Source organism: Ovoidimarina sediminis, from assembly GCF_032586175.1.
Taxonomy (GTDB): Bacteria; Pseudomonadota; Alphaproteobacteria; order Rhodobacterales; family Rhodobacteraceae; genus Ovoidimarina; species Ovoidimarina sediminis.
Genome location: NZ_JAWHTE010000027.1, coordinates 1 through 55,096, shown reverse-complemented (window position 1 = coordinate 55,096; position 55,096 = coordinate 1). Strand labels below are relative to the sequence as shown.

Annotated in this window: 58 protein-coding genes and 1 tRNA gene (1 of these 59 cut by a window edge); 24 read left to right on the top strand and 35 right to left on the bottom strand. The window is 60.5% G+C overall.

All coding sequences use genetic code 11. The annotated features are described in order from the left end of the window. Together RXV90_RS21820 and RXV90_RS21815 are read right to left on the bottom strand one after the other, a co-directional pair. Positions 1-278 carry the beginning of a hypothetical protein gene (locus tag RXV90_RS21820; RefSeq protein WP_316651791.1) on the bottom strand. 373 nt of this gene lie to the left of the window's left edge, so only the first 278 of its 651 coding nucleotides appear in the window; its start codon is at positions 276-278; its stop codon lies off the left edge, out of view. Between the two features lie 4 nt (positions 279-282). After that, the gene (locus tag RXV90_RS21815; protein WP_316651789.1) at positions 283-2,643 is read right to left on the bottom strand and encodes a DNA topoisomerase IV subunit A; all 2,361 of its coding nucleotides are present in this window, start codon (positions 2,641-2,643) and stop codon (positions 283-285) included. A gap of 129 nt (positions 2,644-2,772) precedes the next feature. On the opposite strand from RXV90_RS21815, the gene RXV90_RS21810 reads away from it, so the two are divergent. The 7 genes from RXV90_RS21810 (at position 2,773) to RXV90_RS21780 (ending at position 7,962) form a co-directional block, all read left to right on the top strand. Further along, positions 2,773-3,492: an SH3 domain-containing protein gene (locus tag RXV90_RS21810; RefSeq protein WP_316651787.1), complete on the top strand. Its 720-nt coding sequence runs from the start codon at positions 2,773-2,775 to the stop codon at positions 3,490-3,492. Positions 3,493-3,565: 73 nt separating this feature from the next. Continuing rightward, positions 3,566-4,402, top strand: coding sequence for an SDR family NAD(P)-dependent oxidoreductase (locus tag RXV90_RS21805; protein ID WP_316651786.1), 837 nt, complete (start codon positions 3,566-3,568; stop codon positions 4,400-4,402). A gap of 62 nt (positions 4,403-4,464) precedes the next feature. After that, positions 4,465-4,671, top strand: coding sequence for a twin transmembrane helix small protein (locus RXV90_RS21800; RefSeq protein ID WP_316651784.1), 207 nt, complete (start codon positions 4,465-4,467; stop codon positions 4,669-4,671). Between the two features lie 7 nt (positions 4,672-4,678). Next, positions 4,679-5,251 carry a cob(I)yrinic acid a,c-diamide adenosyltransferase gene (locus tag RXV90_RS21795; protein ID WP_316651782.1) on the top strand — a complete coding sequence of 191 codons (573 nt, stop codon included), beginning with the start codon at positions 4,679-4,681 and terminating at the stop codon, positions 5,249-5,251. Positions 5,252-5,416: 165 nt separating this feature from the next. Continuing rightward, the gene (gene trhA / locus RXV90_RS21790) at positions 5,417-6,088 is read left to right on the top strand and encodes a PAQR family membrane homeostasis protein TrhA (protein ID WP_316651779.1); all 672 of its coding nucleotides are present in this window, start codon (positions 5,417-5,419) and stop codon (positions 6,086-6,088) included. 186 nt (positions 6,089-6,274) lie between these two features. Continuing rightward, the gene (locus tag RXV90_RS21785; RefSeq protein WP_316651777.1) at positions 6,275-7,036 is read left to right on the top strand and encodes an electron transfer flavoprotein subunit beta/FixA family protein; all 762 of its coding nucleotides are present in this window, start codon (positions 6,275-6,277) and stop codon (positions 7,034-7,036) included. Next, positions 7,036-7,962, top strand: a complete 927-nt coding sequence (locus tag RXV90_RS21780; protein WP_316651774.1) for an electron transfer flavoprotein subunit alpha/FixB family protein — start codon at positions 7,036-7,038, stop codon at positions 7,960-7,962. The genes RXV90_RS21785 and RXV90_RS21780 overlap by 1 nt, the downstream gene beginning before the upstream one ends. Before the next feature lie 62 nt (positions 7,963-8,024). Here RXV90_RS21780 and RXV90_RS21775 read toward each other — a convergent pair whose 3' ends face one another. Then, positions 8,025-8,846, bottom strand: a complete 822-nt coding sequence (locus RXV90_RS21775) for a DUF6473 family protein (RefSeq protein WP_316651772.1) — start codon at positions 8,844-8,846, stop codon at positions 8,025-8,027. Positions 8,847-8,994: 148 nt separating this feature from the next. Here RXV90_RS21775 and RXV90_RS21770 point away from each other — a divergent pair, with 148 nt between their 5' ends. Next, on the top strand, positions 8,995-9,870 hold the full coding sequence (locus RXV90_RS21770; protein ID WP_316651770.1) for a 3-hydroxybutyryl-CoA dehydrogenase: 876 nt from the start codon (positions 8,995-8,997) through the stop codon (positions 9,868-9,870). A 7-nt stretch (positions 9,871-9,877) separates the two neighbouring features. On the opposite strand, the gene RXV90_RS21765 is transcribed toward RXV90_RS21770, so the two are convergent. The 7 genes from RXV90_RS21765 to RXV90_RS21735 all read right to left on the bottom strand — a co-directional run bounded on the left by RXV90_RS21765 (position 9,878) and on the right by RXV90_RS21735 (position 15,344). After that, positions 9,878-10,741, bottom strand: coding sequence for a lysophospholipid acyltransferase family protein (locus tag RXV90_RS21765; RefSeq protein WP_316651795.1), 864 nt, complete (start codon positions 10,739-10,741; stop codon positions 9,878-9,880). Between the two features lie 110 nt (positions 10,742-10,851). After that, complete coding sequence (locus RXV90_RS21760; RefSeq protein WP_316651768.1) at positions 10,852-11,130, bottom strand: HPr family phosphocarrier protein; 279 nt, start codon at positions 11,128-11,130, stop codon at positions 10,852-10,854. Positions 11,131-11,134: 4 nt separating this feature from the next. After that, positions 11,135-11,527, bottom strand: coding sequence for a PTS sugar transporter subunit IIA (locus tag RXV90_RS21755; RefSeq protein ID WP_316651793.1), 393 nt, complete (start codon positions 11,525-11,527; stop codon positions 11,135-11,137). A gap of 22 nt (positions 11,528-11,549) precedes the next feature. Next, on the bottom strand, positions 11,550-12,428 hold the full coding sequence (rapZ, locus tag RXV90_RS21750) for an RNase adapter RapZ (protein WP_316651766.1): 879 nt from the start codon (positions 12,426-12,428) through the stop codon (positions 11,550-11,552). Beyond that, positions 12,425-12,895, bottom strand: coding sequence for an HPr kinase/phosphorylase (locus tag RXV90_RS21745; RefSeq protein WP_316651764.1), 471 nt, complete (start codon positions 12,893-12,895; stop codon positions 12,425-12,427). Before RXV90_RS21745 ends, rapZ begins: the two co-directional genes overlap by 4 nt. 4 nt (positions 12,896-12,899) lie before the next feature. Continuing rightward, complete coding sequence (locus tag RXV90_RS21740; RefSeq protein ID WP_316651762.1) at positions 12,900-14,642, bottom strand: sensor histidine kinase; 1,743 nt, start codon at positions 14,640-14,642, stop codon at positions 12,900-12,902. Next, the gene (locus tag RXV90_RS21735; RefSeq protein ID WP_316651760.1) at positions 14,643-15,344 is read right to left on the bottom strand and encodes a response regulator transcription factor; all 702 of its coding nucleotides are present in this window, start codon (positions 15,342-15,344) and stop codon (positions 14,643-14,645) included. 314 nt (positions 15,345-15,658) lie between these two features. On the opposite strand from RXV90_RS21735, the gene RXV90_RS21730 reads away from it, so the two are divergent. After that, on the top strand, positions 15,659-17,257 hold the full coding sequence (locus RXV90_RS21730; protein ID WP_316651758.1) for a phosphoenolpyruvate carboxykinase: 1,599 nt from the start codon (positions 15,659-15,661) through the stop codon (positions 17,255-17,257). Positions 17,258-17,333: 76 nt separating this feature from the next. Beyond that, a tRNA-Gln gene (locus RXV90_RS21725) sits at positions 17,334-17,408 on the top strand. A 172-nt stretch (positions 17,409-17,580) separates the two neighbouring features. Here the strand turns inward: RXV90_RS21725 and RXV90_RS21720 are convergent. Genes RXV90_RS21720 through RXV90_RS21710 form a run of 3 tightly spaced genes read right to left on the bottom strand, consistent with a single transcriptional unit; the run spans position 17,581 to position 19,932 of the window. Then, a complete protein-coding gene (locus RXV90_RS21720; RefSeq protein WP_316651755.1) occupies positions 17,581-19,221 on the bottom strand; it encodes a recombinase family protein in 1,641 nt (546 codons plus the stop codon). Continuing rightward, positions 19,218-19,628 (bottom strand): DUF2924 domain-containing protein, encoded by a 411-nt coding sequence (locus RXV90_RS21715; RefSeq protein WP_316651752.1) that lies wholly within the window; start codon positions 19,626-19,628, stop codon positions 19,218-19,220. The genes RXV90_RS21720 and RXV90_RS21715 overlap by 4 nt, the downstream gene beginning before the upstream one ends. Beyond that, positions 19,618-19,932, bottom strand: a complete 315-nt coding sequence (locus RXV90_RS21710; RefSeq protein ID WP_316651751.1) for a DUF3489 domain-containing protein — start codon at positions 19,930-19,932, stop codon at positions 19,618-19,620. The genes RXV90_RS21715 and RXV90_RS21710 overlap by 11 nt, the downstream gene beginning before the upstream one ends. Before the next feature lie 484 nt (positions 19,933-20,416). Between RXV90_RS21710 and RXV90_RS21705 the strand changes: the two genes are divergently transcribed. Both RXV90_RS21705 and RXV90_RS21700 read left to right on the top strand, forming a co-directional pair. Further along, entirely contained in the window at positions 20,417-22,330 is a 1,914-nt protein-coding gene (locus tag RXV90_RS21705) for an ATP-dependent nuclease (RefSeq protein WP_316651750.1), read from the top strand. Beyond that, entirely contained in the window at positions 22,327-24,234 is a 1,908-nt protein-coding gene (locus RXV90_RS21700; RefSeq protein ID WP_316651749.1) for an ATP-dependent helicase, read from the top strand. Before RXV90_RS21705 ends, RXV90_RS21700 begins: the two co-directional genes overlap by 4 nt. Positions 24,235-24,465: 231 nt before the next feature. On the opposite strand, the gene RXV90_RS21695 is transcribed toward RXV90_RS21700, so the two are convergent. The 11 genes from RXV90_RS21695 to RXV90_RS21645 all read right to left on the bottom strand — a co-directional run bounded on the left by RXV90_RS21695 (position 24,466) and on the right by RXV90_RS21645 (position 35,278). Beyond that, entirely contained in the window at positions 24,466-25,689 is a 1,224-nt protein-coding gene (locus tag RXV90_RS21695) for a restriction endonuclease (protein ID WP_316651748.1), read from the bottom strand. Between the two features lie 9 nt (positions 25,690-25,698). Continuing rightward, positions 25,699-26,949: a type II restriction endonuclease gene (locus tag RXV90_RS21690; protein WP_316651745.1), complete on the bottom strand. Its 1,251-nt coding sequence runs from the start codon at positions 26,947-26,949 to the stop codon at positions 25,699-25,701. Then, on the bottom strand, positions 26,946-27,428 hold the full coding sequence (locus tag RXV90_RS21685; RefSeq protein WP_316651743.1) for a very short patch repair endonuclease: 483 nt from the start codon (positions 27,426-27,428) through the stop codon (positions 26,946-26,948). The genes RXV90_RS21690 and RXV90_RS21685 overlap by 4 nt, the downstream gene beginning before the upstream one ends. Continuing rightward, positions 27,421-28,644, bottom strand: coding sequence for a DNA (cytosine-5-)-methyltransferase (gene dcm, locus RXV90_RS21680; protein WP_316651741.1), 1,224 nt, complete (start codon positions 28,642-28,644; stop codon positions 27,421-27,423). The genes RXV90_RS21685 and dcm overlap by 8 nt, the downstream gene beginning before the upstream one ends. 256 nt (positions 28,645-28,900) lie before the next feature. After that, positions 28,901-29,311 (bottom strand): DUF5681 domain-containing protein, encoded by a 411-nt coding sequence (locus RXV90_RS21675; RefSeq protein WP_316651740.1) that lies wholly within the window; start codon positions 29,309-29,311, stop codon positions 28,901-28,903. Continuing rightward, positions 29,296-29,799: a DUF5681 domain-containing protein gene (locus RXV90_RS21670; RefSeq protein ID WP_316651738.1), complete on the bottom strand. Its 504-nt coding sequence runs from the start codon at positions 29,797-29,799 to the stop codon at positions 29,296-29,298. Before RXV90_RS21670 ends, RXV90_RS21675 begins: the two co-directional genes overlap by 16 nt. Further along, complete coding sequence (locus RXV90_RS21665; RefSeq protein WP_316651737.1) at positions 29,796-31,127, bottom strand: site-specific DNA-methyltransferase; 1,332 nt, start codon at positions 31,125-31,127, stop codon at positions 29,796-29,798. Before RXV90_RS21665 ends, RXV90_RS21670 begins: the two co-directional genes overlap by 4 nt. Before the next feature lie 354 nt (positions 31,128-31,481). Then, positions 31,482-32,315, bottom strand: a complete 834-nt coding sequence (locus RXV90_RS21660; RefSeq protein ID WP_316651736.1) for a DUF6339 family protein — start codon at positions 32,313-32,315, stop codon at positions 31,482-31,484. Beyond that, positions 32,308-33,150 carry a hypothetical protein gene (locus RXV90_RS21655; protein ID WP_316651735.1) on the bottom strand — a complete coding sequence of 281 codons (843 nt, stop codon included), beginning with the start codon at positions 33,148-33,150 and terminating at the stop codon, positions 32,308-32,310. Before RXV90_RS21655 ends, RXV90_RS21660 begins: the two co-directional genes overlap by 8 nt. Further along, a complete protein-coding gene (locus tag RXV90_RS21650) occupies positions 33,150-35,030 on the bottom strand; it encodes a hypothetical protein (RefSeq protein WP_316651734.1) in 1,881 nt (626 codons plus the stop codon). Before RXV90_RS21650 ends, RXV90_RS21655 begins: the two co-directional genes overlap by 1 nt. A 17-nt stretch (positions 35,031-35,047) precedes the next feature. Beyond that, positions 35,048-35,278 (bottom strand): hypothetical protein, encoded by a 231-nt coding sequence (locus RXV90_RS21645; RefSeq protein WP_316651733.1) that lies wholly within the window; start codon positions 35,276-35,278, stop codon positions 35,048-35,050. 189 nt (positions 35,279-35,467) lie between these two features. On the opposite strand from RXV90_RS21645, the gene RXV90_RS21640 reads away from it, so the two are divergent. After that, a complete protein-coding gene (locus tag RXV90_RS21640; protein WP_316651732.1) occupies positions 35,468-35,947 on the top strand; it encodes a hypothetical protein in 480 nt (159 codons plus the stop codon). A 171-nt stretch (positions 35,948-36,118) separates the two neighbouring features. Here RXV90_RS21640 and RXV90_RS21635 read toward each other — a convergent pair whose 3' ends face one another. From RXV90_RS21635 to RXV90_RS21625, 3 genes are all read right to left on the bottom strand, one after another. Continuing rightward, the gene (locus tag RXV90_RS21635) at positions 36,119-36,580 is read right to left on the bottom strand and encodes a thiol-disulfide oxidoreductase DCC family protein (protein ID WP_316651730.1); all 462 of its coding nucleotides are present in this window, start codon (positions 36,578-36,580) and stop codon (positions 36,119-36,121) included. Positions 36,581-36,938: 358 nt separating this feature from the next. Continuing rightward, positions 36,939-37,244, bottom strand: a complete 306-nt coding sequence (locus tag RXV90_RS21630; RefSeq protein WP_316651729.1) for a hypothetical protein — start codon at positions 37,242-37,244, stop codon at positions 36,939-36,941. A 209-nt stretch (positions 37,245-37,453) separates the two neighbouring features. After that, on the bottom strand, positions 37,454-38,020 hold the full coding sequence (locus RXV90_RS21625) for a TetR/AcrR family transcriptional regulator (RefSeq protein WP_316651727.1): 567 nt from the start codon (positions 38,018-38,020) through the stop codon (positions 37,454-37,456). A 98-nt stretch (positions 38,021-38,118) separates the two neighbouring features. On the opposite strand from RXV90_RS21625, the gene RXV90_RS21620 reads away from it, so the two are divergent. Genes RXV90_RS21620 through RXV90_RS21610 form a run of 3 tightly spaced genes read left to right on the top strand, consistent with a single transcriptional unit; the run spans position 38,119 to position 40,382 of the window. After that, on the top strand, positions 38,119-39,225 hold the full coding sequence (locus RXV90_RS21620; protein ID WP_316651725.1) for an NmrA family NAD(P)-binding protein: 1,107 nt from the start codon (positions 38,119-38,121) through the stop codon (positions 39,223-39,225). A gap of 39 nt (positions 39,226-39,264) precedes the next feature. Then, positions 39,265-39,837, top strand: coding sequence for a carbonic anhydrase (locus RXV90_RS21615; RefSeq protein WP_316651723.1), 573 nt, complete (start codon positions 39,265-39,267; stop codon positions 39,835-39,837). 53 nt (positions 39,838-39,890) lie between these two features. After that, positions 39,891-40,382: a cupin domain-containing protein gene (locus RXV90_RS21610; RefSeq protein ID WP_316651719.1), complete on the top strand. Its 492-nt coding sequence runs from the start codon at positions 39,891-39,893 to the stop codon at positions 40,380-40,382. A gap of 39 nt (positions 40,383-40,421) precedes the next feature. Here RXV90_RS21610 and RXV90_RS21605 read toward each other — a convergent pair whose 3' ends face one another. The 5 genes from RXV90_RS21605 to RXV90_RS25885 all read right to left on the bottom strand — a co-directional run bounded on the left by RXV90_RS21605 (position 40,422) and on the right by RXV90_RS25885 (position 43,148). Further along, positions 40,422-40,742 carry a hypothetical protein gene (locus tag RXV90_RS21605; protein WP_316651715.1) on the bottom strand — a complete coding sequence of 107 codons (321 nt, stop codon included), beginning with the start codon at positions 40,740-40,742 and terminating at the stop codon, positions 40,422-40,424. 80 nt (positions 40,743-40,822) lie between these two features. Next, on the bottom strand, positions 40,823-41,371 hold the full coding sequence (gene thpR, locus RXV90_RS21600) for an RNA 2',3'-cyclic phosphodiesterase (protein WP_316651712.1): 549 nt from the start codon (positions 41,369-41,371) through the stop codon (positions 40,823-40,825). 7 nt (positions 41,372-41,378) lie between these two features. Further along, a complete protein-coding gene (locus RXV90_RS21595) occupies positions 41,379-42,038 on the bottom strand; it encodes an SDR family oxidoreductase (protein WP_316651709.1) in 660 nt (219 codons plus the stop codon). 73 nt (positions 42,039-42,111) lie between these two features. Beyond that, a complete protein-coding gene (locus RXV90_RS21590) occupies positions 42,112-42,606 on the bottom strand; it encodes a CIA30 family protein (RefSeq protein WP_316651707.1) in 495 nt (164 codons plus the stop codon). Positions 42,607-42,824: 218 nt separating this feature from the next. Then, complete coding sequence (locus RXV90_RS25885) at positions 42,825-43,148, bottom strand: phasin family protein (RefSeq protein ID WP_410482394.1); 324 nt, start codon at positions 43,146-43,148, stop codon at positions 42,825-42,827. Positions 43,149-43,496: 348 nt separating this feature from the next. Between RXV90_RS25885 and RXV90_RS21585 the strand changes: the two genes are divergently transcribed. From RXV90_RS21585 to RXV90_RS21575, 3 genes are all read left to right on the top strand, one after another. Continuing rightward, positions 43,497-43,940: a histidine phosphatase family protein gene (locus RXV90_RS21585; protein WP_316651705.1), complete on the top strand. Its 444-nt coding sequence runs from the start codon at positions 43,497-43,499 to the stop codon at positions 43,938-43,940. A 340-nt stretch (positions 43,941-44,280) separates the two neighbouring features. Continuing rightward, the gene (locus tag RXV90_RS21580; protein WP_316651703.1) at positions 44,281-45,423 is read left to right on the top strand and encodes a cation:proton antiporter; all 1,143 of its coding nucleotides are present in this window, start codon (positions 44,281-44,283) and stop codon (positions 45,421-45,423) included. Positions 45,424-45,598: 175 nt separating this feature from the next. Beyond that, the gene (locus tag RXV90_RS21575) at positions 45,599-46,603 is read left to right on the top strand and encodes an alpha/beta hydrolase (protein ID WP_316651698.1); all 1,005 of its coding nucleotides are present in this window, start codon (positions 45,599-45,601) and stop codon (positions 46,601-46,603) included. A 132-nt stretch (positions 46,604-46,735) separates the two neighbouring features. On the opposite strand, the gene speB is transcribed toward RXV90_RS21575, so the two are convergent. Together speB and RXV90_RS21565 are read right to left on the bottom strand one after the other, a co-directional pair. Further along, positions 46,736-47,683: an agmatinase gene (speB, locus tag RXV90_RS21570; protein WP_316651695.1), complete on the bottom strand. Its 948-nt coding sequence runs from the start codon at positions 47,681-47,683 to the stop codon at positions 46,736-46,738. After that, complete coding sequence (locus RXV90_RS21565; RefSeq protein WP_316651692.1) at positions 47,680-48,306, bottom strand: TetR/AcrR family transcriptional regulator; 627 nt, start codon at positions 48,304-48,306, stop codon at positions 47,680-47,682. Before RXV90_RS21565 ends, speB begins: the two co-directional genes overlap by 4 nt. A gap of 123 nt (positions 48,307-48,429) precedes the next feature. Here RXV90_RS21565 and RXV90_RS21560 point away from each other — a divergent pair, with 123 nt between their 5' ends. From RXV90_RS21560 to RXV90_RS21540, 5 genes are read left to right on the top strand one after another with little or no spacing between them, the layout of a single operon-like run. Then, a complete protein-coding gene (locus tag RXV90_RS21560; RefSeq protein WP_316651689.1) occupies positions 48,430-49,485 on the top strand; it encodes an ABC transporter substrate-binding protein in 1,056 nt (351 codons plus the stop codon). Further along, a complete protein-coding gene (locus RXV90_RS21555) occupies positions 49,482-50,333 on the top strand; it encodes an ABC transporter permease (protein WP_316651687.1) in 852 nt (283 codons plus the stop codon). The genes RXV90_RS21560 and RXV90_RS21555 overlap by 4 nt, the downstream gene beginning before the upstream one ends. Further along, positions 50,333-51,103 (top strand): ABC transporter permease, encoded by a 771-nt coding sequence (locus tag RXV90_RS21550; RefSeq protein WP_316651682.1) that lies wholly within the window; start codon positions 50,333-50,335, stop codon positions 51,101-51,103. The genes RXV90_RS21555 and RXV90_RS21550 overlap by 1 nt, the downstream gene beginning before the upstream one ends. Next, positions 51,100-52,143 (top strand): ABC transporter ATP-binding protein, encoded by a 1,044-nt coding sequence (locus RXV90_RS21545; protein ID WP_316651679.1) that lies wholly within the window; start codon positions 51,100-51,102, stop codon positions 52,141-52,143. The genes RXV90_RS21550 and RXV90_RS21545 overlap by 4 nt, the downstream gene beginning before the upstream one ends. Before the next feature lie 3 nt (positions 52,144-52,146). Further along, positions 52,147-52,872 (top strand): MBL fold metallo-hydrolase, encoded by a 726-nt coding sequence (locus tag RXV90_RS21540; protein ID WP_316651677.1) that lies wholly within the window; start codon positions 52,147-52,149, stop codon positions 52,870-52,872. A gap of 535 nt (positions 52,873-53,407) precedes the next feature. Here the strand turns inward: RXV90_RS21540 and RXV90_RS21535 are convergent. Next, positions 53,408-55,084 (bottom strand): recombinase family protein, encoded by a 1,677-nt coding sequence (locus RXV90_RS21535; protein WP_316651675.1) that lies wholly within the window; start codon positions 55,082-55,084, stop codon positions 53,408-53,410. Positions 55,085-55,096: the final 12 nt, after the last annotated feature.

Sequence of the window (55,096 nt, the reverse complement as noted above, 5' to 3'; positions counted from 1 at the left end):
CCCAGCGAATAGGCCTCGATCCTGAGCCCGATATGGTAGAGCCCGTCGCCGTCATAGGGGCCAAGCCGTTCTTCCATCGCCGCGCGCAGCGCGCCCGTCAGCTCCTCTTCGGTGGCATCCCGCGATCCGGGGCTCTTCGTGATGTCGTTCGCCACCACGATGTTGAAGCCAAGCCGGAAATCCCCGATCGGGTCGGGCGACGGATCGACTTCGGGCCGCGCCCCGCAGGCCACGAGCGCCAGACAAAGGGCGCATGCAAGAAAACCGCGCCTGACCATCGGCTCAGCCTTCGTCCCGGGCCGGCAGATCGCCGAAGCCAGGGGGTTTGGGGAAGCCATGCGGCGGCTTCCGCCCGATCCCGCCCCGGCCCATCACCCAGGGGCTCATGTCGGGTTCGTGCCGGGTGCGCCCGCCGCCCATCGGCCAGGTCAGGCCACGTGCCAGATCGAAGGTGATCGCATCGGCAAGCCCGCCATCGATCTCGAGCTGCCCCTGCCGGTTGTGCACGCGCTTGTAGCGCTGGAACCGCACGCCCTTGCCCCGCGTCATCTCCGGCAGTTCCGCCGTCGGGAAGCACAGGAGGTTCGCGTTCTCGCTGACGACGGCCACATGATCGCCCTCCACCGGGCGGCAGACCTTCGCGCGTGCATCCTCCTTGAGGTTCAGCGCCTGCTTGCCCGAACGCGTCTGGGCCAGGATCTCGTCCTCCGGCACGACAAAGCCTTCGCCCGCCGTCGACGCGATCAGGCGCTTGCGCCCCGGAACGTGGACGAACAGCGTCACGATCTCCGCCTCGTTGGGCAGATCGACCATAAGACGCACCGGTTCCCCCATCCCGCGCCCGCCCGGCAGGTCGGAACCGCGCAGCGTGTAGAACCGCCCGTTCGCCCCGAACAGAAGGATCCGGTCGGTCGTTTCGGCGTGGAAGATGAACCGGCCCTTGTCGCCATCCCGGAACTTCAGTTCCTGGTCGAGCGCGATATGGCCCTTCATCGCACGGATCCATCCCATCTCGGAACAGACGACGGTGATCGGCTCTTTCTCGATCATCGCCTCGATCGGCACGTCCTCGATCTCGGTCGCCTCGGCGAAGGCCGTCAGGCGGTGGCCGCGCGGATGATCCTTGCCGAATTCCTTCTTTGTTTCGCGAAGTTGATCGGCGATCTTCGACCACTGCAGGTCTTCATCGGCCAGAAGATCCTCAAGCTCCGCCCGCTCCGCCAGAAGCGCGTCGTATTCCGACCGAAGCTCCATCTCCTCGAGCCGCCGCAAGGCCCTGAGGCGCATGTTCAGGATCGCCTCGGCCTGCACGTCGGTCAGTTCGCCCTCGCCCGGCGGCGGCGAGACATAGGCGGCCTCGTCGAGCGCGCGCGGCGGCACCTTCGACCAGTCCTGCCGCATCAGCGCGGCTTTCGGCTCCCCGTCGTAGCGGATGATCTCGATCACCCTGTCGAGGTTCAGAAACGCGGTGATGAACCCTTCAAGCACCTCGAGCCGGTGGTCGATCTTGCCAAGCCGGTGGCGCGAACGGCGCCCGAGAACCTCGCGACGGTGATCGAGGAAGGCCCGAAGTACCTCCTTCATCGAACAGACCTTCGGCGTCCGCCCGTCGATCAGCACGTTCATGTTAAGCGAGAACCGCGTCTCGAGATCCGAGTTCCGGAACAGGATGCCCATAAGAACCTCGGGATCGACGTTCTTCGAACGCGGCTCGAGGATCACCCGAACGTCATCGGCGCTTTCATCCCGCACATCCGTGAGGATCGGCACCTTCTTGGTCTGGATCAGCTCCGCGATCTTCTCGATCAGCTTCGATTTCTGCACCTGGTAGGGGATCTCGGTGACGACGATCTGCCACTGGCCACGCCCCAGATCCTCGACCTCCCACTTGGCGCGCAACCGGAAGGCGCCGCGGCCCGTGCGATAGGCTTCCGCGATCTGGTCGCGCGGCTCGACGATGATGCCGCCGGTCGGAAAATCCGGTCCCGGCACATAGTTCAGAAGCGTGTCGTCGCGCGCATCCGGCGTCTTGATCAGGTGCAGGCAGGCGTCGATCAGTTCCGCGATATTGTGCGGGGGGATGTTTGTCGCCATGCCGACCGCGATCCCCGAGGCCCCGTTGGCCAGGAGGTTCGGGAAGGTCGCGGGCAACACGACGGGTTCCTGCAAGCGCCCGTCGTAGTTGTCGCGGAAATCGACCGCATCCTCCTCAAGCCCGACGAGAAGCGCCTCTGCCGCCGATGTCATCCGCGCCTCGGTATAGCGCGAGGCCGCCGGCGCATCCCCGTCGATCGACCCGAAATTGCCCTGCCCGTCCACAAGCGGATAGCGGATCGTGAAATCCTGCGCGAGGCGCGCCATCGCATCATAAATCGCGCCGTCGCCATGGGGGTGGAAATCCCCCATCGTGTCGCCCGAAATCTTTGCCGATTTCAGGAAGCCCCCGGTCGACGACAGCCTCAGCCGGTTCATCACGTAAAGGATTCGCCGGTGCACCGGTTTCAGCCCGTCGCGCGCATCCGGCAGCGCACGGTGCATGATCGTCGACAGCGCGTAGGTCAGGTATCTGTCGCCGATCGCCCGGCGCAGCGGTTCCGAAACCGTCGGCTGGGGCAGATCCGCGTTATTTTCAGCATCGCTCATACAACATCTTGTAGATCGCAGGATTGGCCCCGGCAAGGCGACAATGGGCGGCTAAAATGAACTCTTTGACGGTACCCCGCGTTGAAACCGTGCTATTGTAACGCCACAGACAAACTTGGGGGTCTGCGAATGATACGATCGACGGCGAACGCGGCGGCAGCCGCGCTCATTGGTGCATGTCTCGGCGCGATTCTGCCGGCGGGCCCGGCATCGGCGCAGGAGACATCCGAATTCATCGCGAAGATGAAACGCAACTTCGGCACCGGCGCAGCGCCGATCGACGGGATCACCGAGGCCGAGGCGGTTCAGATCGCGCTGAACCGGGGCGCTGCGATCCGCATGGCGCGCGAGGAAGGCATCGCCCTGACCCCCGAGCAGGTTCGGACGGTCGGCCTCGAACCGCTCGAGCTTGCCGCGCTGGCGCCCCTTGCCGCCGCCCCGGCGCCCGAACCGGCACCGGCACCCGCACTGTCCAAACCCGATCCCGAGGCGGAAACGGTTGCCGCCGAAGCGGCACCGGCCGGGCCCCTCGTTCTGACGCCCGAGCAATCTCCGCGCCCCCGTGCCCGGCCGCTCACGCTTGCGGCGGTGGTCGCAGACACGCCTGCCCCGGACGATACCACCTCGATCTCCACCTCCGGCGAAACGCTCTTCTGGCGCGTTACGGCGGAGCGTGTGAACCTGCGCGCAGGCCCGGGTACGCAGCATGACGTCGTCACGCAGCTCGACAGTGACGACCAGGTGCTCGCCCTGTCCGATACCGCGGCGGACTGGATCGAGATCCAGCTACCGCGCGACGGCACGACGGCGTGGATATCCGCGCGCTTCCTCGCGCCCGCCGACGGCTGAGGCCAGTTTCCCATTGCCGCCCCTGCCGTGATTGCCTAGGCCCTGACCCGAGGCAACCCTGCGGCAATCGGCAATGGCGGAACGCACTCTTCTGATCACCGGATGCTCTTCGGGCATCGGCTATGACGCGGCCCATGGCATGCGAAAACGCGGCTGGCGCGTGTTCGCAAGCTGCCGCAAGCCGGAAGACTGCGCGCGTCTCGCGGCGGAAGGCTTCGAAAGCCCCCGCATCGACTACACCGACGAAGCGACGATCAGATCGGGGCTGGACGAGGTTCTTTCGGCGACAGGCGGCCGGCTCGATGCGCTTTTCAACAACGGCGCCTATGCGCTGCCGGGCGCCGTGGAAGATCTGCCAACGGCCGGATTGCGCGCGATCTTCGAAGCCAACCTCTTCGGCTGGCACAGTCTGACGCGCGCCGTCATCCCGGTGATGCGCCAACAGGGGCACGGGCGGATCGTTCAGAACTCCTCCATCCTCGGCTTCATCCCGCTTTACTGGCGCGGCGCCTACGTGGCGACGAAACACGCGCTGGAGGGCCTCAGCGATGTCCTCCGGCTCGAGATGAGCGGCACAGGCATCCATGTCATCCTGATCGAACCGGGGCCGATCACCTCGCGCATTCGCGAAAACGCGGTCGGCCATTTCGAAAGCTGGATCGACTGGAAGGCCTCGCCCCGTGCCGCGGAATACGAAAAAACCCTTCTGAAGCGCCTCTACGACAGCACGGGCGGGAAGGATGCGTTCGAACTTCCCGCCTCCGCGGTCACGGCAAAGCTTGCCCATGCGCTGGAACATCCCCGGCCCCGCCCCCGTTACTATGTCACGACGCCCACCTATCTAATGGGGGGGCTGAAACGCATCCTGCCCACCCGGGGGCTTGATACGATCATCCGGCGTGGCAAGTGACCGCGCACCCCTTGTCTTTGAGACGCGCCCGCTAAGTTCCGGGGCCGTGAAGGAGAAATCGAATGCTGTCCGATCCGCTGCTTGTCGTCGTCATCATCGCCGCGCTCGCCGTCCTCGCCATCCTGATGACGGGCATCGGCGGCTTCGCGAAGGGCGGCGAATTCAACCGCCGCAACGCCAACAGGCTGATGCGCTGGCGGATCATCGCACAGGCGGTGGCAGTCGTTCTGATTCTCATCTATGTCGCCGTGCGCGGCGCAGGGAGTTAGCGGGGCCATGGTTGTACTGAACAAGATCTACACGAAGACGGGCGACGACGGGGAAACCGCGCTTGGAAACGGCGCGCGCGTGGCCAAGCACTCGATGCGCGTCACCGCCTACGGCACGGTCGACGAAGCCAACGCAACGCTGGGGCTTGCCCGCCTTCACGCCGAAGGCACGCTCGACGAACGCCTTGCCATGATCCAGAACGACCTGTTCGATCTCGGCGCCGATCTCTGCCGCCCGGATATGGAGCTTGATGCAGAAGCCGAATATCCCCCGCTCCGGATGACGGAAGGACAGGTGAAGCGGCTCGAATCCGAGATCGACGAAATGAACGCGGGGCTCGAACCCTTGCGCTCCTTCATCCTGCCCGGCGGATCGGCCCTCGCGGCCTATCTCCACCTCTGCCGCACGGTGTCGCGCCGGGCCGAGCGGGAGACGGTGGAACTCGCCACCATGGAAGCCGTGAACCCCTCTGCCGTCAAATATCTCAATCGCCTCTCCGACTGGTTTTTCGTCGCGGCTCGCATCGCAAACGACAACGGCAAGGCCGATGTTTTGTGGATTCCGGGGGCGAACCGCTGAAGGCGGCGGGGGTGCCGGTGGCACACCAGGCCCCCGGAAGGGCGAACCGCTGAAACCCGCAGGGCCCCGCGCGGATGACCTCGCGTTCACGTGACCCTTCCCTGTTTTGCAGCGCGCGCCCGACGGTGTAGCATCGGGTGAACGTAGCGATTGACGAGGTCTGCCATGCTCGCCCGTGTGCCCCCGGTCTACACCCGCCCCGAATACATCTCCGATGCGGTCATCCACGTCTCCGGCATCGCCCTCGCCCTCATCGGGGCGCCGATCCTCGTCACCCTTGCCGCGGTCTGGATCGGCGATAGCGGGATCGTGACGGCCATGGCCGTCTATGCCGTCTCCCTCGTCGGCATGCTCACCTGCTCCGCGCTTTACAACATGATCACACGGCAGGATTGGAACGATACGCTCCGGCGCATCGATCAGTCGGCGATTTATCTCAAGATCGCAGGCACCTACACGCCGTTCATCGCGCTGACCGGCGCGCAGGCCGGATGGCTTCTGGCCGGCATCTGGGGCATGGCCATCGCGGGTGCCTCGATGATCCTTTTCGCGCGCGGCCGCGTGCGCGTCGCCTCGATCGCTCTCTACCTCGGGCTCGGCTGGGCGGGGATCGTCGGCGGCGCGGATTTCCTGGGCCAGCTCAGCACGCCCGCCTTCATTCTCCTCCTCGTTGGCGGCAGCCTCTACACTGCCGGCGTCGCGTTCCTCTTGTGGGAACGCCTGCCCTTCCACAACACGATCTGGCACGTCTTCGTGCTGGCCGCGACGGCCGTCTGCTACAGCGCGCTTCTTGTCGAACTCGTGCGCCGCAGCGGCATGATGACCGCCGCCACCTAGCCGGGTTGCACCCCCCACAAGTAACCATATAGTTACAACCGGACGATCCGGAAACTTGTAACGCGGCGTCCTTGGGCCAAAGCGCGTCGATTTTGCACTGTTTTCCGGCTTCGGAGCGGGCTACACCGCTGCCGATCGAAGATGAACGGCCGCGATTGAGGCGGCCCGAACCGAGGGGAATGATGCATGAAGGTCCTGGTGCCTGTTAAGCGCGTCATCGACTACAACGTGAAGGTCCGCGTGAAGGCGGATGGCAGCGGGGTCGATCTGGCGAATGTGAAGATGTCGATGAACCCATTCGACGAAATCGCTGTCGAAGAGGCGATCCGTCTGCGCGAAGCGGGCAAGGCCGAAGAGGTTATCGCCGTTTCCATCGGCGTGAAGCAGGCGCAGGAAACCCTTCGCACGGCGCTCGCCATGGGGGCGGATCGGGCGATCCTGATCGTCGCCGCCGATGACGTGCACACCGATATCGAACCCCTCGCGGTCGCGAAGCTTCTGAAGGCCGTGATCGACGAGGAACAGCCGGGCCTCGTTCTCGCCGGCAAGCAGGCCATCGACAACGACATGAACGCCACCGGCCAGATGCTTGCCGCGCTGACCGGCTGGGCCCAGGCCACCTTCGCCTCGAAAATCGACATCGACGGCGACAGCGCCAACGTGACACGCGAGGTCGATGGCGGCCTGCAGACGATCAAGGTCAAGATGCCCGCCATCGTGACCGTCGATCTGCGGCTGAACGAGCCGCGCTATGCCTCGCTTCCCAACATCATGAAGGCGAAGAAGAAGCCGCTCGACGAAAAGACGCCCGCCGATTACGGCGTCGACGTCACGCCGCGCCTTCAGATCCTGAAGACCGAAGAACCTGCCGCCCGCGCCGCCGGCGTGATCGTGGGGTCGGTCGACGAACTCGTAACCAAACTCAAAGACGAAGCGGGGGTGATCTGATGGCTGTCCTTCTTCTTGCCGAAGTCTCCGATGGAGAGCTGAACCTCGACGCCACCGCAAAGGCCGTGACGGCCGCTGCCGCGCTCGGGGACGTGACCGTGCTGGCCGCAGGCGCTTCCGCCGCCGCGGCAGGCGAAGCGGCCGCGAAGATCGACGGTGTGGCACGGGTGCTCGTCGCTGAAGATCCTTCGCTGGGCCACCGGCTGGCAGAGCCGACGGCGGCGCTCATCGCGTCCCTCGCCGGCGATTACGAGCATGTGATCGCCCCCGCCACCACCGACGCCAAGAACGTGCTGCCCCGCGTCGCGGCGCTTCTCGACGTCATGGTGATTTCCGATGTCTCGGGCGTCATCGACGGCAACACCTTCGAACGCCCGATCTACGCCGGCAATGCGATCCAGACGGTGCAGTCCTCGGATGCGACCAAGGTCGTTTCGATCCGGACGTCGACCTTCGAGGCTGCGGGCACCTCGGGCAGCGCGCCCGTCAAAACCATCTCCGCGGCTGAAAACCCGGGCCTGAGCGAATGGGTCGAAGACAAGGTGGCCGAAAGCGACCGGCCCGAACTGACCTCTGCGGGGATCGTCGTCTCGGGCGGCCGCGGTGTGGGTTCGGAAGAGGATTTCGCCCTGATCGAAAAGCTGGCCGACAAGCTTGGCGCCGCTGTGGGCGCATCGCGCGCCGCGGTCGACTCCGGCTATGCCCCGAACGACTGGCAGGTCGGGCAGACCGGCAAGGTCGTGGCCCCCGAGCTTTATGTGGCCGTCGGCATCTCCGGCGCGATCCAGCATCTCGCGGGCATGAAGGACTCGAAGGTCATCGTCGCGATCAACAAGGATGAAGAGGCCCCGATCTTCCAGGTCGCCGATTACGGGCTCGTGGCCGATCTCTTCGCGGCTGTTCCCGAAATGATCGAAAAGCTCTGACGCCTCACAGAATGAAACGATGAACGGGCCCGCCGGCAGATCACCGGCGGGCCCGCTTCCGTTCAGACCGCCGGGGCAAGTGCGGGGGAAAGAACCCCGGCGATCTGACGGTGCACGTCCGGCCCGGGAAGCTCGGACGCGGCAAGCCGTTCGACATCGGCATAGATCATCCCCGGCGCTGGCATGTCCGATCGCGGCGGGCGCTCCACCGTCACCACACCGGCCAAGACCGGGCGCAGGTCGTCGATCATGCTTTCGGTGATGAAAAGCGGATCGGGCGCGGTCGGGATCGGCATTTCCGCCTGATCGGGCCGCGGCCTGATCCACAGAAGCGTGACGGGGACATCGACCCCCTCGATCAGCGTCCGCATCCGCGCAAGCCACGCCGCCTCAAGCTCGGCCACGACCTGCACGAAGCGCACCGCATCGATCTCGCGCAGAACGCAAAGCAGGTGCCGCACGAAATGGATCTCGGTCAGATCCGCCTCGGGATACAGCGTTCTGAGTTGCTGGGTCGACGAAATCACCCGGTCGTTCCGCCGCAAATGCACCGAATACAGCCGGTTCGACAGCATATGCGCGCCCGGCACTTCGACGATGCATCCCTTCGCGTTCCGGCAAAGCTCAAGTACCGTGGGATCCTCGACGAAAGTGTCGAGCCCGGCATTGACACGGCCAAGGTTCACAACCGCATGCTCAAGCCGTCCGGCCAGAAGATCGGGGAACGGCCGTTCGATGAATTTGCCGTAGGTAACGGTTCCACCCAGACAAACGTAGTACGGCGGGCTCAGCGGCACCCGCGGGCCACGAAAGCGAAGTTTCGACGTCCCGTATTGGCATGGACTATAGTCCAAAGCCCCGTCGGACAGGCGCAAAAACGCCATCACGACCCCCTTCATCCACTTACCCTCAGCTCTCACTGTGGACGAAGAATCTTTCCATTCTCCTAAGTTTCGCCTGTGACGGTGCGGCCCCTTGCGCCCGCTCTGGCGCGGTGCATAAAGTCGCGCCGGATCACAAGAAGGAAACGCCATGGATATCCAGTCGGTCGGTGTGGTCGGCGCGGGCCAGATGGGCAGCGGAATCGCCCATGTCTTCGCCGTTGCGGGCTATGATGTCCTGATGACCGATATCAGCCGCGAAAGCCTCGCAAACGCCGGCGCGGTGATCGAGGCCAATCTGGGCCGCCAGCTTGCCCGCGGAAAGATCGACGAGGCCACCAGGGACGCGGCGCTGAAGCGTATATCGACGACGATGACGCTGTCGGATCTGGGCAAGACCGACCTCATCATCGAGGCCGCGACGGAACGCGAAACCGTCAAGGTTGCGATCTTCGAAGATCTGGTGCCGCATCTGAAGCCCGAGACGATCCTGACCTCGAACACCTCTTCGATCTCGATCACCCGGCTGGCCAGCCGCACCGACAGGCCCGAGAAATTCATGGGCTTTCACTTCATGAATCCGGTGCCGGTGATGCAGCTCGTGGAACTGATCCGCGGCATCGCCACGGATGACGAGACCTATAAGGCCCTGAAGGAAGTGGTTGAGAAGCTGGGCAAGACGGCCGCTTCGGCCGAGGATTTTCCCGCCTTCATCGTCAACCGCATCCTGATGCCGATGATCAACGAAGCGGTCTATACGCTTTACGAAGGCGTGGGCTCCGTCTCCTCGATCGACAGCGCGATGAAGCTGGGCACCAACCATCCGATGGGGCCGCTCGAACTTGCCGATTTCATCGGGCTCGACACCTGCCTTGCGATCATGAACGTGCTTCATGACGGGCTGGCCGATACGAAATACCGCCCCTGCCCGCTTCTCACGAAATACGTCGAGGCCGGCTGGCTCGGCCGGAAAACCCAGCGCGGGTTCTACGATTATCGCGGGGAAACCCCGGTTCCCACCCGCTGAGGCCCGATCAGCCTTCGTCGGGAAGGCCCAACGTCCGCTCTCTCAGCCAGGCCATGAAACCGCGCGGGTTGCCCGACCAGGCCCGGATCTCGGCATCGGTCAGCGGGTGGCCGACGAAGGGGCGCTGCGGCCGGTTCAGCGCGTGGCACACCTCGTGCAGCAAAAGCCCCTGGCGCAGCACCGCCGACACCTGGTTCGCGATCTGGTAGGCGCGGCTGTTGCGGCCGGGGAACCGGATCGGCACCACCTGCGCGCCGGAACGGTGGATCATCTTCGCGGTGAACGGGTTCCACTCCCGCTCGATCGCCGGGCCGAACCACGTATCGGACGAGGCCACCACGCCCGACGGAAACAGAACGATCGCGCCCCCGTCTCCCAGATGGGCCATCGCCTTCTTGCGCATCTCGAGGTTCTGCTGCAGCGCATCTTCCTCATGCGCGAACGGCACCGGCAGCATGAATTCGTCGATTTCGCCCACGCCCGTCAGAAGCGACCGGGTCAGGATCTTGTAGTCGGTCCGCACCCGCCCCACGAGTTCGCCCAGAACCATCCCGTCGACCAGGCCGTGCGGATGGTTCGCGGTGATGATCAGCGGGCCGGTGGCCGGGATCCGCGCGATCTCGTCGTCCGGCGTCTCCAGCGTGATGCCCATGACATCCAGCGCCTGTGCCCAGAATGGCTGGCCATAGGGCACGCCCATCGCCTCGAATTTCCGGATCAGCCGCAGAAGCCTTACCTTGCCGGTCAGAAGCTCCATCGCCTGGATGGCGAACCGCTGTGCCGGATGATCGAAGGTCGTGGCGTAGGAAAGCCGCCGCCGGTCATAGGGCTGATCCGACAGATTCGTGCCGTCCCCCTGCCCCAGAAGCATGCGGGTTTGACGCTGCGGCTCTGCGGCAGTGCGCCCGGCGCGCCTGACATGCGCCGTCCGAAGTCCGGTACTGTCCACCAAGGTCGGTTGGCCTCCCTTCGACCAGCGCCCTACATTTCCTCACCGAAACGGTTCGCCACCAATGCTTCCAGTGCATCGGCAAGCTCTTCCGCCTGCAGTCCGCTTGTTTCTATAGTGATTGACGTGCCCTTGGAAGCGGCAAGCATCAAAAGCCCCATGATACTGTCGCCAGAGGCGGAGATTCCGTCCTTCGACACCTCGGCAGAGGCGTCGAACTCCTCCACGACCTCGACGAGCCGGGCCGAGGCGCGGGCGTGAAGCCCCTTTTCGTTGACGATCTGAAGCGTTCGCTGCGTGCCGTGTCCCATGGGTTCAGTCCTCGGGTCCATCGAAACTGTCGATATACTTGCGCCCGGCGGCCAAAGCGGCCTCGACGGCCGCCGCAAGCGGTTTGTGACGGCTCTTCGCCAGTTTGATCAGCATCGGAAGATTGGCGCCGTAAAGGATTTTTCGGTCCTGCGGGCGGCACGCAAGAAGCGACAGGTTGGAGGGCGAGCCCCCGAACATGTCGGTCACGACGACCACCCCGGCCCCTTCGTCCACGGCATCCGCGGCGTCGCAGATCTCAAGTTGTTTCTGCGTACGGTCGTCTTCAGGCTCGATCGATATCGCGACGATGCCGGGCTGCCGCCCCACCACATGTTCGACCGCGGCGCGATATTCCTTCGCCAGCCCCCCATGCGCCACGATCACGATGCCGATCACCCCGGCCACCCCTTCCGCAACATCAGGACCGTCCCCTGTCCTGCTCCCGGTGCTGAATTGACACCCGCCATCCTGCTTCCGCAAGGGTCTTGGCCAGTTTTTCCGCAACGGCAACCGATCGGTGACGGCCGCCCGTGCACCCGAACCCGATGGTAAAGCTCGTCTTTCCCTCGGTGATGTAGGCCGGAAGCAGCGACAGAATAAGATCCGTCACCCGCGCGAAGAAGGCCGCGAAGTTCGGATCCGCCTCGACGAAACCGGCCACCTTCGGGTCGCGTCCGTCCAGCGGACGCAAGGCCTCGTCCCAGTGTGGATTGGCCAGGAACCGCACGTCGAACACGGTGTCGAGGTCCTGCGGCAACCCGCGTTTGAAGGAAAAACTCGTCACGGTGATCTGCAGGCCCGGTCCATCCTCCAGTGCGAAGAACCGCGTCAGCGCCGCGCGAAGCTCATGGGGCGACAGATCCGACGTGTCGATCAGCACATCCGCCTGCTCGGCGATGGGCCGCAAAAGCGCCCGCTCCTCCTCCACCGCCGTGGCGATCGGCATCTCGGGCGCGAATGGATGGCGGCGCCGGGTTTCCGAAAACCTTCGAACCAGCTGATCCGGGCGGCAATCGAGGTAAAGAAGCTTCGCGCTATAGGTCCCGTCCCCGCGAAGCCGCGCCAGCACGTCCAGAAGCTCGGGCACCCCGAAATCGCGGTTGCGCGTGTCGAGGCCAAGGGCCAGCGGCCCCGCCGCGGGCCGCCCGTCAAGAAGCCGGGGCACCAGCGACAGGGGCATGTTGTCGATGGCCTCGAACCCGAAATCCTCAAGCGCCCTGGTCGCGGTCGAGCGCCCCGCCCCGGAAGGGCCGGTCACGAGAACGATGGGGGGTGGCGACGCGATGTCCTGGGTCATGGCTCAAGCCTTCCCGACCGGAGATAAACCAGAAGCGCCGCCGGGAAACTCCCGGTCTCCACCTTGTGAAGATATGGGACTTCCGCGCCACAGAGCCTGATCCGGCGGGCCTCGGGTACCCGCTCCGTTTCGGTCCGGTCAAGATCGACCACGGCCGCCACCCGGGCGGGGCCCGCCTCCGGCAGCTTCAGAATGCCGATCCCCCGCGCCTCTATCATCCCCGCAATGGCGGGCGGGGCCGAGGCCAGGGGCGGCCCCTCGGGCGATGGTGTCAGGATCGTCCGGTCGTCCGATACAAGCCCCGCACCGAGGGCAATCATCTGAAGGGCAAGGGTCGACTTCCCGCTGCCGGACACACCCGCGATCAGCATGGCGCGGCCGTCCACGCTCACCGTCGTGGCATGCGCAATACCGCCGTCATCGGCACAGGCGTCGAGGTTACTGGGGGGCTCGCACGTCCGACCCATCGGGTCAGACCGGCAGGCCGACGACGAACCGGGCGCCCAGAGGTTCCGAAGTCGCGTCGGCATCGGTGGGCCGGATGTTTTCCGCCCAGATCACGCCGCCATGGGCCTCGACGATCTGTTTCGAGATCGCAAGCCCGAGGCCCGAGTTGTTGCCGAAGTGGTTCGCCGGCCGCTCGGAATAGAACCGGTTGAACACCTTCGTCAGCGCGCTTTCGGGGATGCCGGGGCCGGTATCCTCGACGACAACCAGCACCCGGTTGTCGCGCTTCCGCGCCCAGACCCGGATCGCATCGCCATCCTCGCAGAACGAGATCGCGTTGGTGATCAGGTTGACGAAAACCTGCGCAAGGCGGCTTTCCAGCCCGTCGATCACGATCGGTTCGGCCGGCAGATCGGTGATGAACTCGATCCCCTTGCCCTTCGCTTCCGCGCCGAGGTGATCGCTGAGGCCCCGGATCATCTTGATCAGGTTGAAGGTCTCTTCCTCTTCCTTCACCAGCTCGGAATCGAGCCGCGATGCGTTGGAAATGTCAGAGACAAGACGGTCGAGCCGCCGCACGTCATGCTCGATCACATCAAGCAGCTTCGACCGCTGCTCGTCCTTCTTGATCACCCTCAGCGTGCCGATCGCCGAACGCAGCGAGGCAAGCGGGTTCTTGATCTCGTGGGCCACGTCCGCGGCGAACTGCTCGTTGGCGTCGATCCGGTCGTAAAGCGCGGCCACCATGCCCCGCAACGCGCCCGACAGCCGCCCGATCTCGTCGGGCCGCGCGGTCAGGTCGGGAATACGCACCCGCGCCGGGCTCAGCTTGCGCGAATTCCGGTCGCGCCCGATCTCCGCCGCGGCGGCAAGATCGGACAGGGGGTTCGCAATGGTCGAGGCCAGAACAAGCGACAGGCCGATCGACACCAGGATCGCGATCACGAACATCTGCAGCACCTGCTCGCGCTCGTTCCGCACCAGTTCATCGATCTCACCCGCCGCAGATGTCAGCGCGACGACGCCCACCGCCTCGCCATCGACGACGATGGGGGTGGCCACGGAGAAGATCGTGTTGCCGCTGCTGTCCAGGCCGGTCTTGACCCGCGTGCGCCCTTCAAGCGCCGAATTCACGAGGGCGCGCGCCTGCACCTCCCCCGCCACGCCATCCGGGCCATCGCCGATCTCGGGCGAGAAGACGGCGGAAAGCGATTCCCAGACGCCGTTCAGGAAATCCGTGATGAGCGTGGTTCGGTCATCGCGCTGAAGCCCTGCCACGGGTGGAAGGTCGCTTCTTTGCTGCCCGGCGGTCGTGGCCACCATCGCCCCGTCGGGGGCGAAGACGAACACGTCGATCGGGTTTGTCAGGTCGAGCCCGCGCAATGTCTCGCGCGGATCGAATTGCGGGGCGGTGGCAGCCGCGTCGCCGCGTATCCGCAGCTGCACCTCGTAAACCTCGGCGATGAGCTCCGCCTCGGAAACGAGCGCCCGCTCTCTCTGGAACACCAGGCTGTCCCTGAACGGGTTCAGGAACAGAACGCCGGCCACCAGAACCAGGATGGCGAGCAGGTTGAACGTGATGATCTTCCGCGCAAGCGGAGACCGGTTGATCGAGATCAGGCCGCGCTTTTCCCGCTTGGCCCGAAGCTCGCTTTCAACCCTAGCGTCAGGGCCAACCCAATCCTCTCCAAGAACAACGTCGGGTCGTTTTTTCGACGGCTTGAGAGGTTCGGCGCCCACCACGTCTATGCCTGACGCCTTGTTCATCTACTCTTCGTTGTATCGGTACCCGATACCATAGAGCGTCTCGATCGCGCCGAATTCCGGATCGACCATGCGCATCTTCTTGCGCAGACGCTTGATGTGGCTGTCGATCGTGCGGTCGTCGACATAGACCTGATCGTCATAGGCCACGTCCATCAGCTGATCGCGCGACTTCACGAAGCCGGGGCGTTGCGCCAGCGCCTGAAGAAGCAGGAACTCCGTCACCGTCAGCGATACGTCCTGGCCCTTCCACGAAACCGAATGACGCAGCGGGTCCATCGAAAGTTCGCCCCGAACCATGATCTGGCCCTGCTCGCCCTCGCCCAGCGCATCGCCTTCCATCACTTCCTGACGGCGCAGAAGCGCGCGGATCCGTTCCACCAGCAGGCGCTGCGAGAACGGCTTCTTGACGTAATCGTCCGCGCCCATGCGCAGGCCCAGAACCTCGTCGATCTCGTCATCCTTGGAGGTCAGGAAGATCACCGGCATCGCGGTTTTCTGGCGCACGCGCTGCAACAGGTCCATCCCGTCCATGCGCGGCATCTTGATGTCGAAGACGGCCATATCCGGCAGTTTCTTGTTGAACGCGTCCAGCGCGGCCTGCCCGTCATTGTAAGTTTCTACCTCGAAGCCTTCCGCTTCGAGCGTCATGGATACAGACGTCAGGATGTTCCTGTCGTCGTCAACCAGTGCAATCCTCGACATGTGGAGGTTCCTTGTCCTGCTCTGTGTGCCTCGTTGTTTTGCGGCATCTTTCCCCCAAGGCGGCACAGAATCAACATCATTGTGCGAATCACCTTCGACCCACACGGCTCATGTGTCCTGAAAACAAAGAATGAATGGCTAAACTTGGGCAAACCCGTGTCAGTTTTGCGCTTTCCGCAACATGATAACGTTAGCAGGGCGGATTATTGCTCTGCAGAGAACAATCGCTCCATGTTATGTTACGCCTAACATTAAGGCTGTTCCCCGGCGGCAGGCGTGCTATGTCACCGGGAAGCCATGCGGAGGATTGCAAAGTGACGGCAGGACGGGTGAATCCAAATTTCACACTTGAAAAACAGGGACTTAAAGATCTTGGTGACGTCCACTACAACCTTCTTGAGCCGGCACTGATCCAGCAATCCCTGCTGCGCAACGAAGGCACGCTGGGCAAGGGCGGGGCACTGTTAGTGGAAACAGGCCGCTTCACGGGCCGCTCTCCGCAGGACAAGCACGTGGTGCGCACCCCTGACGTCGAAGACACAATCTGGTGGGAAAACAACCGCCCGATGTCGGCGGAAGGGTTCGACCGGCTCTACGACGACATGGTCTCCCACATGAAGGGCCGCGACTGGTTCGTGCAGGATCTGTTCGGCGGGGCCGACCCCGCACATCGCATCGACGTGCGCATCGTCACCGAACTCGCCTGGCATTCGCTCTTCATCCGCACCATGCTCCGCCGCCCCGACCGCGAGGATCTCGATACCTTCGAGCCCGCGTTCACGATCATCAACGCGCCCTCCTTCACCGCCGATCCCGACCGGCACGATTGCCGCTCCGGCACTGTCATCGCGATCAACTTCGCGCGCCGCCTGATCCTGATCGGCGGCACCGAATATGCGGGCGAGAACAAGAAATCCGTCTTCACGCTCCTCAACTACCTCCTGCCCGAGAAGGGCGTGATGCCGATGCATTGCTCGGCCAATCACGCGCCCGCCAACCCGATCGACACGGCCGTCTTCTTCGGCCTCTCCGGCACCGGCAAGACGACGCTTTCGGCCGATCCCGGCCGCGTGCTTATCGGCGACGACGAACACGGCTGGTCCGATCGCGGCACCTTCAACTTCGAAGGCGGCTGCTACGCCAAGACGATCAGCCTCTCGCCCGAGGCCGAGCCCGAGATCTACGCCACGACCGAGAAATTCGGCACGGTGATCGAAAACATGGTCTTTGATCCCGACACGCTCGATCTCGATTTCGAGGATGACAGCCTGACCGCCAACATGCGCTGCGCCTACCCGCTGCACTACATCTCGAACGCTTCCGAAACCGCGCTTGGCGGGCATCCCAAGAACATCATCATGCTGACCTGCGATGCCTTCGGCGTCCTGCCCCCCATCGCGCGGCTGACGCCGGCACAGGCGATGTACCACTTCCTGTCGGGCTTCACCTCGAAGGTGGCGGGCACCGAACGTGGAGTGACGGAGCCCGAGCCCACCTTCTCCACCTGCTTCGGCGCGCCCTTCATGCCGCGCCGTCCCGAGGTTTACGGCGAACTCCTGCGCACCAAGATCGCCCGGCACGGGGCCACCTGCTGGCTGGTGAACACGGGCTGGACGGGCGGCGCCTACGGGGTTGGAAGCCGGATGCCGATCAAGGCCACCCGCGCGCTTCTGACCGCGGCACTCGACGGCTCGCTCGCCAACGCGCCGTTCCGCAAGGATCCGAATTTCGGCTTCGAGGTGCCCGTCACCGTCTCGGGCGTGCCCGATATCCTGCTCGATCCGCGCCGCACCTGGGAAGACAGCGCGGCCTATGACGCCCAGGCCCGCAAGCTTGTCGACATGTTCGCGGCCAACTTCGCCCAGTACACCGACGCCATCGACGACGACGTGCGCGCCGTCGCCATAGGCTGACGAAATAACGAGCCGCATTTTTTGAACCTCGCATCTTGCGGCCCCCCTGCCCGCCGAGTATGACAACGCTCGCCGTTGGGGTGTAGCCAAGTGGTAAGGCAGCGGTTTTTGGTACCGTGTACCGTAGGTTCGAATCCTACCACCCCAGCCAGGCACTCGTCCCATTTGAGATGGTGCGAGGTGTCGCACGGATAGTGCCGTCATTTCGGCGAGTTGCGCGATAGGTCCGCTGTCGCAGACCGCAAGAACCTCCGCAGCCCGGTACTCGATAGCGGAAAGTCTGCGCAGGGCATTTCCATGGTACGAGGTGTGGATTGAGGCGATCAGAGAGTCGCGATCAGTGCGCGCTGCTCTGACCAGTCAGACGGAAGGTCGTGGGACTTGCACCATTCGGAGGTGAAACCAAGCGGCTGCCTCCCGTCGATGACATCCCGGACAATGTCCGGCGCAAGAAAGGCCAGGTCGATCATCTGCTGGACACGACGCTTCGACGTGCCTTCTGTCCTCGCAATCTGAGCGAAGGTATTGCCTGCCTTGATCCGCTCAAACCATGCATGGGCTCGGGCGATGTTGCGGATCAGCGTCTCGTCCTGACCCGTCGGGGTGTCGCCGAGGACGATCTTAGTCTCTACACCACGCTTCCGAAGCTGGAACGGATGGGCGGATGTGAGCCGCTCAACCGCGACGGAGTCTGGATCGATCTCGAGTGCTTGCGAGAGTGACGTTGCGGCAATCCCCAGGGTGATCGATCCCGGCGCGATGTCGACGCGCTGAACCAGGGCGAGAAGATCTCGCGTCTTGTTGTCAGTTGTGAGGTTCGAGAGTATCGTTGAGATTGCAGTGATGGCTTCTGCTGATGCGCCGGGCACAAGCGACACGGCAAAACCCGGCTTCGAGATCTGGACCCGCACCAGATTGGCGACACGACGTTCAAGCTCTTCTGCCGACAATCGCCAGGCTCCGGGATGCGTCTCGCCGCTCCTGGCCACAAGCCGATGCGAGATGTAGTACCGGAGCCGTGTCCCAGTCCGGGTCTTCGAGTGCGAGGGTGTCAGCCGGTCTCCGGTCTCGTCGAAGAGCTTCCCGCAGAGCAGCGATTTCCGAATTGCAGACGCCTTGCCCCGGGTCCGCGCCGCACTCGACTGAAGCCTCTGCTGGATGGCGTCCCAACGGTCCGGATCAATGATCGGTTGGTGCTGCCCATCGTAGACCTTGCCCCGATGCCGAATGCGTCCGGTGTAGATCGGGTTTGTCAGGATGTGATGGATGTGGCCCCTGTCGAACAGGCCACCGCCGCGGATGGTGCCATCGGTAAGCGTACGTCGCCGGCTGCGCAATCCGAGACGATCGGCCTCATCCTTCACCCTCGGGATCTTCCCAAGTTGCTCGTAGAGATTGTAGAGGGTTCGGACTGTCTCCGCTTCTGGCTTGTTGATCTTCAGAGTCCGCCCGTCAGGGTCGTAACCGAGCGGGACGTTCCCACCCATCCAGAGCCCCTTCTTCTTCGAGGCCGCGATCTTGTCCCGGATCCGCTCTGCGGTCACCTCACGTTCGAATTGTGCAAAGGACAGGAGCATGTTGAGCGTCAGACGCCCCATACTTGTTGCAGTATTGAAAGACTGGGTGACCGAGACGAAGGAAGCTCCAGCCGCATCCAGCACATCTACGATCTTCGCGAAGTCCGCGAGCGACCGGGTCAGACGATCGATCTTGTAGACCACGATCTGATCGACCTTGCCTGCCTGCACGTCGTCCAGAAGCTGCTGCAATGCCGGGCGCTCGAGGCTGCCGCCGGACAACCCTCCGTCGTCATAGGGATCGTGCAACATCACCCAGCCTTCATTCTTCTGGCTGGCAATGTAGGCAGCGCAGGCTTCTCGTTGCGCATGGAGCGAGTTGAACTCCTGCTCCAGCCCGTCCTCGGAACTCTTCCGGGTGTAGATGGCGCAACGGGTCTTCTTCATGATGTGCCCCCTGCTCGATCGACAAGCCCGAAGAAGCGCGGACCGGACCAGGTCGTGCCGGTGATGTGCTTCGCAATGGCCGAGAGCGACGGCCAGTCGCGTCCATCCATCCGGTAGCCCTTCGTCAGGACCTCGACCTGGTAGGTGCGGCCATTCCACTCGCGGACGAGATGCGACCCAGGTCGGGCGATCTGTCGGGTGCGGACGGTAACCGCCCTGCCCTCTGCCACCTGTCGCAGTATCCGACGCGTGGATGCAGGTATCCGGCCATGCTCTTTACACTGCGCCTCATAGCCCAAGGACTTGCGGAGAAAGGCTACCGACAGGTAGGGCGGCGGAGGAGACCCGAAGGCCTCCTCCCAATCCTGCAGCGCCGCAGCGCGGTCCGGATCGGGCTTACCCGGCATTTGCCGGCACCGGTGCAGCGCTTGTCTCAATGGTTGGCTTTTGGCCGTCCACACCTGCACCCTTCGAATCCGCCGCGATCCGGTACCGTGTAGTCTTACCCACCTCCTTCTCTGCGCTGACCATATAGCCGGCCTTTTTCAGTCCGGTGATTGCGGCACGCGTCGTATGACGCTGCCAGCCGAGCTTGTTGCTGATCGCCTCAACATCGACGCCTGCCTTTGCCGAAAGCATCGTTATCAGCTGCGCCTTCTTGGTGGTGGGCCGTTTGCCCCCGCTCTTCGCGGGTCTCGTATTCGTCGTCATCTCCGTCTCCTTTCCTTGGTCAGGAGCAACTTGCCCCTGCTACCAGGCAGAGCCCGAAGGTCCGGGCAGAGATGGCGAATAGGTCGCCAGAGTAGGGACACTACCGCTCTCCAGGGGCGAGAAGTCCAGTCTGAAGACCGGCACTTGCACAGCGTGATGTGCGGCCGCGAAAATCCATGAGAAGGAACGGCTGAGAACAGTCATTCGCTTTTGTAGGTGGACTGGCTAGTTCCGGGTCGCTAGCAGAAAGGCAACTCGTGAAGTCCTGCGAAAATCAGACTATCAACAGCGAACTCGCAAATGCGTCACTGAGGCGCCGACGAAAGTGGTCTAGGGACCATTGCTCTGCACATACTCAACTAAGTGGCACTTTGCCAATCTCCGCTTACCCAAAGTTGCCAATCAACGATTCTACCTCTCTTCGCGCGACTAGCGCCCCACTCCCCCACCGGATACAGTTAGCGTTAGCAGGGAAAACATAGATTTGCAGATTAAGCGCGTCACGATTGAAAACTTCCGCTCCATCCGGCGCGCCGAAATAGAACTCGGCGCAACGACCGTACTTATCGGACCGAACAATGCCGGAAAGACCGCAATCCTCGAAGCCATCCGCATCGCGTTGACGCGACGCTGGGGGCAGCGCGGCACCGGCTTTACCGAGTACGACGTGCATCTTTGCGCGACACGAACCGATCCGAAGACCGGCGATCCGGTCGTGATCGAGATCGAAATGCAGGAATCCACTGCTGGCGAATGGCCGGAGGAGATTGCCGAAACGCTGGCCGACATCATCCAGCTAAACCCGATATCCGGCCAGGCATCGATCATTATGCGGGTGAGCTGCGCGTGGGACGGCGGCGAAGAAAGCTATATTCCAAAATGGGAGTTCCTGAACGTTGACCGGAATCCGCTGGCAGGAAAGGGGGCAAGAGCCATAAATTTTCAGGAGTTCTTTTCCTTCCTGCCAGTGTTCTACCTCGACGCGTTGCGCGACGCTGGAGATGAATTTTCGGCGCGAAGCCAATTTTGGGGGCGGCTCCTACGTACCGTCCAGATACCCGAGGAGTTGGAGCAGAAATCCATCCGGATCTTCAACCTTCTCAATGCGAAATTGTTGGCAGCCGATCCTATGCTGGGCGACCTTGCAACCTCGCTGTCCGATATCAGTCGTGTTGCCACCACTGGGACCCCGGGCCAGGCCAATCTGCGTGTCTTGCCCCTCAATACCTGGGATCTGCTCTCCAGAGCAGAGGTCATCTATCAGACTGATGGCGCGAAGCCTTGGCTCCCGCTCGTACGGCACGGACAGGGGATACAGAGCCTTTCCGTTATGTTCTTGTTCCGCTCCTTTGTTGAGCTGCTTTTGGCCGAGCTCTATCGCGCCGAGAGCACTCCCGTCTTGGCAATGGAGGAGCCCGAAACCCACCTTCATCCGCAAGCTTCGCGTAGTCTGTTTCAACATATCAACAGTTTGCCTGGCCAGAAGATCGTTTCGACCCACTCTCCATATTTTCTCCAGCATGTACCGTTTCGCGAACTTCGCGTTGTACGCGGCGGGGCAAACGGCACCGAGATCAGGTCACTCCCAAGAGAATTTCGCTGCCGGATTCCGTCACTGCCAGCGCTAACCCCAATCGTCGCGGCGGCCGGCGGGCTATTGGAGTACGACGGCGGGCTATCGGAACTCGTCATTAAAGGCGAATTGCCAACAGCGACCTACAACGAATTGCTCGTTGCCTATCACGGGCAGCCAGAGACTGCCGATTATCACGCAAAGCTGCGCGCCGCTCGCGACGCGTCGCTCGAATTCGTCCGCGACGAAGAACTTTCCAAGCTGGAGACTTTTGCCCGTAGAATCCGCGGTGAAATCTTCTTCGCAAGCAAGTGGTTGTTGGTTGAGGGGCAATCAGAGTACCATATCATGCATGGCATGGCCAAAGCCGTGGGCTATGATTTTGATGAGCACGGAGTCTCCGTGATCGACTTCCAAAACAACGGAAATCCAGAGTGCTTTGCGGCGCTCGGTCGAGCGCTCGGCTATCCTTGGATCATGGTGGTCGATGGCGACCTCGCCGGCAATCAGTTTCTCGCGTCGGTGGCCGGGCGAAACTTCGATGCAGCCCATATGGCACAACGGAGCAGGCAACTTCTCGCCGGCTCATTGGAGCATCAGCTTGTGGCCGACGGCTTGCAACCGGAGCTAAAGGCCATTCTGGCAGCGCAGGGTATGGCCGATGTGGAGACGTTGAATGACGTCGATCTAGTCGCCGCACTGAAGGATGACAAATGCGGGTATGCGACTGAGCTGGGCGCGCAATGCGCCGACAATTTGCCGCTCACGCAGCGCATGCCGTTGGCACTCCGCGAAGCGATCGACGCATTGAGGGCTTTGCCATGAACGAGCTTGAGAAGACGCTTAGCGAACTCACGCCTGCCCAAGCGGCGGCGGTGAATTGGGTTGACGGGCCGCTATTTGTGCTGGCGGGGCCAGGGTCAGGCAAAACACGAGTGTTGACCACTCGCGTCGCAAAGCTTCTCGCGGAAACGCCCGAAAGATCCTTCCGAGTGATGGCCCTTACCTTCACCAACAAGGCAGCGGACGAAATGGCAACCCGGGTCGAAACCTACGTTCCCGATCAGCAAAATCGCGCCACTATTGGCACTTTCCATTCCTTCTGCATGCAAATGCTCCAGCAGCATGGCTCTCATATCGGCATCAATCCCGACTTTGCGATTTACTCTTTGCATGCGGATCGAGTTGACCTTCTCAGGGAAGTCATTCGGGAAAACGGCTTGAGCGCCGATGATGAACGCTTCCTTACAACGATCGACAAACTCAAAGCCCGGCTCATTGAGCCCGAGGGTTCAGCAAAGCTCTTTCGGGACGCGGCTGTGGGTGAGCGCGTTGAACAGGTCTATCGCGCCTATGAGAATGGGCTACGCCGCACGAACGCGCTCGATTTTGGATCGTTGATCGCTCAGGCTTACCGGCTGATCTCGACTGCTGCCGGCGTCGCGATTCACTATCGCCGAGCCTACACCTATTGGATGTTCGACGAATTTCAGGACACGACTGAAGGGCAGTACAGGCTCATCAAAACGCTGGCGGGAAGCGCGTTTCGTAACATCTTCGCAGTCGCAGACGACGATCAAATCATCTATCAATGGAATGGGGCGAGCTATCAGCAAATCCAGCGATTTCGCGCGGATTTCCAGCCGACCGAAATCCAACTTCCCACCAACTACCGCTGCCCGCCGAGCATCGTTGCAGCCGCCAACCAGCTTGTCGTCCACAACACGCAGCGAACAGCGTCAAAGCAGCCGCTCATAGCCGGCAAAACAACGCTCCACTACCCAGACGGAGAACATGTCCGTCTGATGCGCTACACGACCGAGGAAGCAGAGGCAGCGGCGGTCGCAACTGGCATTGCCGGTATTGATCCGGCGAAACGTGGCGAAGTCGCCGTCTTGGCCAGGACACGAGCGCTGCTCGAACGCATGCAAAAGGCGTTGACAGACGCCAACGTGTCTGCAGCCATTGCGCAACGGCGTGACGACTTCCGCTCAGCGCAATTTCTATGGCTCTCGGCTGCGCTGCGCCTTGCCGCTCGTCCGCTCGACCGGCGCGCCCTAGATGCCCTCACAGGTGCCTTCAATCGTTGGTTTGACTGCGATATTTGGTCAGACAACATCGCAGCTGCCACTGAGATCAGCTCACGTTCGCTTCTCGCAGAATGGGCCAACGCGGCTGCCACAGTCGAAAATGACGACGCTAAGGCGGTTGTCGGATTGGCGATTGCGCTTGAGCAGCAGCCTACAACTTTTCGGGATTTCATTGCCAGGTTTCTTGAGACGGTCCCAGAAAATGCCCAAGAGATTGACTCGGACGTAGAGGAAGATCGCGCGGCATGGGCAAGTCTTTTCCGCAACATCAATCAGGTGGTCGGAAGGAACGCACCGCTTGAGCAGTTCCTGCAAGAGTTGGCGCTCCGCTCAAAAGAGCCGCCAGTTGAACCCAACACCGTGACGTTGATGACTATTCATAGCGCAAAGGGAAAAGAGTTCGACCACGTCTATCTGATAGGCCTAGCCGAAGACGTCTTGCCCAGCTTCCAAAGCGTCAAAGCAGGAGAAAACAGCGCCGAAATGGAGGAGGAACGCCGGAATTGCTTCGTAGCTATCACGCGAGCTCGCGAATGGCTCTGCCTGTCGTACGCTGATCGCTACCGTGGTTGGACTAAAAAGCCGTCGAGATTCCTTGAGGAAATGGGGCTTGAGTTACCTGTCGCGGCAAGCTCATAAGTCATATTTGGCGAAGTAGCCAAAATTGAAGGGCCTTTATCGGCCTTTCCCAAAGTCAATCCAGTCAACCATGCGCGACCAGTTTCTGATAGTAGTTCAACACGTAGCGAATGGTGACAAGGCGTTGACAAGTCGACGTTCGCAAATACAGGGTCAACTGGCAGGTTGGTGCCGGTGTTCTCAAGTATAAATAAGTGCGGCTAAGTGCGATAATCTTTCGAGAGGTTGAGACTACCACAAAGACGTTGGCCTCAGACCGTCGGCGCCATGTCCCTCAACCTCTGCAAGGGCCAACTCCTTCCAGTCGACCCTTAGTCGTCCGCCTGAGACGCAGTCTCCGGCTCGAAGTATGTTTACTATGTCCTGTCCGGAAAACAGGCGTACCGGATAACGGTCCGCCTCAATCTCTTTCTGCGTCTGTTCAGAGTACCACGACGTCGTGAAATACAGCCCGAACTGGCCCCGACCAAGTCGCGCGACGAGACGGGAAACCTGATCCGGAGTGATCGCGGTCTTGTATCGCTTAGCCTCACCGAGGAACTCGATCTCATAGTCGATCGGATACGGCAGCTTGAACATGCCGAAGAAGTCTATCCCGTGATCGCCTGTACGTCGCGTTCGAGTGACGCGATGCTCCAGACCAGGAACGATATCCGGGAGCTTGTCGATCATGGCCACAGTGAATGCCTCGAACTCGGCCGGGGTTAGCGCAGCCACCTCATCGAGGACTTGCTCGTCATCGGATCCGGGAACCGGAACTTGCTGCTGCTTGCTCCGGACCTTTGAAGACCAGACCTGCCGCCGTTCTATCTTTCCTTTCATGACCTTTCGCCAGACCTCAGGTGCGAGATTTCTGTCGGCCTCACGAACATCATCGGCGATGACACGTTGCCGAAGCCACTCTGCGGGAACCGTCTCAGTGTCGAGAATGGAAAGAAGGATTCGCAGGTTCTTAATCGGCTTCCCTTCGTCCTCAAACCAGGCATGTCTAACGTCGGATAAAGCACAAAGACCATTGAACGTCAGCCATCCGGATTTCTGCTTCGAGAAATGAAGGATCGGTGGCATCTCGTCGAGACGCCCGGCGAGGCGCAGGTTGTTCGTAGCTTCGATACGCGCGTTGCCGGGGAACTGATTGAATAGCTTCTCGCGCGCTGAGATCTTCGCGTCACCCCAATAGTAGATATTTCCGCTGACCTCATCGACCACGTCGTCCCAGGGATTGTGATGCTGGGCGGACATGTCCCTCGTGATCAGGACAAAGAAAGCAGGAACGGGGCGGTCGGTCTCGGGATCAACGGGTCCTCCCGAAACCGGGTCCTTGAACCTGATACCTCCTGAGTTCGAGATCGAGCCGGCAGTCGTATTCAGCCAGCGCAGGAGTTCGTCTTCTTCAAACTTCACGCCCGCCTTGTCACGATACTGGTGACCTACGCGCCAGAACTCTTCGCTCATCACAATTCCTCAAATCAAAAGACGTTGTCGCCCCCGGAGCTCCCGCACCACCCCAAGAAACTCTCCGACCCCCATTAACCATGCGCGCTGGTCAGCCTGATAGGTGCTGTGCAGTGAGGTGGGCAGCACGAGTTGCAGACCCTGCCCCCGCATCTCGGCGGTCTGAATCCGCGATATGGCTGGCTCAAGAGTAAGCAGATGCTTGGTCCGGATCCGGTCCGCTTCCGCAAGGACCTGCCGCCAGCGATCCTTGCAGCTGGTCTTAACGGCAAGCATGGCCAGCTGGTCATCGGGATAACGGCGGTCGGCATAGTCGTCCTCGCCGGGGAACAAGAAGTCTGCAGCGTTTCGCTTTTCAGTCGTTGCTTCGCGCGTATAGCTGACCCCGTGGGCTTGCAGGATGGCTTCAACATGGTGACCGAACGCATAGCCCGCCCGGGATTTCCGTCGATTCTGAACGCTCAGCGAGAAGCTCAAAAACCCATCCACGTCGGCCGATCTGGCCTCCATGAACCCGGCCTCAAGACGGTCTGAGACGATCTCCCGCTCCAGATGCCGGAACAACGCCTCCTCATGCTCCATCCAGGCGATAAGCGCCCCATCAGGATCCGCCTTCGGGTCTACGCCGGCAAGGGTTTCTCGGGCAAAGGACGACAACTGCAGAGTCCCCGGAAACTGCCGTCCGAACCTGTCGATTAGCTGAGCGAAGGCGTCCGGCTCGGGTTCTTCCACCTCAATGCCAAGATCCGACAGGACGCTCCGCGCAGCCAGACCGAGTTCCATCGTATCGTCGCGCTCAAGCCTTCGGGCGACAGGCCTGACCTCGAAGAGATCGAGGCCAAACAGCCAGAGGAGCTGCTGGCCGATGGTCGAGTCCTCGGGGCTCACGAGGACCATCAGGCCGCCATCTCTTGCCTTTGCGATCACCACCTGGTCACCGGCCCGGGCCCTATGCACAACAGGCTCCGACTCCGCCGCATAGTAGAGGTGATATTCAGGGCTCCGCCCTGCCCTGCCCCGGCGGACGTCGCTCCATGTGCAAAAGGATTCCAGCCGGATGGGCTCGGCGTCTTCATCGTCTTCAAGCCAGTAGAATGTCGCCGGGAAGGTCTGCTTCTCAGCCGGCGTGCCAAGGAACGCCCGGAACCCGCTGACGCCCTGGAATTCATGCTGGTTCGACCGTTGACGATTGACCTCAACCTCGGTCAGAACCTTGGCGCCGGCACCCTCGAACAAATCAGCAAGCACGCCGAACTTCACGAGGCAGCCTCCGCTGCATGGCTGTCGGGCACTCCCTCGAGCTCAAAGCCATCACCAGTGCCATGGAGCCATTCCGACACGGCCTCCAGCACCTCATCTGCAGCGTGACGCTGCCTGCCCTTCAGAGCGCATTCCCAGACGACCCCGACGCGCCAGCCTGCCTCTCTCAGGGCCTCCGTACTGGCCCTGTCACGCACAACGTTGGCGCCGATCTTTTCGCGCCAGAACTCTTCCCGCGTGCCCGGCCATTTGAAGAGGTGGCAGTTGTGGCCGTGCCAGAAGCATCCGTGGACGAAGAGGACAGCGCGGTACTTCGGGAAGATCATATCAGGGCGTCCGGGCAGCGTCCGGTCGTGCAGTCGAAAGCGGAAACCGCGGGCGTGGAGCCCGCGGCGGATCATCATCTCAGGCTTGGTGTCAGCGCCCCGGATCGCCGCCATATTCCGGCTGCGGGTCGCCTTGTCATGAACATCAGCCAACTTTGCGTGCGGACTCCGCCTGGTTTTCCGTCAGGCTCAGGATATGCGGTCGCATGATCCGTGCAACCTCTGCGAATACCGGCACGGCGACGGAATTCCCGAACTGCTTGTAAGCCTGGGTGTCAGAAACGGGAATCCGGAATTCGTCGTCGTAGCCCATCAGACGTGCGCACTCGCGGGGTGTCAGGCGCCGTGGGTTACGACGCTTTCCCCGGCTCACCAGGATCTCAGAGCCGTCCTTGTAGTAGCGGGCCGACAGCGTGCGGGCGATGCTGTCCCCATCAACAAGGCCAAAACCAAACCCGTTGCCCTTGGCTTTATGCTTGGCCGCATAGTCGCGCAGATACCGCCAGAGGTGGCTGCTGAGGGTGTACTTGTCACTAACCACGGCGTTGCCACCAACGGTGTAGTGTCTCTCCGGTTCCTCAAGACCGTTCTCCGGGTGAAGGATGTCCCGCATGACCCGATGCCCCCGCAACGGCAGGTGCATATCATCGAACGAGAACGGGACCTCCTCACGGAAGCCCACAATGACAATCCGCTCGCGGTGCTGTGGCACAAAGTGGGCGGCATCAATGATCCGGGTCTGCAGAGTGTAGCCCAGATCATCCTCGAGCTTGCGGCGGATCACCTCAAAAGTCCGGCCCCGGTCGTGGCTCTTCAGGTTCTTGACGTTCTCTAGCAGGAAGGCTGCCGGCCGGTGGGCCATCAGGATCCGGAGGACATCGAAAAAGAGCGTGCCCTGGGTCTCATCATCAAACCCGTGAAGCCGGCCCAGCGCGTTCTTCTTTGAGACTCCGGCGATTGAAAACGGCTGACACGGGAAGCCGGCAACGAGGACATCGTGATCCGGGATCGCCGCGGCCTCGACTTCACGGATATCACCGGCGATCGGGCGGTTGTCAGGGAAGTTCGCGAGGTAGGTCTGCTGAGCGTACTTGTCCCACTCGGATGTGAAGACGCAGCGCCCCCCTGCCCCTTCCATCGCCTTGCGGAGCCCGCCGATACCCGCGAAGAGGTCGATGAACGTGAAGGACCCGCTGTCGGGCTTGCGACGGTTCTGAATCTCCAGTTCGAGGAGCCGGATCACGCCGTCCCGCGGCCGCTCTTCTCCCCGGATCCAGCGGTAGATATGACCTTCCGAGTAGTCGAGATGCTCAGCCGCCTGGGGTACCGAATAGCCTGCCTTCCGGAGAAGGATCTCGAAGTCCGTCATCACTGCTCACCACCCTGGGAATTTTTCTGACACTATGGCGGGAGCCTGCCCACCCGACAAGAACATTCTGCGGACATATGGTAGATTTTTCGTTAACGCCTACCGTATCCTGGGAAATCGACAGGTCGGGAGTTACCTTGCGGACCGGGTATGCGAGCCCGACAACTACGTGCCGGGCCCGCATTTCTCAAGGCGTTGAAGTGCCCCCGTCGGCCGCGTCTGATGTTTCGTCCGGCGGTCCCATCCCGATCCCGATCTACTCGCGTTCAGCTTGTGCCCAGAGCATTCTCTTCCGTGTGGCCTCGGCATGTACAAGCCAGGTTTCAAGGTCCATGGGCGGTGGACAGATCGGGCTACGCAGTTTCCGCGGGCCATCGCCCGGCTGATATCGCTCGCGATAGCTGTCCAGCAACTTCTTTGCCTCAAGGTCACCGGATACGGCGCGCGCCTGAAGGCGTCTGAAGATGAGCTCGTAAGTTTTCAGTTCGGTCTGCCGACCACCCTCACTGATCCAGTGCGTTTCATGAGCGACCTTTTCAACGATTGTCTTCATGTTCTGCCTGCCTTTTGGCCGGCCCTTCGGGTTTCCGCTCTTCCCTTTCCTGAACTGGCTTGCCGGGGGCGGCCGGCCTCTTCCTGTACGGGTGTCATTTACATCGTCAGCCATTCTTCATACCCCGCGTGCACGTCGTAAATCCGGTCACCTTCATCACGCCCGGCGAGATACTCCGCCTTCGCGTCCGCCAGTAGCTGCGGCGACCAGGGAGGCGCTTCGCCGCGGGCGAGCAGTATCCGCTGAACCGCCCAAGGGATCTCGGGGTACGCCGGCAGCGCAGCAGGCGCGTCCGGATCCGGTGGCCTGATCGATCCATACTTTTCGAACTCGCCGATCACGTAGCGCACGGATTTCAGCGCCCCGTTCGTACTGAGCGCCTTTTTCACCTGCTGGCGAAGCTCCAGTTCACGGCTGTCCATCGGCGCACCGTTGACCTGCACCTCGCTCTCCAGCACGGCATTCAGATCCAGAACAGCGGCGTCGGGTTTCTTCGGCCGGCCTCTCGGGTTTCCGGATTGACCCTTTTTGAACTGCGCGGATTTCGGAGGCCGGCCGTAGCCGACCTCGTGATCATCGCTGCTCTTGTCTCCCGGTCTCATTCCGCATCCTCCGCATCGTCTGTGGCGCGAACTTCAGCAACATCTTCAAAGCTCTGACCCGTCGCCTGAAGTCTTGCCTTCAGCCCGCAGACATCCCGGAGGCGCCTGACGATTACATCGCAATAGGCAGGATCGATCTCGATGCCCCGGCCAGACCGGCCGGTTTCCTCTGCAGCAATCAGCGTCGTGCCGGATCCGCAGAAGGCATCGAGAATGAGACCCTCGCGCCTTGAGCAGTCGAGGATCGCGTCGCGCACCAGCGCCGTCGGCTTGACGGTCGGATGCAGGTCCAGATCCTTCTGCTGCGCGCCAAAGCTGTTGACGCCCGGATACGTCCAGACATTTGTGCGGTAGCGGCCGTGCTTTCCGAGCTCGACGTTATTGATGTGGGCGCCGCGGCCCGACTTAAACGCAAAGACCAGTTCATGTTGCGAGCGGTAGAGCGACCCCATGCCGGCATTTGCCTTGGACCAGACGCAGAGGTTCTTCAGCTCGCTGTAGGCTTCCGCGCCAGCTTCGAGGATTTCGCGCATGTGGCGCCAGTCCATGCACTGAAAATGCAAGGAGCCGTCCGCGCTGAACTCCGCCAGATGATGGAACACACCGGAGAGGAATGAAGTGAACGCCTCCGGTGACATCTCGCCGGAGGCCATCGCAAACTCGCGGTGTTGCACCCGGCCGGATCCGCAGACATGCCCGGAGACCGGTACGTTATAGGGCGGATCGGTGAAGACCATCTGAGCGCGGGTCTCCCCCATCAGGGCCAGATAAGTATCGCGCTTCGTACTGTCGCCGCAGATCAGGCGATGACGCCCGATTTCCCAGATATCCCATGGCCGGGTGACCGAAGGTCCGTCTGAAACATCAGGCGTTTCGTCCGCGGGATCAGATCCACTGTCCGGTCCGGCAAGGGACTGATCCTGGATGATCAGGTCGATCTCGGGCAGTTCAAACCCCGTCAGCGTGAGATCGTAGTCGATCCCGAGCGCGCCGAGATCCGCGAATTCAAGCGCGAGAAGCTCCCGGTCCCATCCCGCATTCTCAGCGAGGCGGTTGTCGGCAATGACATAAGCCTGGATATCCGCGGGCGACATGTCCTCAAGGCAGATCACCGGCACTTCTTTCATGCCAAGCCTTTGCGCAGCGAGGACGCGGCCATGTCCGGCAACAAGCGTACTCCCGGAGTCAACGAGTACAGGGTTGGTGAAGCCGAAGTGCTCGATTGAGCGCATCAGCTGTCGGATCTGCGCCTCGCTGTGCGTGCGCGGATTGCGCGCGCGAGCGCTCAGGTCGTCAGGGGATCGGTAGGTTATCTTCAGATCTGCCATGGTCTGGCTCCGTTCATCAGGGGAGCCCGACACGCCAAGAAACGCCGTAGCTCCAGTTAAACTGAAACCACGCGTTCCCCATGGAATGCGATGGAACCTTCCGGATGACGCCTGCGGACCATGCCCGGCACTTTCATCCTGCGGCTGACACCTTCAGCCGTGCCCATGCACAGCCGTCAGATACAACCTCGGATATGGCTGAGTATCCCGTCCGCGCCTGCGACACAACCAGCGCGAGACCCAAACAACGCCGATAATCCGGAAACAGAGTGACACCCCAGGTTCAACAATTCTGAAATGTCAGAACCAGGTGATCTGATCCCAATGTTGGATACTAATCCGAAAGTCGCGCGACTACGCGGCTCGCTTTGAACTCTGCGCCCGACGCAGTGCATCATCGCGGCACTTCAGCAGGATCATGTCGGCGTCCTGATCTGCAACGGACTCAAAGAGCACGCCACTCCCCCGAAGGTTCAGTGCTTTCATGAACTCGCGGAAGGTCGCCTCGGTACCGTAAACATCGGGATGGCTGCGCATAGTCCGGATTATGCCTCTCAGCAGGCTTGCCCGGTTGCTGAGCATAGGCCGCTCAACAAGGTTTGACCGGATGTCCGCGGTCCGCAGCAGCTCCTTCAGAACACCTTCCTGATCCTGAGGATCTACCCGCCATGCGATGAACGCGTTCCACCAAAGCCGAGACACCGCATGGTCATCGCGATATCCGGTGCGACCACGCGCAAAGTAATGTGTCTCAACCTGACTGACGTTCTGATGATGCACGTTCCTGCGCTCTTCAGCCGCCTTTTGCTTCGCACCAGTCAGCCCGCCCAGCAGCCCGCCGGCCTCTTTAGGCTCATCCTTCAACGGCCAGCGTTTCCGTGCATATCCAAGACACTCAAAATGTGTCAGACGCGCCCACACACGCTCTTCAGTCGCAAGCGCGGGCGTCATCCCGCTGAACGCTTCGAAGACGATCATTGAATTACTGACTTCGGTATCACTGCCGCCGGACGGGTCGAGCTGACCCAGTTTCTCCGGATCCACTTCGACGGAAGAAAGCTCCATCGCCCAGCCATTATGACCGGCCTGATCCTCGAACCCTGCCTTACGATACCGGTCGAGGTTTGCCGGAACATTGGCCTTCAGATCCGCAAGAATGCTTTCGGCAAAATACTTCAGCTTAGACATTGTCCATAATCTCCGTGAATGCTCCGCCGAGCTTCTCGACCGGAGAGCCGAGAAGCCGCTGGGCACTCTCGAGAAGAGGCGCCCTTTCAATGTCGATGCCGAGATGCTCACATTTCGCCGAAAAAACCCGGTACCATGGCCTGTCTTCAAAACCGGTAGCACCCTGTCCCCGGATGCTTTCCAGAACCTCCATAACGACCGGCATGTATACGGCGCTGAGCAGCATAGGCTTGCCACCCCTGGTGCCCCGCAGCTGTTCAATGGACTTGAACAGGTCAACCGGGGCAAGGATCCGGATGGCGTCGGCCAGCAGGTCGAGTTTCAGGCGACCTTTGGGTATGTCATCGGACGGAACCAGCTCAAAGATGCTTTCGAATTTCCGGAGCTTGTCCTGCCCGATACTGAACACGATGTCATTCGCAAGGCCGATGATCTCGGACCCACGAATTGAAACCGCCGCGCCGAATTCCGGGTTCAGGCTTTCGGCTGTCCAGTTCTCCACTGGCTTCATTAGCCAGATGGCCGGCTTGACTTCTACCTTGCCGTGAAGCGCCCCCCGGTCAAAATTCCATGTACCAGTCGTGTTGTCAGCAGCCCGGAGCTCGGAGAAGAAGGTGTCCTGACACCGGATGAAAGCACCAGCCTGCGCCGACCCTTCGTCGATCAGCATCTGCACGTCCGATGATATAAGCGACAGAACATAGTCGACCTCGACATTGCCGTCTGTGGATTCACGGACCTCGGCAATCTGAAGATCAAAACTTCCGCTGAGGAAGTCGTCGTTTCCGTCGCTAAGTACCGGATGCGGGAAGTGGCTGTTCAGATCGATTTTCATCAGACCGCCCTCCGCACCGCGTAGATTTCGACCGGCCCTGTGTAGTCGTCGTCAAAGGTCACTTCGATCTCAACACGCGATCCCTGATCGACGCTCAGTTCAACGCGCCCCCCGCTGGCAGCACAGTTCGCCGGTCCGGAGGCATTGGCAATTCGGAGTTCCGTCTCGTCATAGACGCCTGTTGCGAGGAAAGTGAGCTCGATTTCTCCGGCTTCATCCGGCGTGAAGAAGACCTTTCTGACACGCGGGCTCCGCTCGACATTGCGGACAGTCGCGAGCCGGACAACCGTTTGCTGGCCCCTTGTGCCTTCACCACCTTCACCGGCTCCTGAACCGCCGCCTTTGCCGTCGGTGCCGGCACCTCCGGTGCCTTCGTCGTGGCCCGCGCCCCCTTCGTCACCCTCACTCTGCCGGGCAACTGGTTTCTTCGGCTTAGGCCTGACGCGTTTTGCAGGCGTGAATCTGATCGTTTCCGGGTCATCTTCTGCCGAAGGTACTTTGGCCTCTTCGCTGCCGGCATCTGCAAAGAACTCCCCGAGTTCATCGAGCCTGACCGCATCACCACCGGTGATTTCAGCGTTTTCCCGGATCAGAGCGCGGATCTCATGAATGAGCCGCTTCATTGCCCGCGTGACTTTCTTCTGCTTCGCGGGGTCATCGAGGCGTCCCGCCGAGAAAGCGTTGTGCTGCGGATTCTCCAGTGACTTCAGAACCTTGCTGGCCTCATCATCAGCTGGCTCGACAAGCATTATGAAGTCTCTTGCACCAGGAAACCTGGCAAACTTGTCCCCGAAGTGCTCGAGCGACTGAGCAATCAGCATACCGTTCCGAACGACAGCAACGCGCTTAGGCATACCTTCTTCTACAAGAATCTTTGCTCTGAACTCACCCAGATCATCGACCCGGAACCGCTTTGTCACGGCCTCCTCCGATTTGCGACACCGGTAGAGCTGACGGGCAAGCCGGATGTCATCGCCATGCGACGCTTCTTCCCCGGCTTCCTCGATGGCTGCGTCGTCAAGCAAGTCGGCCAGCGTCTCGCCATTGACCGTGCGCGAACCATCTCCGATCTCGAATTCAATGTCGCCGTCATCGACGGCAGCAAAGAAGTTCGACAGAAGCGGGACAGTCATACGGTCGATCCAGTCTTCCCGCCCCCGGAACCCGACAGAAAACACAGATGTCCCTTTGGCGTCGCGGCGGAGCCACTCCGGGACCAGTGCCGGGTCTTCGACCGCCATAAAGTGCTTCGGATGGCCCCAGTATCCTTTGGCGGTCCGCTCAACACCGCCAGCATCGCGGTGTGAAACGAGCTGAACTTTTCCCTGCAATGCGAACTTCGGCCCATCCGCAGCGTCATAGAGCGTCGAATAAAAGACGGTCCGGAGATCGGAGACTGCGAAGGTCGCATTCTTCCCGATCCCGAACGAGCCGCCCGATGTCTCGGTCGATTTGTTGCTCTTGCCGGAACTCTTCACAAGGGCATGGAACTTCGAGCCGTTGTCATTCGGCGGCCCCTCCAGTCCTGTTGTGTTGTAATCCGCAATTTCGAGGACCGGGATGATCTCCCTGGAGACCACTTCATTAGCATTTTCAAAATAGTCCCTGTCTTTCTCGCTACCCGTCGCACGGGCGGCCCTAAGGCATGACGCGATGGTTTCCCTCAGCTTTTCGATGCCGGGTATCTCTTTTGCCCGCACCTTGTGTTCGCGAAGCACCATCCGCACCGGACGTCCGGCTGCTGCATCAAGAGTATTCTGGCCGGCCTCGCGGCTGCAGCTGACAAACGGCGTGTCCCGAAAAGTCTCGATGCCGGCGTGTCCCAGACCCTCAACTTCACCCGCCTGGTTCTCCAGAAACTCAAGACCTACTTCACTCATTTCAATCAATCCCTGCTTCAGCCAATCCGAAAACCATCGTCAACGCTCTTGTCGCCTCGTGAAAAGCGCCCCTTTGCAGTGTCGAGCTCCCTCTGCAGCGTCCGAAAAATCTTGCGTATGTCCTCATCCGTGAACTCGTAGGCCGAGCGGTTCGAAAGATTACCGATCAACCTGAGGTCTTTGATGGCCCGGTTCACCCTGCTCTCCGCCAGCTCAATGAACTTGCCTCTCTTGTCTCGCCCCGCCATGCCAGACTCCTCCACATGCCAAGCCAGTGAGTAATATGACGCTCTGAACCCAAATATTCAATCCTTGTTTGCAACATTTTTGAAATGTTACCTCTTTTGGCATGAATATTTTCTCAAAAATCAAGCAGCAACCTACTGTTTTTGCTTACCTTCTACGGGGTTCAAGTCGTGGGATTGCGCCCCTGAAAATTGGGCGGCGAAAAGGACTTCTTGAAAGAAGGAGGGTCAGCCTTCAGCCGATACATCAGGCCGGGTTGCCAGTGCATTCCGCGGCGGCTCTGTTTGTCATGTCTTCATAACCGCCGTTTTCGTTTTCACGGCCGCAACCTGACGTTGGCTGCGTTCAGTTTAGAGGGCAGAGAATCGAACGAGGCTGCCCTCCCCCAAAAGCCGGGAGTTTGTGTCGAATCGCCGTCTTCGATAGCCTCAAACAGCAGGCATTGGGAAATGGCCTGCGAAGAACTGCTTCGTATTTGGGAGGACGCGATGCCGGTTCAAACGGACAAGAACGGTGACGAGAAAGCAGTGCCAGGGGCCGACACCCGGTCAGAGGCCAGCGATCCGGATACTCATGTTCCGGAGTGGGCGGAAGACATCGAACATACACTGCGGCGATTGCTCAGCGAACGGCAAAAGAAACGTGACAAAGACCCCGGTCTCTATCTCTGAGACATCGGGTCTATGGTGTTATTCGGACAGTGACGGGTTACCCGCGACGCCGAGTCAGCCTGGCCTCCAGGCAACCATCCGAGTGTTTCTCCTGATTACTGCTTCGGTTTGCTTTTCAGCCTGAGACGAGGACACGCCCTTCTTTGCTCTGCAGAAGTCGCCCTGACAGTCTCAGGTCATTAGTCGGCGTCGCAACTTCTCGTCGGGGATGGTGCACATGTCGGACTTGCCGAAGCGATACCGATTTTGCGCAATCCGGCGGTACAGCCATTCGCGCATCCCACGTGGAAGGATGCGCAGTAAGGTGGCGAGCCTTCCCGCACCCCCAAGCCGCTCGCCAATCCGGATGATTGCTTCCATGCCGGACCACGCATGGCCATCTTCGAGGAAGAGCCATGTCTCGGGATCGGTTGGATCCAGTCCGTAGTGACGCACGAGCGCGTCGCCAGTCCCTGACTGGACCGGGCAGATGCGGAACATCTCCATATGATCAAGCCGCGCGATCGTGCGGGCACCCCAGGAGCAGAGTGCGCAGTTCCCGTCCATGACCGCTATCTGACCGCTGTCGTCGAAGGCCGGAACACCTGGATCGTCTCGGTACGAATAGGCCCCTTTGTCCAGAATTGCTGCCATGCTGTCCTCCAGGGGAGCTGAAATCCCAGCATGCCCCGTTCACGCGCGCAGGCCAACCGCTGCCACGCGACCGGCCCGCTCAATTGCGTGCGCCGAGGATGGGGACAGTCATGCCAGAAAGCGCACCTATAGACGGGACACGAGTTTCTCACTCAGAATGCACACCGACGCCTCAATCGTTCTCGCACGGTCCTGGGGCAGCTTCTTCTTCGTCTGTGGCGGCCTCTTCATCCTGACTGGCTTACCTCGAAGGGTCATGCAGCAAGCGGAGGAGAAATACTCATTAGTTTAGGGCTTCTTATCGCCCACTCGTCACGTAAGGCTGACATACAGGTGGCTTTCGATAGCCTTGCCTGCCCTAACCGAGGCTGTCAGAAGTCGCCAGCACATCCCCGGAGTAGGCGTCCATCAGCTCTGCCCCGAACTCCTCGGCGCCCTCGCTTCGGAGGTCCGTTATGTGGGAGATGGCATCTTCCCTTACCTGCCGGCTGGGATAAATGGTCACAATGGCAAATCGATCAAGCTCGATACTTGCCAGCGTCGAATGCTCGGCGCCAAGCTTCAGAAGCCCTGGAAAGTATTTTTCACGCATCAACTGGCTTACGTGCTCAAGACTTTCCGCTTCGGTTGTCATGCGCCATGTCGTGATCGATATGAAGCTCATCGCTGCCACCTCCCGGACTGACTATAGCAGGGATGGCCGCAGGCACCGTCATAATTGTCTGCGCCGCAGTACTGGGCCTATCGAAATGCACCACTTCAAATAATAGCCCTTACGCGTGAGGTGCATGGCGCTTTCAACAAGCTAGTTCATGCGATTACCCGATCCGCAATGGCGGTTTTCGCTCGCTGTGAAGAAGCGAGTGCGAAGCTCTAATCCCAATGTTCCTGCAGCAAAGCGGCACCGGTCTTTCCTGCCTCGAGAGCCCGGTGCGCGTTTTCCGGGCTTTCTGCCAGGCGCGCCAGGGTGATCGAGCCCATCAGCAGAGCCATAACAGCAAGACCTTTTGTTTTGTCGTCATCGTCGGAATACAGCAACACTTCAGCCATTCTTATTGCCGCTTCGGCGCCTTCATGCAGAGGTGCCTGACCCGCCCGCGCAAGTTCAGCACCGAGGGAAGCGAGAGGGCAGCCTTTCCCCAATTCCTTCAGGTGCGCTTCCGAGAGATAGTCCGCGATGTAAGCGTCTCTCTCCACTGCTCTGCCCTCAGGTGTTTCTTCCTCTTCAATTCTGGAGACAACGTCATCAACCGCATGACGAAAGGCGGCTGCCACAAGTTCTTCTTTCGAACCGAAGTGGCGGTAAAAGCCACCGTGGGTCATTCCGGCCGCGTTCATCACGTCGGCGACGCTGGTTCCTTCGATTCCGTTTTCTCTGAACAGGCGCGCCGCAGCGTCCAGGATCCGCCTGTGACTGCGCTGCTTATCTGCTTCCGACATCCTGGGCATGACGATCTTTCAAAATAGCGGGTTGACATTAAAGATGATGGATAGCATCTATAATTTAAGATTACAAACATCATCTAAAGGATCAGGATATGTCCACCCGACCCAAAGTCCTCGTCACCAGTGCAGGCGGGAAGACCGGCCTGCACACGACGCTCCAACTCCGTGAGAAGGGTTTTCCGGTACGTGCTTTCGTCCGACGGCAAGATCATCGGTCAGAAATTCTGAAACGGGCCGGTGCCGAGATTTTTGTTGGAGATCAATACTCCCTTGGGGACATGCGCGCGGCAATGCAGGGTGTTCAGCGCGCCTACCAATGCGCCCCGACGGCGCCGAACGGACTATACTTCAATGCCGTCTTCACAGCTGCCGCCTTTGAGGCGCGCCTCGAGCACGTCGTGACCCTGAGCCAGTGGCTGTCCAGCGCAAACCATCCCTCGCTCTTCACCCGTGAGGTCTATCTCAGTGATATTCTGATAGGCATGCGCAAGGAGATGTCGGTGACGACAGTGAACCCCGGCTGGTTCGCTGACAATTACCTGATGGTCCTCGATATGGCGGCGCATCTGGGCGTCTTTACAATGCCATTGGGTCCTGGAAACGTGAAAAAGAACGCAGCGCCTTCAAACGAGGACATTGCGCGTGTCGTCACGGCTTCGCTGATCGATCCGGCCTCCCATGCAGGCCAAACCTATCGCCCGACCGGGCCCGAATTGCTGTCACCAGACGACATCGCGCGAGCGATGGGACGCGCCCTTGGAAGACGTGTACGCTACATCGATATATCGGAGCGCATGATGGTTAAGGCCCTGAAGGCGCTGCCTCCATCAAACTACTCGGTGGCCGCGGTCACACAACTGGCCCTCTATGCTGACGAATACCGGCGAGGGGCTTTCGCGGTCAATGCACCCACTGACCATGTAGAAGGTGTCGGTGGCGAGCAGCCGGAAGCCTTGGAAAACGTCATACGCCGCACCGTGTCTTCTCGTCCGGATCTCACCAGGAGCCCTGCGCGCAGTCTGGGCGCTATCGCCGGGTTTCTCAGGATCCTTGCCACGCGTCCTTTCAATCTCAGGGGCGCCGAAAAAGCGCGCGACTACGTAAGGCCGCAGACTCCCGTTTTCTCACAGGACGACCCGGCCTGGCTCGCAAGTCACCATCCGGAGAAGCCTCGCGTCGCGAAAGTGTTGGCAGCCTGACACACGTCCCTTTCCACGACCTTAAAGCGGAGCAATCCTATGAACGTTCAGAACGACCTGATCGCGCGCAACAGCAAATTTGCCGCGACATTTGACAAGCCGGACATGCCGGTCCTTCCCCGGTTGCGAACCGTGCTTCTGGCCTGCGCCGATGCGCGTGTCGACCCGGCCCATATTCTGGGCCTCGACCTCGGCGAAGTGATCGTGATCCGTAATACCGGAGGGCGGGTCACTCGATCTGTGATCGAAGAACTCGCCACGTTGTCTGTGCTGGCGAACATCCTGACCGAAGGTCGGGAGCTGGGCTTCAATGTCATCCTGATGCAGCACACGCAATGCGGTGCCCAGCGCCTGGCAAACCCTGAGCTACAGGCGCATTTGAAAGATAGTCTTGGCATTGATGTCTCTGACTATGCGATTACGGACCAGGCGAGCGATCTCATGATTGATGTCTGCCGCCTTGTCACAGCAAGTGAGATCCCCGATGCCGTAACCGTTTCAGCCCTGCTCTACGATGTTGTCACAGGAGTTGCTCAAGAAATCGCGTCGGTGAAATCGCTCGGAGAGTGGCGTTCTGACCCTGTGACGCCCGGAATAGATAAAGCAAGCTGAGTTTATCCAGAGCCCGGTTGCGGCTCATAAGACAGCACATTTTGGAGCGCACGATGACGACAGAGACCTACATTCTGACCAAGGATGAGATTGAAGAATTCGAAGGAACAAAGAAGACTCATTTCCTGAATCCCAATGCAAAGAGAGTGAACAAGTCACTTGGCGACATGACCGGCCTGACCGGATTTGGCTTTCATATCATCGAGGTGGAGCCTGGACATGAGACCACGGAACATCACCGCCATTACCATGAAGATGAATGCGTTTTTGTGCTTTCGGGTAACGCTACCGCGTTACTGGGCGATGACGAGCACTCAATTGGGCCCGGCGACTTCATCGGCTACCGGAAGGGAGGTGTTGCGCATTCGATAAGGAACACCGGCGAGGAAGTGCTACGATGCATTGTGGTCGGCGAACGGCTTTCTCACGACGTCGGTGATTATCCAAGGCAGGGCAAGCGTATCTTCAGGAATGTGGGAGTTCCCTGGAACCTTGTCGATCTGAAGAACGTGCAGGAGGTTGGTGGCAGCGTCGGAAAGAAGTAGTAGCCTATGTCCTGACGATATGGCCCGGGTTCGGGACAGCTATTCCGGGTCGGTTGCAAGATCCACTTTCCAGCCTTCACTGAGATCGATGTGGCGAACTGAACACTCATCAATCAGGGCATCATAGCCTGGGGGCAGGAATGAGGTTTGCCATGCTTCACCGAAACGTGCTTTCAGTGCGCTGAGGTCTTTCCAGACCGAAGCGAAAACGACGCAATCTTTGTCTGAAGCCACTCCTTCGCCGAAGAAGCACCCCTGGTTTCCTAACTCTGCTGCGAGCGCAACTTTCGACAGCAGCCCTGGCTCCTGATGCTTCAGGATTGCGATGATCTGCTCTTCGCTGAACCTTGATCTCCTCATTCTGTCCGTCTGCTTGTTTTTAAACGGACTCTACCCCTAACTGTAGGAGGAAACGGGTCTCAGGTCACACTCAGCGCCCTTCAGATGACGGCCAGTTCGTAGCGCGCAATCTCTTCATGCCGCGCTCCCCGTGGCATGAGAGTTGACTGAAACAAGGAGAAGCCTGCCACCTCAAAAGCCGACCCCCGGTACCCCGCGTTTGACACGAGGTAGTCCCGCACCTTGTCGAGCTCGATTGCAGACAGGCTCTTTGGCAAACGCGCAAGCGTGACATGTGGCCGGAACCGGCGCTTCGGAAACTTGAGGCCCACGGCGCGCAGGGACCGGGTTACTCTCCGCTCGAGCTCAACAAGCTCCGGACATTGCGCAAAGTCCGCGAAAACCACCTGCAGTGAACGACTTCCAAAGCTGCCAACCCCGGAAATCCGGAGGGTGAAGGCACGTGCGCGTACACCCTGGAGAGCCGCGTGCGCCTCTTCGACAGCTTCTTCGGGCTGCTCGTCCAGAAAGCAAAGGGTCAGGTGAAGGTTTTCCTCAGGGACAGGCCGGCCGACCGTCAGGGAGCTCTGCAGGACGATTAACTCATCGCGAACATGCTCCGGAAGATCGATCGCTAAAAATACTCTCATCTGCGCCCTACCAGGGGAGCTCATAGCCCTCAGCATGCCAGAAGTGACCACTTGTCTCGAGAGTGAGTTCGTCCATGCGCTCGATAAGCCCGCTTGCGGCCCTGACTGGATCAATCCCATTCCCACCTGTCATGGTTGTAGCCACCATACCGGGGTGCAGAAGCGCAACCGCGATGCCTCGTGGCTTCAGCTCATGCGCCAGGTTCATGCCGATCTGGTTCACGGCAGACTTTGAGGCACGATAGCCATAGTACCCGCCCGATCCATTGTCCTCGATCGAGCCAACCCGGCTCGAGACAATGCCCACTTTGCCGCCATCGGCGATGTTGTCGGCCAGTGCTTCGGTGACCCGGAGCGGTCCAAGGGAATTGACCCGAAACTGAAGGACCATGTCTTCGTAGTCGAGGTTGCCGAAGCTGTCGCCATGCAGAATGCCGGCATTGTTCAGCAACACGTCGATCTTCTCATCCCCGAGTTCGGACTTCAGCCGAGCCACTGAATGGGCCTCGCTGACGTCGATATCCTCAATGATCCTGAGCCCAAGATCCCGAAGCTCAGAGCTGGCGCTGCGGCAAACGGCGATCACCTCGTCACCTCGCGCGGCAAGCTGGGCAGAAATCTGAAGACCTATGCCTTTGTTGGCCCCTGTGACGAGATACGTAGTCATCTTATCCTCCTGCGGTTAGCCCGGCCTAAAACCACTGACCGCGACGATACGTTGGTCGCCCGGCATTTCTGACCTAGTAAAAGCCTACTTCCCGTATGTCGATCCTGGCCTCATGGTCGCGGCCATAGGCAACGATTGCGATTGATCTGACGCTGTCTGCGTGTGGGACGGTGCGGAGAAGCCGACCGGACGCCCTGAAACTGTCGAACGGCAGACGCACTTCGCCCCAATCTCCCCGGACTTCGAAACCAGCCTGATAGTATTGCCAGGGGAGCATTGTGCCGCCAGTGCGGAGATGGACGAAATACGTCTGGTCATTCCCGCGTACAATGAGCCGAACGCCCGTCGCGTCTTCAGGCGCTCCGTCGGGTAGGTCCATACGCATCTGAATGAACCCGCCGTTGTTCTCCGTGCTCACGGCGCCAGTCATACGAGCGTAGGTCTGGTCGCCTTCTTTGAGAAACGCGACCTCGCCAGTGGAGACACCGCCCATCACGCCATCAGTAAAGAAGCGCCACCGGGTCTCAGGTTGCAGCTCAAAGTTTTCGATCATGATGGCCTCGGCCATGGCAGAGCTTGGCGGCAGGATCAGAAGGAACACTATCAGTGCCTGTCTGAGGATACATCGCACCCGACTTCTCCCTGTCTACGTTCGCCTTCGGCGCAAATTGAACCCGGGAGAGACGGCGCCGTACGGGTGGGCCCCCGCGATACCATGAAACCTTCATACCGATGCGTCAGAGCCTGCCCGACTCACCGATACTGAATCTCTCCGTCCTTCTTGTTTCAGAGCGGGACATCGTCATAGCTGCGGGCAAACACAGACTTCGACGATGAGAGAATTCCGTTCATCGCACCAGACATCAACCCGAGGTTGCGACTCGCCTCGGCAGAGTATTGCTCGAAAGCGGTCCTGTAGTACCTGGCCTGCACCTGCATCACCTCCGCTGGAGTTCGGCACCCAAGAAACGCCTGGTATGTCTTAAGGTCCTCTCCCAGGCGCTGAAGGACAAAACGTCCGCTCTGGCTAAAGGCATTCAGAAAAACCTCAGCTGAAGCGGGAGAAAGTGCTGAGATCCTCTGATGCGGAGACGCAGTGTCCCCTGACATCAACTTCGAATTCTTACTCTCTGCCTTCATGAATTTTTCTCCAGTTTACTGTGCGGACCGCCACCTACGACTCTCCGATCTTTTCATCAGACTACTGCCGGACGAAACGAACCATGACACTGATCAAAGTGCGGCAACTGCATTGCCCCGGGAGCGCCTTGCCGCACTGATCGGGTCTTGCAGCCTGGTCGCCCGGGCCTGCCATTTCTCTCACTCCGGTCTCGACGGCGCGCCATCTGGAGATAGGTTCGGGCCATGCGATGGTTCTTCCTTCTCCCGGCTCTTCTGCCCTGCGCGGCTCATGCGAATGACTGGGATGCGCTCTCGGAACCGGACGCGATCGCAATCATGCGTCATGCGCTGGCGCCCGGGACCGGTGATCCGCCGGACCTGACGATCGGAGACTGCTCAACCCAGCGCAATCTCGACGAGCGCGGCCGCGCACAGGCCAGAGCCATAGGTGATGCGTTTCGGGAACGTGGCATCGTGTTTGACAGGGTCCTGACCAGTCAGTGGTGCCGCACGCGCGAAACCGCCGAGCTTCTCGACCTGGGGCCGGTCGTCGAAGCACCGACTCTCAACTCTTTCTTCCGCGATTTCTCAACGCGAGACCAGCAGACCGCGGAAACACGCGAACTGATTTCCGGATCAGAGGGCCGTCTCATGCTGGTCACCCATCAGGTGAATATCTCGGCTCTGACCGGCCAAGGCACACGATCCGGAGAGGTCTTAGTCATCCGCTTGTCTGGCGAGGGAGCAGAGGTCCTCGGCAGCATCCTGATCCAGCCTTAGGTCTGCCAAGACCTGCACATTGCGGTCACGAGCAGTGACCCGGTCCAAGATAGGCGTGCAGGTCGTGCCCAGTGGGCATTTTACATAACGGCCCTTATCGAGTGCTCACGGGCCGAAAGCGGACATTGGTTGTTGTTAGGTTGAATGACCGCAACGCGGACTTTGCTGCCATTGATCGCTTGCTACCTGAGCATTCCGCGCACCGGCAAAGAAAAGGATCGGATGGGCTTGTCGAGCCTCAAGGCAGCGCGCGACGTGCTACGCCCTGGCGTGCATGGTAGGATGCCGGAATAGAGACCATGCGATCGAACGGCCCCTTATGGACATCGCCTTACTTCTAGTGACCTTCGGCATCCTCTTCCTTGCAGGGCTGGTGGCAGATCAGCTTGGAAGTGTTACGAGACTGCCGCGCGTTACGATGCTGCTTTTGTTGGGCCTACTTGTGGGTAATGCGGGCCTCGGGTTGGTTCCGAATGAGGTCACGGCGTGGTTTGACGAACTGTCGATTCTCGCACTGACGATGGTGGCCTTTTTGCTGGGTGGATCGCTTACGAAGGCGAACCTTGCAAGTCACGGCCGGGCAATCATCACGATTTCGCTTTCTGTCGTTGCCTGCACACTGGTTGTTGTGACCCTCGGTATGACGGCTGCGGGATTGGCAGTGGGCTTCTCGCTTCTGCTTGCGGCAGTCGCGACAGCGACCGCACCCGCTGCAATGACTGATGTCATCCGCCAATCGGGGACTCAGAACAACTTCACCGACACCCTAAAGGGCATAGTTGCGATCGACGATGCTTGGGGCCTGATCGTCTTTAGTCTGGTCCTAGCATTGGTCAGTCACACGAACGGCTGGACGGAACTGCTTGCCGGGGCAGCTTGGGATCTAGGCGGCGCAGTGCTGCTTGGTTGCGCTTTGGGTATTCCGTCAGCCTTCCTATCAGGACGCCTGAAACCGGGCGAACCGATGCAGGCAGAGGCAATTGGCATCGTTTTCCTTGCCGCTGGTCTCGCCCTTTGGCTGCAAGTCTCGTTCTTGGTCACGGGCATCGTTGCGGGCGCAATAGTCGCGAACTTTGCACGCCATCATGAACGAGCGTTCCACGAGATCGAGCACATTCAGTGGCCATTCATGATCCTATTCTTCGTTCTTGCTGGGGCAACGCTTGAGGTTGCGGCTCTTCAAGTTATGGGTTGGGCCGGGCTGCTGTTCATCCTGCTTCGAAGCGCATCGCGCTTGATAGGCGGCTATCTCGGCGCCCGGTTGGCAACATTACCCACATCCCAGGCGGCCTGGTATGGTCCGGCTTTGCTTCCTCAGGCGGGCGTCGCCATCGGCATGGCGCTTGTAGCGGGCGAGCAATTCCCAGAATGGGCGCCGGCAATCATGGCGTTCACCATTTCGAGCACTGTGGTATTCGAACTCGTTGGGCCGCCGATGACGATGTACGCGATACAACGGACAGCTGCGCGCAATCGAGGATAGCGAATGGTCCCCCTAGAGCTCTTACTGGTCATCTGAGCAAAAGAAGTCCGATGACGGCCATGCGGGACAGACCTGCCTATAAAGATCGGGCGTTCAGCAAGCGTTGGCCTTCCGAAGACCTCTCAGATATAGCGAGACAATCGAGGCAAAGGGGTTCGAGCATATGCGGCGTCTGATGGCATGGGTAGGGGCCATGGTCTTCATTGCTCTGGCGGGATCGGCAGCGGCTGCACTCTGGGGACCTGTTGCCCAAATCGATCTCTCAACCCGTTTTGATGCTTCAAAGATAGGCGCGGACTTGGATATCTGGTTGGAGCAACAGGAAAGGGAGTTTCCCGACTTAGTGCCTCGCACGGAAAAAAGGGTGATGTGGGCTGGAACGAAAGGGGAAAAAACGCGGGTTGCCGTGGTCTACCTTCACGGTTTCTCCGGCAGTGCGGTTGATATCGCGCCCGTTCCAAAACTAGTGGCCGAGGAGCTAGGAGCAAATCTTTTCTACACGCGGTTGACCGGCCACGGTCTCAACGGCGCAGCCTTGGGTGCGGCGAAGCCTGAGCACTGGATCCATGACACAGCTGAGGCGCTCGCGATAGGAAGGAGGTTGGGTGACCATGTCCTGGTAATAGCGACGTCGATGGGCGGAACACTCGCGACAATCGCCGCTGCAGACCCAGAACTTTCGCGTGATATTGCCGGACTTGTACTGATCTCGCCAAATTTTCGGATGAAGCCAATGCGGGCGCGAGTGTTTGACCTCGGCTATGCCCCAATCTGGGCGCCATGGTTGCTAGGATCAGAATACAGCCGAGCTCCAACCTCGGAGGGCCATGCAACCTATTGGACAAATACCTATCCGATCTCCGCAGTGTTCCAAGTTGCGGCGTTAACACGTGCGGCGGAAACGCTTGATCTAGCAAAGGTCGAATTCCCGCTTCTGGTTCTATACTCACCTGACGATCAGGTCGCAGATGCTGCTCGGACAGTCTCTTTCCTGCAAGATTGGGGAGGAACCGCTCGATGGGAGCAGCTACATATGTCGGACCAAGATGATCCGCGTTCGCACATGATTACGGGCGACATTCGCAGCCCGTCCCAAACGCTGCCCACCTTGGAGATCATATTGGATTGGGAGAAAACTTGGGGAAGTGGCACTGGCTCAATCCACGAAGGAACTAAGTAGTCGATTGCTATTTAAGCGGACCACAGCTTGGGTTCCACTTCGGGCTCGATGCGGCCGTTCGCTGCGCCCCAGATGAACGACCGGATTGTGGACAAGCATGCGATCGCGAACCGTTGCTTGCTCCGATATTCCTCAAGCTCGACTTACGCCTGGCAGCACGCAAAGCATCTCATAAAGCAGGTTCGCCGCGATCAGTGCAGTGTTGCCCGTCGGATCGTAGGGGGGCGAGACCTCGACGAGGTCACATCCGACAAGGTTCAGCCCCGCGCAGCCCCGTACGATCTCGAGAGCCTGCCACGTGGTCAGCCCACCGGGCTCAACTGTTCCCGTTCCTGGAGCGAAGGCTGGATCCAGACTGTCGATATCAAAGGACAAGTAGACCGGGGCATCGCCCACCCGCTCGCGGATCTCTTCCATCAACGGCACCAGCGAACGATGCCAGCAGGATTCCGCCTGCACTACGGTCCAACCCTGTGACCGGCCCCAATCGAAATCTTCGGGCGCGTAGCCTGTTCCTCGCAGACCGATCTGCGTGACCCGATCGTTGATCAGGCATTCTTCCTCCCAGGCCCTCCGGAACGGGCAGCCGTGGGCCACGGTTTCGCCAAACATGTGCTCGTTGATATCGGCATGCGCGTCCACGTGGATCAGAGCCACCGGTCCGTGGCGTTCCTTTATCGCTCTCAGGATTGGCCAGGTCAGAGTGTGATCTCCGCCGAGGGTGAGCGGAATGGCGCCATGCGCCAGGATCGCGCGGTAGTGTTCCGCTATGATCTCCACACTCTTCTTCAGATCGAAGGTATTTATCGGAACATCCCCGATATCGGCCACCTGCAGGCAGTCGAACGGCGCCGCCCCTGTCGCCATATTGTATGGGCGAAGCATCCGGCTCTCGTCCCGGATCTGGCGGGGCCCGAGCCGGGTGCCCGGCCTGTTCGAGGTGCCGATATCCATAGGCACCCCAACGAAGCAGGCGTCGAGACCCTCCGCCGTTTCCTGGCTTGGCAGGCGCATCATCGTAACCGGGCCGCCGAAGCGCGGCATCTCGTTGCCGCCAAGCGGCTGGTTCAGTCGGGTCATCGTGTTGTCTCCGTTTCGATCAGCCGGGCAAGCGGGCCGATCTGTTTCGCAATGCCGGACCGGAGGGCCTCAAGCGTCATGGCGTCATCCTTCACGAATTCGATGAACATCTGATTCAAGGCGCTGAAGATAATCTGCCCCAGCGCGTTCGCATCGACGTCGTCACGCACTTCTCCCCGCGCAATCAGCGAACGGATCAGATCCGTGACCTGCACGGCGAGCCGGCGGTCGAGTTCCGTGTAGCGGCGCCCGTTTGGCGTGCCCGGCGCTTCGATCGACAAGGCCATGGCGCTGCGCCACATCTCCTTTGACAGGTATTCCAGCGAATGATCGTAATAGCCAAAGATCAGCGCGAGAAGCGCCTCACATACGCCGTCGGGGGGATCCGTCACGACCGCCGCGCCGGATGCCAGTACTTCCTCCACCTCCATCGCCACAACCGCGATCAGGATATCGCCCTTGGTCCGGTAGTAGTTGTAGACCGTGCCGACCGACACTTCAGCCATTTCGGCCAGATCTTCGATCCGCACGGAATGATATCCGTCTGCCCGAAATTGCGTCACTGCTGCTCGTAAAATACGCCGTTCCCGGTCGGCTTTTTGTCTTTCTCGCAGTCCGGCCATGGCGTTCCGTTGGTTTTTGCGGGCATCGTCCTAGAAATTAGAGTTGACGACAAACATGAACGAGTTCAACTTTTTTGTTAAGAGCTGCGATGAACCGCGGCCCACACCAACCGGGAGACCCAGATGACACGCATTCCTACCCTTTTGTTCACCACAACCGCGCTCGGCTCGCTTGCAAGCGCCGCCCTTGCCGAAGGCGAGCTGAACGCACTTGTCTGGTGCGACCATACCGACCCGGCCCTGATCGAGCCTTTCGAGGCCGCCCACGACGTAAAGGTGAACCTGCGCGAGTACGAAGGGACCGGAGCCGCGCTCGCACTTCTCGAGCAGTCACGCCCGGGCGACTGGGACGTCCTCGTAATCGACGGCATCGACGTGTTTCGCGCAGTTGAGGCCGGCATTCTCGCGCCGTTGCCCGACGACGAACTTCCGACCGCCGATTTCTTCCCCGAAGTCGTAATGGCAGAGAACAATAGCATCGACGGTACGACCTACGCGGTGACCGAGAAATTTGGCTACAACACGATCTCCTACAACGCCGATAAGGTCGATCCCGCAGACATGGAAAGCCTCGCCACGGTCTGGTCCGAGAAGTATGACGGTCGCATCTCAATCTATGACTACTACCTTCCCGTCATGGGTCTTGCAGCAATCGCCGGTGGGATTCCGACCGCCGAGATCGGCGGAGACGACCTCGAGGCGATCGGCGGCACCTTGTCCACCATGCGCTCCCGCGCGGCCTCGGTCGCTGGAGTGGTGGCGGCGCAGACGGCGCTGGCGACTGGCGAAGTCGACATCGTGGTAGGCGGCGGCGAATGGCTGACCGCCGTGCTGGCTGGCGAACAGCCCGAGCTTACCTGGACAATCCCCCAGGAGGGCGCGGTGCGCTGGGCACAGTCGATCGGAGTCGTCGCGGGCAGTGAGAACCCGGATCTGGCTCTTGAGTTCGTGAAATACATCGTCAGCCCTGAGGGTCAGGCACGTCTTGCAACATCCTCGTGCTTCTGGGGCATGCCGGCAAACGCGAAGGCGGGCGATGTGCTGAGTGACGAGCAGAAGTCCATCCTGCGTTGGGACGAACAGGCCGACTACCTTGCGCGCACGCAACTTTACCCGGCACCGGATGCCGACCTCGACATCGAGATGCAGGATCTCTGGCTCGAAACCCTGCAGCAGTGACGGCACGCGAAGAAACCCGGAAGGGCTGGGGCTTTGTCGCCCCGGCCCTTCTCTGGACGCTTGCCTTCTTCATCCTGCCGTTTCTCGTCATGGGGGCCATGAGCCTCGCAACGCTTGAGGGCAGGACGCTGGTCTGGGGCGTGTCCTTCTCGAATTACGCGGAGCTGGCCGAGAAGGCATACCTGTGGCGCGCGATCGTCGTGTCACTGGAGATTACCCTGACGGTGACGGCGGTTTCCGTCGTGCTTGCCTATCCGCTTGCGTGGATTATCGCCTTCCGCGTACCGCCACGCTGGCAGAGGCTGGCACTCCTTCTGGCCATTTTGCCGTTCTGGACCTCGTATGTCGTGCGCTCCTACGCATGGCTGCTTGTCCTCGCCCGCGAAGGCATAGTGAACCAGGCCCTGGTTGGCGCGGGGCTGATCGCCGAGCCCATAACGCTCGCCAACACCCGTTTTGCCACGGTCACAGGCTTCGTCCATTTCTTTGTGATGCTGCTCACGCTGACGATCTATGCGAACCTCATCCAGCTTTCCCCAAACTACCGGCGCGCGGCGCAAGACCTTGGGGCCTCGGCATTCCAGACATTCCGCCACGTGGTGCTCCCACTTACGCTACCGGGGATTGTGACGGGTGCCTTCCTGACCTTCGTCCTGTGCATCGGCGACTACGTGACGCCGCAGATCCTGGGCGGAAACACAGAGCTGACCGTGCCACAGGTTATCATGGTGCAACTCGGGCGCCGCGCGGATTTCCCGCTGGCCTCGGCGCTGGCCATCGTGCTGATGGGGATTGTGACGCTGGCCTATCTCGTATCCGCCCGCTGGCTGAGGCTTGACCGGCTATGATGCGCGCCCTGCCCTGGCTTTACCTCGTCGCCGCCTTCGTCTTCATCTACCTGCCCGTGGGCACGCTCGTCCTGTTCTCTCTACAGGACGGCAACCTGCCAGTTCCGCCCTTCAACGGCCCGTCGCTGCGCTGGTACGCCGATATCCTGGCCGACGACGACCTGACAGGAGCACTTGGAAATTCGCTTATCGTGGCCTTCGGGTCTTCGGCGGCAGCGGTCACTTTAGGGTTTCTCGCGGCCTATGGCCTCGCGAGACATGTTCTGCCGGGATCGGCACTGATCCGGGGGCTTCTGATCGCGCCGCTTACAGTCAGTTACCTGATCGTCGGGCTCGGACTTCTGATCGTCCTCACGCGCGCGGGACTCGGCCTGTCACTCTGGACCGCGGCGATCGGGCATGTGGTCATCAACCTGCCGCTTGCCTTCGCGATCATCTATGCGTCCATGGGTGCACAACAGCAGAACGCCGAACGCGCGGCGCGCGACCTTGGTGCTGATGAGACCCGGGTGGTCCTGCTTGTCATCGTGCCCATGCTGATGCCCGCCATCGCGGCCGCGTTCTTTCTGTCGGTCACGCTCAGCTGGGACGAGTTCATCATCGCTTTCCTGCTCACGCGCTTCGACGTGACGTTGCCGGTCGAGATCTGGTCGATGCTACGCTCAGGACTGTCGCCACGCCTGAACGCGATCGGAAGCCTCGTCTTCCTGATCTCGGTCACAGCCGTGCTGGTTCTCGAAATCTTTGTTTTCCGGAGGCGTCGCTCATGACCGCGCCCGTGATCCTGGCCAGTGTTAACCACCGTTTTGGAGAGTTTCATGCCCTGAAGGACATCAATCTCGATATCGGTGCAGGCGACTACGTGACACTGCTTGGTCCTTCGGGCTGCGGCAAGACCACCCTGTTGTCCGTCCTTGGCGGCTTCATCGAGCCGAGCACCGGACAGGTTCTTATCGGCGGACGGGACATGACACGTGTGCCGCCAGCCCGTCGCCCGACGACGACCATGTTCCAGGACTATGCGCTGTTCCCGCATATGAGTTTGCGGGATAATGTGGGCTTCGGGCTGCGCATGGCAGGAATTGCGCGTGCCGAACGGCTTCAGCGCGCAGAGGCATTCCTGGAACTCGTGGGCCTTACCGATGCGGCGGGCAAGCGCCCCCATGAGCTTTCGGGCGGCCAGAGACAGCGCGTGGCCCTGGCCCGCGCTCTTGCGGTTGAACCGGACGTGCTTTTGCTCGACGAACCCCTCGGCGCGCTCGACCTGAAGCTGCGCCGCACAATGCAAGATGAGCTGAAGGCGATCCAGCGAAAGATCGGCACCACTTTTGTGCATGTCACCCATGATCAGGAGGAGGCGATGGCGATCGCCGACCGGATTGTCGTGATGAATGCCGGGCGGATCGAGGACGACGGCCCGCCCGCTCGGGTATACAGCAGGCCAGCGAGCCTGTTCACCGCCGACTTCATGGGAGAGATGAACCATATTCCGCTAGCGGTGAAGGGCGGCGCCGCGACAACGCCCCTGGGCCCGCTCGAAATCTCTGTCCCCGCACGCGACAGCCGTGGCACTGCCTGCCTCAGACCTGAAGCGATCCGAACTGCCGGCGGCGGCCAAGGTCTTGGCGCGGCCCGTATAGTGGACGCGGCTTTCTTCGGGACGCACTGGCGCCTGCACCTGGAGCCAGAGGCCGCCCCGGGGCTGCCCCTGATCGCTCACCTGCCGCCCGACGCGACGCCCGAGCAGGGCGCGGTGCTGGCGCTCTATGTCGATCCCGATGCCTTTCTCGTCTACATGCAGGAGCAGTGAGTCATGGACCGCGCGCGCCCCGAGGACTGGTACCGCCTTCGCCCCCAATCGGACGGCATCACCTTCATCGACGAACCCTTCATCCACGAATTCTACCGCTGCAACATCTGGCATGTCCGGGGCCGGGACCGCGACATGCTGGTGGACAGCGGGATGGGCGTTGTCTCGCTCAGGAAATGGGTTCCTCTGGTGAGCGAGCGCGCGCTGACGGCGGTAGCGAGTCACACCCATTTCGACCATATCGGCTGCCACCACGAGTTTGACGACCGCGCCGTCCACCGCGCCGAGGCGGAGATCCTCTCAGATCCGACTCGGCGCGCGACGCTTGCAGATCCATATGTGACCGACGAGATCTTTGACCGCCTTCCGCCCCTGCCCTATGCCTCCGAGACCTATTCGGTGAAGGCTGCACCCGCCTCTCGCATCCTCGAGGATGGAGATGTTGTGGATCTCGGCGACCGGCATTTCGAAGTCATCCACACGCCTGGACACTCACCGGGCGGCATTGCGCTCTGGGAATCAGCGACGGGGATCCTGTTTTCAGGCGACATCGTCTATGACGGGCCATTGATCGAAGACACCTATCATTCGGATGCAGCCGACTATTATCGCTCGATGGTCAGGTTACTGGATCTCCCCGTGCGGGTCGTTCATGGAGGTCACTTCCCGAGTTATGATGGCGTAAGGCACCGCAAGATTATTGGAGATTGGTTGAAGAAGAATGAGTAACGCTCTTCCCATCTTGCGGTTCTACCTTGCAGGAACACCGTACATCCCTGCTCAGGGAAAATTGGCTCCCTGATAGGGGGGACGGACTTCCCTGTTCTTGGAAGTAGGGAATTTATCTCTAACACATTGTAAATGTGGCTCTTATCAGGATCCGATGGGAGCGAATTGGCCAGAAACTTGCAGACTTCCCTGTAAATTCCCTGTTTACAGGGAAATCTCGGCCAGACCGGATGGCTGAAGACTGCAAGCACAGCCAGCAACCCCTAAGTCATTGATATGGTGCAGATTTTTATCTTTCCGCCCGTAGTTTTGGGCCTCTTTTGGGGTGCAAGAATACCCCAGACCGACCAATCTCCGATATTCTGGCCGTTTCCCCGAAAAGTCTGGAATCGCCATTTCCGCGGTAGCAGTTTGGGCGAATGTGATGGTGGTAGCATCGCCCTACGTGCAGTCATAGCCCAGTGGCACATTACCGGAGGCCGAAGCCAGCGACGATTAACGGCGCAGACGTAAGAATTGATCTTGATGCGGTGGCTTACAATGCGGCGAAACCGTCGCGCTGCTCAGACCAGATCGGGGAGAAGGCATAACGCTTCAGCCGGTCGGACGTCATGCCAACCGGCTGCCGGCCTTCGCGGACGGCTCTGATCACGTCCGGCGCCAGGAACGCCAGTTCGATGAGTTGCTGAACACGGCGTTTCGAGACGCCTTCTGCATTGGCGATCTCGGCGAAGGTTTTTCCCGACCGGACCAGATCGAAGTATCGATGCGCGCGGGCGATGTTGCGTAGCAAAGTCGTATCGATCTCTGGCTGCGCGTCGCCGATAATGAGCCTGGTTTCGACGCCACGCTTGCGGTGCCGGAACTGGGCCGCGAAGGAAAGCAGGTCTTCGTTGATGCGTGCTGCGTCCACTTCGAGGTGCCGCGCAAGATGCTCGGCTGAGAGCGCGATGCCAATCTCGCCGGGTTTGATTTCGATGCGTTCTACCAGTTTGAAGCAGGGACATTTCGCATCTTTGTCTGCCGCAGTCTCAACCGTAGTCAGTCGGGACAATCGGGTTGCGATCCTGGCGGTTTCATCTGTCGTTGCATTCACAAGGATGCTTGCATGCGCTTCGGGCGTTTTGAGATGACCCCGGATCAGATCCGCCACCTTGGCTTCCAACTCGGTTGCCGGCAACCGCCACCCCGATGGATCACGTGGCGCCGTTCCGCGCACCAGCCGGTGCGAAACATAGTATCTGAGCTTGCGGCCATTGGCGGTTTTCGAGTGACTTGGCGTCAGGCGATCGCCGGTCTGGTCGACGATCTTGCCAGCCAGCGGCGAGGCAGAGACTTTGGCGCCCTTGCGGTTCCGCTTGGTGAAGGTTCGATCCTTGGCGGCATCCCCCTGAAGCTGATCCTGAATGCTGTCCCAGAGCTCCGGAGCAATCAGCGGCGGGTGCTGGCCGGGATAAACTTTTGCGTGGTGCCGGATGCGACCGGCATAGACCGGGTTGGTCAGGATGTAGTGGATGTGACCGTAACTGAAGGGCGCGCCGCCTTTCACCCTGCCTGAGATCAGGGTTCTGATGGGCGTCTTCAGGCCGAGGGCATCAACAGCTTCTTTGACGAAACGCGTGTTCCGGTGTTTTAGATAGAGATCATAGATCGTGCGGATCACCTCGGCATCGGGTTCGGCGATCTTCAGAGACCGGCCATCAGCAGCGTAGCCCAATGGCACCGTCGCACCCATCCACAGCCCCTTTCTCTTCGAGGCTGCGATCTTGTCACGGATGCGCTCGGCGGTGACCTCACGCTCGAACTGGGCGAAGGACAAGAGCATGTTCAGTGTCAGCCGCCCCATGCTTGTGGCCGTGTTGAAAGATTGCGTGACCGAGACAAACGACGTGCCCGCCGCATCCAGCCGTTCGACCATCTTGGCGAAATCCGCCAGCGAGCGCGTCAGCCGGTCGATCTTGTAAACAAGGATCTGATCCACCGCACCGCGATCGATGTCAGCGAGCAGGCGCTGCAAACCCGGGCGCTCCATGCTGCCGCCGGAAAGACCTCCATCGTCATAGCGTTCCGGCAAAAGCACCCAGCCTTCCGCCTTCTGACTGGCGATATAGGCGGCACAGGCCTCGTACTGAGCATCGAGTGAGTTAAACTCTTGCTCCAATCCATCCTCTGAGCTCTTGCGGGTGTAGATGGCACAGCGGATCTTCTTCATGCGTCCGTCCCT

Excerpts from the sequence above, each read along its gene's own strand:
- dcm (WP_316651741.1), bottom strand. The coding sequence starts at position 28,644 with ATGACGGACTTCGAGATCCTTCTCCGGAAGGCAGGCTATTCGGTACCC.
- RXV90_RS21535 (WP_316651675.1), bottom strand. The coding sequence starts at position 55,084 with ATGAAGAAGATCCGCTGTGCCATCTACACCCGCAAGAGCTCAGAGGAT.
- RXV90_RS21595 (WP_316651709.1), bottom strand. The coding sequence starts at position 42,038 with ATGACTACGTATCTCGTCACAGGGGCCAACAAAGGCATAGGTCTTCAG.
- RXV90_RS21560 (WP_316651689.1), top strand. The coding sequence starts at position 48,430 with ATGACACGCATTCCTACCCTTTTGTTCACCACAACCGCGCTCGGCTCG.
- RXV90_RS21605 (WP_316651715.1), bottom strand. The coding sequence starts at position 40,742 with ATGAGGAGATCAAGGTTCAGCGAAGAGCAGATCATCGCAATCCTGAAG.
- RXV90_RS21815 (WP_316651789.1), bottom strand. The coding sequence starts at position 2,643 with ATGAGCGATGCTGAAAATAACGCGGATCTGCCCCAGCCGACGGTTTCG.
- trhA (WP_316651779.1), top strand. The coding sequence starts at position 5,417 with ATGCTCGCCCGTGTGCCCCCGGTCTACACCCGCCCCGAATACATCTCC.
- RXV90_RS21660 (WP_316651736.1), bottom strand. The coding sequence starts at position 32,315 with ATGTCTAAGCTGAAGTATTTTGCCGAAAGCATTCTTGCGGATCTGAAG.
- RXV90_RS21615 (WP_316651723.1), top strand. The coding sequence starts at position 39,265 with ATGAACGTTCAGAACGACCTGATCGCGCGCAACAGCAAATTTGCCGCG.
- RXV90_RS21715 (WP_316651752.1), bottom strand. The coding sequence starts at position 19,628 with ATGCCGGGTAAGCCCGATCCGGACCGCGCTGCGGCGCTGCAGGATTGG.
- RXV90_RS21655 (WP_316651735.1), bottom strand. The coding sequence starts at position 33,150 with ATGAAAATCGATCTGAACAGCCACTTCCCGCATCCGGTACTTAGCGAC.
- RXV90_RS21625 (WP_316651727.1), bottom strand. The coding sequence starts at position 38,020 with ATGTCGGAAGCAGATAAGCAGCGCAGTCACAGGCGGATCCTGGACGCT.
- RXV90_RS21585 (WP_316651705.1), top strand. The coding sequence starts at position 43,497 with ATGCGTCATGCGCTGGCGCCCGGGACCGGTGATCCGCCGGACCTGACG.
- RXV90_RS21700 (WP_316651749.1), top strand. The coding sequence starts at position 22,327 with ATGAACGAGCTTGAGAAGACGCTTAGCGAACTCACGCCTGCCCAAGCG.
- RXV90_RS21795 (WP_316651782.1), top strand. The coding sequence starts at position 4,679 with ATGGTTGTACTGAACAAGATCTACACGAAGACGGGCGACGACGGGGAA.
- RXV90_RS21810 (WP_316651787.1), top strand. The coding sequence starts at position 2,773 with ATGATACGATCGACGGCGAACGCGGCGGCAGCCGCGCTCATTGGTGCA.
- RXV90_RS21695 (WP_316651748.1), bottom strand. The coding sequence starts at position 25,689 with ATGAGCGAAGAGTTCTGGCGCGTAGGTCACCAGTATCGTGACAAGGCG.
- RXV90_RS21650 (WP_316651734.1), bottom strand. The coding sequence starts at position 35,030 with ATGAGTGAAGTAGGTCTTGAGTTTCTGGAGAACCAGGCGGGTGAAGTT.
- RXV90_RS21630 (WP_316651729.1), bottom strand. The coding sequence starts at position 37,244 with ATGAGCTTCATATCGATCACGACATGGCGCATGACAACCGAAGCGGAA.
- RXV90_RS21710 (WP_316651751.1), bottom strand. The coding sequence starts at position 19,932 with ATGACGACGAATACGAGACCCGCGAAGAGCGGGGGCAAACGGCCCACC.
- RXV90_RS21665 (WP_316651737.1), bottom strand. The coding sequence starts at position 31,127 with ATGGCAGATCTGAAGATAACCTACCGATCCCCTGACGACCTGAGCGCT.
- RXV90_RS21565 (WP_316651692.1), bottom strand. The coding sequence starts at position 48,306 with ATGGCCGGACTGCGAGAAAGACAAAAAGCCGACCGGGAACGGCGTATT.
- RXV90_RS21720 (WP_316651755.1), bottom strand. The coding sequence starts at position 19,221 with ATGAAGAAGACCCGTTGCGCCATCTACACCCGGAAGAGTTCCGAGGAC.
- RXV90_RS21620 (WP_316651725.1), top strand. The coding sequence starts at position 38,119 with ATGTCCACCCGACCCAAAGTCCTCGTCACCAGTGCAGGCGGGAAGACC.
- RXV90_RS21645 (WP_316651733.1), bottom strand. The coding sequence starts at position 35,278 with ATGGCGGGGCGAGACAAGAGAGGCAAGTTCATTGAGCTGGCGGAGAGC.
- RXV90_RS21735 (WP_316651760.1), bottom strand. The coding sequence starts at position 15,344 with ATGTCGAGGATTGCACTGGTTGACGACGACAGGAACATCCTGACGTCT.
- RXV90_RS21760 (WP_316651768.1), bottom strand. The coding sequence starts at position 11,130 with ATGGGACACGGCACGCAGCGAACGCTTCAGATCGTCAACGAAAAGGGG.
- thpR (WP_316651712.1), bottom strand. The coding sequence starts at position 41,371 with ATGAGAGTATTTTTAGCGATCGATCTTCCGGAGCATGTTCGCGATGAG.
- RXV90_RS25885 (WP_410482394.1), bottom strand. The coding sequence starts at position 43,148 with ATGTCAGGGGACACTGCGTCTCCGCATCAGAGGATCTCAGCACTTTCT.
- RXV90_RS21745 (WP_316651764.1), bottom strand. The coding sequence starts at position 12,895 with ATGGGTCGGACGTGCGAGCCCCCCAGTAACCTCGACGCCTGTGCCGAT.
- RXV90_RS21800 (WP_316651784.1), top strand. The coding sequence starts at position 4,465 with ATGCTGTCCGATCCGCTGCTTGTCGTCGTCATCATCGCCGCGCTCGCC.
- RXV90_RS21610 (WP_316651719.1), top strand. The coding sequence starts at position 39,891 with ATGACGACAGAGACCTACATTCTGACCAAGGATGAGATTGAAGAATTC.
- RXV90_RS21590 (WP_316651707.1), bottom strand. The coding sequence starts at position 42,606 with ATGGCCGAGGCCATCATGATCGAAAACTTTGAGCTGCAACCTGAGACC.
- speB (WP_316651695.1), bottom strand. The coding sequence starts at position 47,683 with ATGACCCGACTGAACCAGCCGCTTGGCGGCAACGAGATGCCGCGCTTC.
- RXV90_RS21740 (WP_316651762.1), bottom strand. The coding sequence starts at position 14,642 with ATGAACAAGGCGTCAGGCATAGACGTGGTGGGCGCCGAACCTCTCAAG.
- RXV90_RS21635 (WP_316651730.1), bottom strand. The coding sequence starts at position 36,580 with ATGGCAGCAATTCTGGACAAAGGGGCCTATTCGTACCGAGACGATCCA.
- RXV90_RS21785 (WP_316651777.1), top strand. The coding sequence starts at position 6,275 with ATGAAGGTCCTGGTGCCTGTTAAGCGCGTCATCGACTACAACGTGAAG.
- RXV90_RS21775 (WP_316651772.1), bottom strand. The coding sequence starts at position 8,846 with ATGGCGTTTTTGCGCCTGTCCGACGGGGCTTTGGACTATAGTCCATGC.
- RXV90_RS21670 (WP_316651738.1), bottom strand. The coding sequence starts at position 29,799 with ATGAGACCGGGAGACAAGAGCAGCGATGATCACGAGGTCGGCTACGGC.
- RXV90_RS21780 (WP_316651774.1), top strand. The coding sequence starts at position 7,036 with ATGGCTGTCCTTCTTCTTGCCGAAGTCTCCGATGGAGAGCTGAACCTC.
- RXV90_RS21765 (WP_316651795.1), bottom strand. The coding sequence starts at position 10,741 with ATGCTTCTGGGGCAGGGGGACGGCACGAATCTGTCGGATCAGCCCTAT.
- RXV90_RS21545 (WP_316651679.1), top strand. The coding sequence starts at position 51,100 with ATGACCGCGCCCGTGATCCTGGCCAGTGTTAACCACCGTTTTGGAGAG.
- RXV90_RS21575 (WP_316651698.1), top strand. The coding sequence starts at position 45,599 with ATGGCATGGGTAGGGGCCATGGTCTTCATTGCTCTGGCGGGATCGGCA.
- rapZ (WP_316651766.1), bottom strand. The coding sequence starts at position 12,428 with ATGACCCAGGACATCGCGTCGCCACCCCCCATCGTTCTCGTGACCGGC.
- RXV90_RS21540 (WP_316651677.1), top strand. The coding sequence starts at position 52,147 with ATGGACCGCGCGCGCCCCGAGGACTGGTACCGCCTTCGCCCCCAATCG.
- RXV90_RS21805 (WP_316651786.1), top strand. The coding sequence starts at position 3,566 with ATGGCGGAACGCACTCTTCTGATCACCGGATGCTCTTCGGGCATCGGC.
- RXV90_RS21550 (WP_316651682.1), top strand. The coding sequence starts at position 50,333 with ATGCGCGCCCTGCCCTGGCTTTACCTCGTCGCCGCCTTCGTCTTCATC.
- RXV90_RS21675 (WP_316651740.1), bottom strand. The coding sequence starts at position 29,311 with ATGGCTGACGATGTAAATGACACCCGTACAGGAAGAGGCCGGCCGCCC.
- RXV90_RS21770 (WP_316651770.1), top strand. The coding sequence starts at position 8,995 with ATGGATATCCAGTCGGTCGGTGTGGTCGGCGCGGGCCAGATGGGCAGC.